58 protein-coding genes, 1 tRNA gene and 3 pseudogenes (2 of these 62 cut by a window edge) are annotated in these 57,671 nt (G+C 29.6%); 33 read left to right on the forward strand and 29 right to left on the reverse strand.

Annotated elements, in window-relative coordinates; genetic code table 11:
- Nucleotides 1-300, reverse strand: the 5' end (the start) of a protein-coding gene (locus GCU34_RS01325) for a glyceraldehyde-3-phosphate dehydrogenase (RefSeq protein ID WP_072780389.1). The gene continues 1,149 nt to the left of window position 1, outside the view; only the first 300 of its 1,449 coding nucleotides appear in the window; its start codon is at nt 298-300; its stop codon lies off the left edge, out of view.
- Nucleotides 301-427: 127 nt separating this feature from the next.
- Entirely contained in the window at nt 428-1,807 is a 1,380-nt protein-coding gene (locus GCU34_RS01330) for a trypsin-like peptidase domain-containing protein (protein WP_072780386.1), read from the reverse strand.
- 173 nt (nt 1,808-1,980) lie between these two features.
- Here GCU34_RS01330 and dapF point away from each other — a divergent pair.
- From dapF to GCU34_RS01360, 6 genes and pseudogenes are all read left to right on the forward strand, one after another.
- Nucleotides 1,981-2,771 (forward strand): annotated as a pseudogene (gene dapF, locus GCU34_RS01335) (diaminopimelate epimerase).
- A 23-nt stretch (nt 2,772-2,794) separates the two neighbouring features.
- Nucleotides 2,795-3,427 carry a putative polyvalent protein kinase domain-containing protein gene (locus tag GCU34_RS01340; RefSeq protein WP_227658713.1) on the forward strand — a complete coding sequence of 211 codons (633 nt, stop codon included), beginning with the start codon at nt 2,795-2,797 and terminating at the stop codon, nt 3,425-3,427.
- A 9-nt stretch (nt 3,428-3,436) separates the two neighbouring features.
- Nucleotides 3,437-3,964 carry a GNAT family N-acetyltransferase gene (locus GCU34_RS01345; protein ID WP_072780382.1) on the forward strand — a complete coding sequence of 176 codons (528 nt, stop codon included), beginning with the start codon at nt 3,437-3,439 and terminating at the stop codon, nt 3,962-3,964.
- Between the two features lie 6 nt (nt 3,965-3,970).
- A complete protein-coding gene (gene mltG / locus GCU34_RS01350) occupies nt 3,971-5,011 on the forward strand; it encodes an endolytic transglycosylase MltG (RefSeq protein WP_072780379.1) in 1,041 nt (346 codons plus the stop codon).
- A gap of 123 nt (nt 5,012-5,134) precedes the next feature.
- Nucleotides 5,135-6,025 carry a DUF2279 domain-containing protein gene (locus tag GCU34_RS01355; RefSeq protein WP_227658714.1) on the forward strand — a complete coding sequence of 297 codons (891 nt, stop codon included), beginning with the start codon at nt 5,135-5,137 and terminating at the stop codon, nt 6,023-6,025.
- Between the two features lie 97 nt (nt 6,026-6,122).
- Nucleotides 6,123-6,770: a peptidoglycan-binding protein LysM gene (locus tag GCU34_RS01360; protein ID WP_072780376.1), complete on the forward strand. Its 648-nt coding sequence runs from the start codon at nt 6,123-6,125 to the stop codon at nt 6,768-6,770.
- A gap of 8 nt (nt 6,771-6,778) precedes the next feature.
- Here the strand turns inward: GCU34_RS01360 and GCU34_RS01365 are convergent, their stop codons facing one another.
- From GCU34_RS01365 to dnaA, 3 genes are read right to left on the reverse strand one after another with little or no spacing between them, the layout of a single operon-like run.
- Complete coding sequence (locus tag GCU34_RS01365) at nt 6,779-7,501, reverse strand: SAM-dependent methyltransferase (protein ID WP_072780374.1); 723 nt, start codon at nt 7,499-7,501, stop codon at nt 6,779-6,781.
- Nucleotides 7,498-7,956, reverse strand: coding sequence for a low molecular weight protein-tyrosine-phosphatase (locus GCU34_RS01370; protein ID WP_072780371.1), 459 nt, complete (start codon nt 7,954-7,956; stop codon nt 7,498-7,500). Before GCU34_RS01370 ends, GCU34_RS01365 begins: the two co-directional genes overlap by 4 nt.
- On the reverse strand, nt 7,956-9,383 hold the full coding sequence (dnaA, locus tag GCU34_RS01375; RefSeq protein WP_072780362.1) for a chromosomal replication initiator protein DnaA: 1,428 nt from the start codon (nt 9,381-9,383) through the stop codon (nt 7,956-7,958). Before dnaA ends, GCU34_RS01370 begins: the two co-directional genes overlap by 1 nt.
- A gap of 244 nt (nt 9,384-9,627) precedes the next feature.
- On the opposite strand from dnaA, the gene GCU34_RS01380 reads away from it, so the two are divergent.
- Entirely contained in the window at nt 9,628-10,029 is a 402-nt protein-coding gene (locus GCU34_RS01380) for an acyl-CoA thioesterase (protein ID WP_072780361.1), read from the forward strand.
- Here the strand turns inward: GCU34_RS01380 and GCU34_RS01385 are convergent.
- The 4 genes from GCU34_RS01385 to ribD are packed head-to-tail and all read right to left on the reverse strand — an operon-like array spanning nt 10,024 to nt 13,164.
- Entirely contained in the window at nt 10,024-10,650 is a 627-nt protein-coding gene (locus tag GCU34_RS01385; protein ID WP_072780360.1) for an IMPACT family protein, read from the reverse strand. The two genes, GCU34_RS01380 and GCU34_RS01385, sit on opposite strands and share 6 nt — an antisense overlap.
- A 1-nt stretch (nt 10,651) precedes the next feature.
- Nucleotides 10,652-11,509: a DMT family transporter gene (locus GCU34_RS01390; RefSeq protein WP_072780359.1), complete on the reverse strand. Its 858-nt coding sequence runs from the start codon at nt 11,507-11,509 to the stop codon at nt 10,652-10,654.
- Nucleotides 11,502-12,113 carry an HAD family hydrolase gene (locus GCU34_RS01395; RefSeq protein WP_072780358.1) on the reverse strand — a complete coding sequence of 204 codons (612 nt, stop codon included), beginning with the start codon at nt 12,111-12,113 and terminating at the stop codon, nt 11,502-11,504. Before GCU34_RS01395 ends, GCU34_RS01390 begins: the two co-directional genes overlap by 8 nt.
- On the reverse strand, nt 12,106-13,164 hold the full coding sequence (ribD, locus tag GCU34_RS01400; RefSeq protein ID WP_072780357.1) for a bifunctional diaminohydroxyphosphoribosylaminopyrimidine deaminase/5-amino-6-(5-phosphoribosylamino)uracil reductase RibD: 1,059 nt from the start codon (nt 13,162-13,164) through the stop codon (nt 12,106-12,108). The genes GCU34_RS01395 and ribD overlap by 8 nt, the downstream gene beginning before the upstream one ends.
- Nucleotides 13,165-13,231: 67 nt before the next feature.
- On the opposite strand from ribD, the gene GCU34_RS01405 reads away from it, so the two are divergent.
- The 3 genes from GCU34_RS01405 (at nt 13,232) to GCU34_RS01415 (ending at nt 15,072) form a co-directional block, all read left to right on the forward strand.
- Complete coding sequence (locus GCU34_RS01405; RefSeq protein ID WP_084656751.1) at nt 13,232-13,708, forward strand: GNAT family N-acetyltransferase; 477 nt, start codon at nt 13,232-13,234, stop codon at nt 13,706-13,708.
- Between the two features lie 71 nt (nt 13,709-13,779).
- The gene (prmC, locus tag GCU34_RS01410) at nt 13,780-14,664 is read left to right on the forward strand and encodes a peptide chain release factor N(5)-glutamine methyltransferase (RefSeq protein WP_072783329.1); all 885 of its coding nucleotides are present in this window, start codon (nt 13,780-13,782) and stop codon (nt 14,662-14,664) included.
- 39 nt (nt 14,665-14,703) lie between these two features.
- Nucleotides 14,704-15,072 (forward strand): four helix bundle protein, encoded by a 369-nt coding sequence (locus GCU34_RS01415; RefSeq protein WP_072780356.1) that lies wholly within the window; start codon nt 14,704-14,706, stop codon nt 15,070-15,072.
- Between the two features lie 58 nt (nt 15,073-15,130).
- Here the strand turns inward: GCU34_RS01415 and GCU34_RS01420 are convergent, their stop codons facing one another.
- On the reverse strand, nt 15,131-16,372 hold the full coding sequence (locus GCU34_RS01420) for an ABC transporter permease (protein ID WP_072780355.1): 1,242 nt from the start codon (nt 16,370-16,372) through the stop codon (nt 15,131-15,133).
- A 206-nt stretch (nt 16,373-16,578) separates the two neighbouring features.
- On the opposite strand from GCU34_RS01420, the gene hisS reads away from it, so the two are divergent.
- Genes hisS through GCU34_RS01435 form a run of 3 tightly spaced genes read left to right on the forward strand, consistent with a single transcriptional unit; the run spans nt 16,579 to nt 18,663 of the window.
- Nucleotides 16,579-17,949 (forward strand): histidine--tRNA ligase, encoded by a 1,371-nt coding sequence (gene hisS / locus GCU34_RS01425; protein WP_072783327.1) that lies wholly within the window; start codon nt 16,579-16,581, stop codon nt 17,947-17,949.
- Nucleotides 17,950-17,992: 43 nt separating this feature from the next.
- On the forward strand, nt 17,993-18,334 hold the full coding sequence (locus GCU34_RS01430; protein WP_072780354.1) for a hypothetical protein: 342 nt from the start codon (nt 17,993-17,995) through the stop codon (nt 18,332-18,334).
- Nucleotides 18,335-18,387: 53 nt separating this feature from the next.
- Nucleotides 18,388-18,663: a hypothetical protein gene (locus GCU34_RS01435; protein WP_072780353.1), complete on the forward strand. Its 276-nt coding sequence runs from the start codon at nt 18,388-18,390 to the stop codon at nt 18,661-18,663.
- A 53-nt stretch (nt 18,664-18,716) separates the two neighbouring features.
- Here the strand turns inward: GCU34_RS01435 and GCU34_RS01440 are convergent, their stop codons facing one another.
- The 3 genes from GCU34_RS01440 to GCU34_RS01450 form a co-directional block, all read right to left on the reverse strand.
- The gene (locus tag GCU34_RS01440) at nt 18,717-19,052 is read right to left on the reverse strand and encodes a hypothetical protein (protein ID WP_072780352.1); all 336 of its coding nucleotides are present in this window, start codon (nt 19,050-19,052) and stop codon (nt 18,717-18,719) included.
- The gene (locus tag GCU34_RS01445) at nt 19,052-20,227 is read right to left on the reverse strand and encodes a GlmU family protein (RefSeq protein WP_072783326.1); all 1,176 of its coding nucleotides are present in this window, start codon (nt 20,225-20,227) and stop codon (nt 19,052-19,054) included. The genes GCU34_RS01440 and GCU34_RS01445 overlap by 1 nt, the downstream gene beginning before the upstream one ends.
- Nucleotides 20,228-20,501: 274 nt before the next feature.
- A complete protein-coding gene (locus GCU34_RS01450) occupies nt 20,502-20,753 on the reverse strand; it encodes a type B 50S ribosomal protein L31 (RefSeq protein WP_072780351.1) in 252 nt (83 codons plus the stop codon).
- A 220-nt stretch (nt 20,754-20,973) separates the two neighbouring features.
- Between GCU34_RS01450 and GCU34_RS01455 the strand changes: the two genes are divergently transcribed.
- The 5 genes and pseudogenes from GCU34_RS01455 to GCU34_RS01475 all read left to right on the forward strand — a co-directional run bounded on the left by GCU34_RS01455 (nt 20,974) and on the right by GCU34_RS01475 (nt 26,950).
- The gene (locus GCU34_RS01455; protein ID WP_072780350.1) at nt 20,974-21,504 is read left to right on the forward strand and encodes a DUF4199 domain-containing protein; all 531 of its coding nucleotides are present in this window, start codon (nt 20,974-20,976) and stop codon (nt 21,502-21,504) included.
- A gap of 3 nt (nt 21,505-21,507) precedes the next feature.
- Nucleotides 21,508-22,458, forward strand: a complete 951-nt coding sequence (locus tag GCU34_RS01460; protein WP_072780349.1) for a glycosyltransferase family 2 protein — start codon at nt 21,508-21,510, stop codon at nt 22,456-22,458.
- Between the two features lie 55 nt (nt 22,459-22,513).
- Nucleotides 22,514-24,240: pseudogene (locus tag GCU34_RS01465) on the forward strand (phospho-sugar mutase).
- On the forward strand, nt 24,240-26,069 hold the full coding sequence (locus GCU34_RS01470; RefSeq protein ID WP_072780347.1) for an ABC transporter ATP-binding protein: 1,830 nt from the start codon (nt 24,240-24,242) through the stop codon (nt 26,067-26,069). Before GCU34_RS01465 ends, GCU34_RS01470 begins: the two are co-directional and overlap by 1 nt.
- Nucleotides 26,070-26,248: 179 nt before the next feature.
- Nucleotides 26,249-26,950 (forward strand): hypothetical protein, encoded by a 702-nt coding sequence (locus tag GCU34_RS01475; RefSeq protein ID WP_072780346.1) that lies wholly within the window; start codon nt 26,249-26,251, stop codon nt 26,948-26,950.
- Between the two features lie 274 nt (nt 26,951-27,224).
- Here GCU34_RS01475 and GCU34_RS01480 read toward each other — a convergent pair whose 3' ends face one another.
- Genes GCU34_RS01480 through GCU34_RS01495 form a run of 4 tightly spaced genes read right to left on the reverse strand, consistent with a single transcriptional unit; the run spans nt 27,225 to nt 32,724 of the window.
- Entirely contained in the window at nt 27,225-27,797 is a 573-nt protein-coding gene (locus tag GCU34_RS01480; protein WP_152378332.1) for a PDDEXK family nuclease, read from the reverse strand.
- A gap of 8 nt (nt 27,798-27,805) precedes the next feature.
- Nucleotides 27,806-28,519, reverse strand: a complete 714-nt coding sequence (locus GCU34_RS01485) for a CREC-EF hand family protein (RefSeq protein ID WP_072780344.1) — start codon at nt 28,517-28,519, stop codon at nt 27,806-27,808.
- Between the two features lie 44 nt (nt 28,520-28,563).
- The gene (locus GCU34_RS01490) at nt 28,564-31,023 is read right to left on the reverse strand and encodes a TonB-dependent receptor (RefSeq protein ID WP_072780343.1); all 2,460 of its coding nucleotides are present in this window, start codon (nt 31,021-31,023) and stop codon (nt 28,564-28,566) included.
- A gap of 12 nt (nt 31,024-31,035) precedes the next feature.
- Entirely contained in the window at nt 31,036-32,724 is a 1,689-nt protein-coding gene (locus GCU34_RS01495; protein ID WP_072780342.1) for a M23 family metallopeptidase, read from the reverse strand.
- A 199-nt stretch (nt 32,725-32,923) separates the two neighbouring features.
- On the opposite strand from GCU34_RS01495, the gene GCU34_RS01500 reads away from it, so the two are divergent.
- The 3 genes from GCU34_RS01500 (at nt 32,924) to rny (ending at nt 35,282) form a co-directional block, all read left to right on the forward strand.
- Nucleotides 32,924-33,214, forward strand: coding sequence for a hypothetical protein (locus tag GCU34_RS01500; protein ID WP_072780341.1), 291 nt, complete (start codon nt 32,924-32,926; stop codon nt 33,212-33,214).
- A 6-nt stretch (nt 33,215-33,220) separates the two neighbouring features.
- Complete coding sequence (locus tag GCU34_RS01505) at nt 33,221-33,514, forward strand: cell division protein ZapA (RefSeq protein ID WP_072780340.1); 294 nt, start codon at nt 33,221-33,223, stop codon at nt 33,512-33,514.
- A 208-nt stretch (nt 33,515-33,722) separates the two neighbouring features.
- Nucleotides 33,723-35,282 (forward strand): ribonuclease Y, encoded by a 1,560-nt coding sequence (gene rny, locus GCU34_RS01510; protein WP_072780339.1) that lies wholly within the window; start codon nt 33,723-33,725, stop codon nt 35,280-35,282.
- A gap of 54 nt (nt 35,283-35,336) precedes the next feature.
- On the opposite strand, the gene xerD is transcribed toward rny, so the two are convergent.
- The 3 genes and pseudogenes from xerD to GCU34_RS01525 form a co-directional block, all read right to left on the reverse strand.
- Nucleotides 35,337-36,233, reverse strand: a complete 897-nt coding sequence (gene xerD, locus GCU34_RS01515) for a site-specific tyrosine recombinase XerD (RefSeq protein ID WP_072780338.1) — start codon at nt 36,231-36,233, stop codon at nt 35,337-35,339.
- Between the two features lie 74 nt (nt 36,234-36,307).
- Nucleotides 36,308-36,736, reverse strand: a pseudogene (locus tag GCU34_RS13565) (outer membrane beta-barrel protein); the annotation flags it as partial.
- A 223-nt stretch (nt 36,737-36,959) separates the two neighbouring features.
- The gene (locus GCU34_RS01525; protein WP_072780336.1) at nt 36,960-37,577 is read right to left on the reverse strand and encodes an autotransporter domain-containing protein; all 618 of its coding nucleotides are present in this window, start codon (nt 37,575-37,577) and stop codon (nt 36,960-36,962) included.
- Between the two features lie 267 nt (nt 37,578-37,844).
- Between GCU34_RS01525 and aroQ the strand changes: the two genes are divergently transcribed.
- Together aroQ and GCU34_RS01535 are read left to right on the forward strand one after the other, a co-directional pair.
- Entirely contained in the window at nt 37,845-38,267 is a 423-nt protein-coding gene (aroQ, locus tag GCU34_RS01530; RefSeq protein ID WP_072780335.1) for a type II 3-dehydroquinate dehydratase, read from the forward strand.
- On the forward strand, nt 38,267-40,735 hold the full coding sequence (locus GCU34_RS01535; protein ID WP_317040794.1) for a DUF5686 and carboxypeptidase regulatory-like domain-containing protein: 2,469 nt from the start codon (nt 38,267-38,269) through the stop codon (nt 40,733-40,735). The genes aroQ and GCU34_RS01535 overlap by 1 nt, the downstream gene beginning before the upstream one ends.
- 418 nt (nt 40,736-41,153) lie before the next feature.
- Here the strand turns inward: GCU34_RS01535 and murA are convergent, their stop codons facing one another.
- From murA to GCU34_RS01550, 3 genes are read right to left on the reverse strand one after another with little or no spacing between them, the layout of a single operon-like run.
- Nucleotides 41,154-42,464, reverse strand: a complete 1,311-nt coding sequence (gene murA / locus GCU34_RS01540; protein ID WP_072780333.1) for a UDP-N-acetylglucosamine 1-carboxyvinyltransferase — start codon at nt 42,462-42,464, stop codon at nt 41,154-41,156.
- A 5-nt stretch (nt 42,465-42,469) separates the two neighbouring features.
- Nucleotides 42,470-43,168, reverse strand: a complete 699-nt coding sequence (locus tag GCU34_RS01545; RefSeq protein ID WP_072780332.1) for a DUF4290 domain-containing protein — start codon at nt 43,166-43,168, stop codon at nt 42,470-42,472.
- Between the two features lie 3 nt (nt 43,169-43,171).
- On the reverse strand, nt 43,172-43,456 hold the full coding sequence (locus GCU34_RS01550) for a DUF493 family protein (RefSeq protein WP_178138319.1): 285 nt from the start codon (nt 43,454-43,456) through the stop codon (nt 43,172-43,174).
- 128 nt (nt 43,457-43,584) lie between these two features.
- Between GCU34_RS01550 and GCU34_RS01555 the strand changes: the two genes are divergently transcribed.
- The 5 genes from GCU34_RS01555 (at nt 43,585) to GCU34_RS01575 (ending at nt 48,093) form a co-directional block, all read left to right on the forward strand.
- Nucleotides 43,585-44,124 carry an AAA family ATPase gene (locus tag GCU34_RS01555; protein WP_072780330.1) on the forward strand — a complete coding sequence of 180 codons (540 nt, stop codon included), beginning with the start codon at nt 43,585-43,587 and terminating at the stop codon, nt 44,122-44,124.
- Nucleotides 44,125-44,129: 5 nt separating this feature from the next.
- Nucleotides 44,130-46,016 carry a RecQ family ATP-dependent DNA helicase gene (locus tag GCU34_RS01560; protein WP_072780329.1) on the forward strand — a complete coding sequence of 629 codons (1,887 nt, stop codon included), beginning with the start codon at nt 44,130-44,132 and terminating at the stop codon, nt 46,014-46,016.
- Entirely contained in the window at nt 46,017-46,964 is a 948-nt protein-coding gene (gene fmt / locus GCU34_RS01565) for a methionyl-tRNA formyltransferase (RefSeq protein WP_072780328.1), read from the forward strand.
- A gap of 157 nt (nt 46,965-47,121) precedes the next feature.
- Nucleotides 47,122-47,415 carry an HU family DNA-binding protein gene (locus tag GCU34_RS01570; RefSeq protein ID WP_227658762.1) on the forward strand — a complete coding sequence of 98 codons (294 nt, stop codon included), beginning with the start codon at nt 47,122-47,124 and terminating at the stop codon, nt 47,413-47,415.
- Nucleotides 47,416-47,532: 117 nt separating this feature from the next.
- Nucleotides 47,533-48,093 carry a YqgE/AlgH family protein gene (locus tag GCU34_RS01575; protein WP_072780326.1) on the forward strand — a complete coding sequence of 187 codons (561 nt, stop codon included), beginning with the start codon at nt 47,533-47,535 and terminating at the stop codon, nt 48,091-48,093.
- Here the strand turns inward: GCU34_RS01575 and GCU34_RS01580 are convergent.
- Complete coding sequence (locus GCU34_RS01580; RefSeq protein ID WP_072780325.1) at nt 48,086-48,922, reverse strand: aminotransferase class IV; 837 nt, start codon at nt 48,920-48,922, stop codon at nt 48,086-48,088. The genes GCU34_RS01575 and GCU34_RS01580 overlap by 8 nt on opposite strands.
- Before the next feature lie 60 nt (nt 48,923-48,982).
- Nucleotides 48,983-49,375 (reverse strand): START-like domain-containing protein, encoded by a 393-nt coding sequence (locus GCU34_RS01585; RefSeq protein WP_072780324.1) that lies wholly within the window; start codon nt 49,373-49,375, stop codon nt 48,983-48,985.
- A 159-nt stretch (nt 49,376-49,534) separates the two neighbouring features.
- Between GCU34_RS01585 and GCU34_RS01590 the strand changes: the two genes are divergently transcribed.
- From GCU34_RS01590 to GCU34_RS01605, 5 genes are all read left to right on the forward strand, one after another.
- Nucleotides 49,535-49,608: transfer RNA gene (locus GCU34_RS01590), tRNA-Met, on the forward strand.
- 67 nt (nt 49,609-49,675) lie between these two features.
- On the forward strand, nt 49,676-50,161 hold the full coding sequence (locus tag GCU34_RS01595; protein ID WP_152378333.1) for a hypothetical protein: 486 nt from the start codon (nt 49,676-49,678) through the stop codon (nt 50,159-50,161).
- Nucleotides 50,161-50,688, forward strand: coding sequence for a site-specific integrase (locus tag GCU34_RS01600; protein WP_152378334.1), 528 nt, complete (start codon nt 50,161-50,163; stop codon nt 50,686-50,688). The genes GCU34_RS01595 and GCU34_RS01600 overlap by 1 nt, the downstream gene beginning before the upstream one ends.
- 71 nt (nt 50,689-50,759) lie before the next feature.
- Entirely contained in the window at nt 50,760-50,885 is a 126-nt protein-coding gene (locus tag GCU34_RS14050; RefSeq protein WP_262884248.1) for a hypothetical protein, read from the forward strand.
- 265 nt (nt 50,886-51,150) lie between these two features.
- Complete coding sequence (locus tag GCU34_RS01605) at nt 51,151-51,762, forward strand: hypothetical protein (RefSeq protein WP_143146153.1); 612 nt, start codon at nt 51,151-51,153, stop codon at nt 51,760-51,762.
- A 589-nt stretch (nt 51,763-52,351) separates the two neighbouring features.
- On the opposite strand, the gene GCU34_RS01610 is transcribed toward GCU34_RS01605, so the two are convergent.
- The 4 genes from GCU34_RS01610 to GCU34_RS01625 all read right to left on the reverse strand — a co-directional run.
- Nucleotides 52,352-53,416 carry a DNA adenine methylase gene (locus GCU34_RS01610; RefSeq protein WP_072780321.1) on the reverse strand — a complete coding sequence of 355 codons (1,065 nt, stop codon included), beginning with the start codon at nt 53,414-53,416 and terminating at the stop codon, nt 52,352-52,354.
- Nucleotides 53,404-55,008 carry a hypothetical protein gene (locus GCU34_RS01615; protein WP_143146152.1) on the reverse strand — a complete coding sequence of 535 codons (1,605 nt, stop codon included), beginning with the start codon at nt 55,006-55,008 and terminating at the stop codon, nt 53,404-53,406. The genes GCU34_RS01610 and GCU34_RS01615 overlap by 13 nt, the downstream gene beginning before the upstream one ends.
- 115 nt (nt 55,009-55,123) lie before the next feature.
- Entirely contained in the window at nt 55,124-56,665 is a 1,542-nt protein-coding gene (locus tag GCU34_RS01620) for a hypothetical protein (protein ID WP_072780319.1), read from the reverse strand.
- A gap of 7 nt (nt 56,666-56,672) precedes the next feature.
- Nucleotides 56,673-57,671, reverse strand: partial view of a hypothetical protein gene (locus tag GCU34_RS01625; RefSeq protein WP_072780318.1) — the 3' portion only. It continues 72 nt past the right edge of the window; only the last 999 of its 1,071 coding nucleotides appear in the window; its start codon lies off the right edge, out of view — the gene reads right to left on this strand; it ends in the stop codon at nt 56,673-56,675.

The raw sequence follows: 57,671 nt of genomic DNA on the forward strand, positions 1-57,671 counted from the left end.
ATATTCATAAGTAAGTTTACCAATGTCTAATTTTGATGGTGGTAAATCTAAGCTTTCAATTGCTCTGGCAATCTCTACAGAATCAAAAACATTAATCGGTTTTTGAACAAATGCACCTGCATATTCGTGTAGATTAATGATATCGCTTACATTTCTATCAATTAATTGATTTCTAAATAATACCAATTCGATTGATTTGTCGTACCATAAATCGCTAATAATTTTAATAAATTCTACACAAGCTTTTCTTCTGTCGGCTTGAAAAGCAAGTTCTTTCTCGTATAAAACGTTATTATTCATGAAGTAAAAATATAGTGTTGTTTATAATTTTGGTGCAAAAGTACTTATTTCAATCGTTTTCGTAAAACATTTTAATAAAAAAAGTGCGTGTTGTAAAACACGCACTCAAACAGTAATTATTAATTGTTTATAAAATAGCTCTCATTATTTCACCATTTGATGTTATCAATTGATATTGAGATTTTTGATTTCCTTTCGATTTAATATATTCGGCAGCACTTTGTGCATTAGAAGTTCTTTTTCCATCAATGCTTAAGATAATCGCACCTTCTAATTCATTTGCATATCCTTTGTATTCATCATTGGTAACTGATTTAATTTTAATGCCATAATCTACATTGAATTTTTGTTTGTCATTATTTGTAATGTCTTCAAATTCAATTCCGTTTGCTTCATAAACTAAAAGTTCTTTTTTGCTTAATTTAACCGGAATTATTTTTTCATTTTCATCTCTAATAACTGTAACATTTATAACATCATCTGGTCTTTTGGTGTTGATGTAAGAAGTTAAATCGCTAAATGAGTTCACTTTTTTATCGTCTAATTTAATAATGATATCACCTTCTTTAATTCCAGCTTTTTCAGCCCCAGATTTTTTAGTAACTCCAGCAACATAAAATCCTTGTGTTTGACTTACTCCTAAGTTGTCTGCAACAGCACTATTAAGTTCTGATCCTTCTACACCTAAAATTCCTCTTTGAACATTTCCAAATTGCATTAAATCTTCAATAATTTTTCTCGTAATATTTGATGGTACTGCAAATGAATATCCTGCGTAACTTCCTGTTGGAGATGAAATCATGGTATTAATTCCAATTAATTCACCTCTTGTATTTACTAGAGCGCCACCACTATTTCCTGGATTTACGGCAGCATCTGTTTGAATAAATGATTGTAACCCCGAATTACTTAAATCTCTAGCCTTTGCAGAAACAATACCTGCGGTTACAGTTGAATTTAAATTGTATGGATTTCCAACCGCTAAAACCCATTCTCCAACTTTTATTGCTTCTGAATCGCCAAAAACCATGTAAGGTAGTTTTTCATCTGCATCAATTTTTAATAGTGCAATGTCCATTTTAGAATCAGTACCTACAAGTTTTGCTTTATAAGTTTTATTGTTATTTAATGTAACTTCTAATTGAGTTGCATCTTGAATTACGTGATTATTTGTAGCAATATAACCATCTTCTGAAATAATTACTCCAGAACCAGTTCCTACTTGTTCTTGTTGCATTCCTCCACCTCTAGAGCCATAAATAAATTCCATAATGGGGTTGTATACTTTTCTTACACTTACATTCTTTACGTGTACAACGCTGTGTACAGCCATATCAGCTGCAGCCGTAAAATCAATATTTTCAGCGCCTAAACTTACATTTTTACTAAAAGTAGGAGCAACAGTCGTAATGGTATTAGATTTGGGTTCTAAAAATAATTTATAAGCTCCTAATGTGATAGCACCACTTAAAAGTGAAACTAATAATAAACTTCCTAATCTTTTCATTTTTTAATAGCTTTTATTTTATATAGTAAAATTAAATACATTTTTTTAACAAAAAATCAGTTTAACGTGTAGTTAACAGTGTTTAACTTTTTATTAAGGATGTTAACTTTTTGCTCAATTTTTCATTTAATTAAAATCACTATTTTATACTGTGTATTTTGTATTTTTGTATAATGAAATTTACTTTTTACAAATACCAAGGAACGGGTAACGATTTTGTCATGATTGATAATCGTCAAAAAAATTTTCCCAAAAATGATACCAAACTTGTTGCATTTTTATGTGATAGACGTTTTGGTATTGGTGCAGATGGGCTCATTTTGTTAGAGAATCATGATAAATATGATTTTAGAATGGTGTATTATAATTCTGATGGTAATGAAAGTAGTATGTGTGGAAATGGGGAAGATGTTTGGTAGCGTTTGCAAAACATTTAAATGTAGTGGATAAGAAAGCTGAATTTGAAGCAATAGATGGTTATCATTTTGCGACTATTGATACGGAAGGAATTGTTTCACTGCAAATGATTGATGTTGATAAAGTTGATGTTGAAAACACATATACCTTTTTAAATACAGGTTCTCCGCACCACATAGAGTTTGTTGAGAATGTTAGAAATGTGAATGTTAAAGAAAAGGGGGCTTCAATTAGATATTCTGACTTGTATGGAAAACAGGGAAGTAATGTAAATTTCGTTTCTCCATTAGAAAATGACAAATTTGCAGTACGAACATATGAAAGAGGTGTTGAAGATGAAACTTTGTCTTGTGGAACAGGTGTAACAGCGGTTGCAATAGCACTTTTTGAAAACAAAAAAGTGTTTCAAAATGAAGTCGCAATGCAAGTTGAAGGCGGCGAATTAAAAGTTAAATTCGAAGAAGATAACGGAACATATAAAAATGTTTTTTTAATAGGCCCCGCAAAATTTGTTTTTAAAGGAGAAATTGAAATAGCGAGTTATTAAAATATTGTATATTTGTTACACAAATGACTATAAAAGATGAATTACACAATGTCTTTTCGGGAACGTACGAAGTTAGGTTTGGAACAATTATCCAAACAATTACCAGTTACCTTGAAAACTGCACGCGAACAAGCACAGTGGCTAAAGGAACAAAGCACTTCAAAGAAGAAGAAAAAGAGAAATTAGAACTTTTTATTTCTCAAAATAATTTATGGTTAAATACTGTTGATTTTTCTCAATATGTAAGTGAAGGTGCCGAACAAAAAGTGTATTTAACAGATTCGGAACATGTTTTAAAATTAAATGATTCAATTTATTATACTTCTTGGATAGATTATTTTCACAATTTATTACTTCATAATTATTTTTTTGCAGATACTGCGTATGAATTAATTGGTTTTACCAAAAATGATAATGTATTATATGCAATAGTCAAACAAGCTTTTGTTTCTATTACTGATAAAACAGATTTGAGTTTAGTGAAAGAGTTTTTAATACAAAACGGTTTTGAAAATACTCGAAATAATGATTATTATAATATTGAGTTAGGAATAATTTTAGAAGATTTGCATGATGAAAATGTATTGACTAAAAATGAAACTCTTTATTTTATTGACACTGTTTTTTATATTACTGATGCATTTTGGTCGAAATAATAAATGAAAATGACTTTAAAAGGACAAAATATATTTTTACGAGCTCTTGAACCCGAAGATTTAGAGTTCATTTACTTAATTGAGAATGATGAATCTATTTGGGAAGTAAGTCATACTCAAACACCTTATAGTAAATTTTTAATTCGTCAGTATCTCGAAAATGCACATCAAGATATTTACGAGGCCAAACAATTACGTTTAGCTATTTGTAAAAATGATACTACTCAAGCAATCGGATTAATCGATTTGTTTGATTTCGATCCACAACATTCTCGCGCAGGAATAGGAATTTTAATTCAAAATTCTTCTGATAGAAATAAAGGAATTGGAACGGAAGCATTAGATTTATTAATAAAGTATAGTTTTTCAAATCTTCAGTTACATCAATTATATGCAAACATATCGACTGATAATGAACCGAGTTTGCAACTTTTTACTAAATTTGGCTTTCAAAAAATTGGTATTAAAAAACAATGGAATAAAATTAACAATCAATATAAAGATGAAATTTTATTTCAGTTAATTAACGAAAAATAAGTTCCCTTGAATCTAAAAAAAATAATTGCAATTATTGCTGTATCAGGTTTAATTGTTTTAGGAAGTATGGCTGGTTATGTTTATTACAAAGCTTTTACAGCTAATACTACTTTTGTTCAAAAAGAAGTGTTTGTTTATATTCCTACAAATGCAACTCAAGAAGAAGTAAAAGAAGCTATAAGTCCGTTTGTAAAAGATTGGAGTAAATTTGAATTCGTAGCCAATAAAAGAAATTATTTTACCAATACTAAAGCAGGTAAGTTTTTACTAAAACAAAACATGAACAGTTTCGATATGGTTCGTGCTTTAAGAAGTAATATTCCTGTAAATGTTGCTTTTAACAATCAAGAAAGTATCGAAAAATTTGCGCAACGTCTAGCAAATCAATTAGAGCCAGATAGCATTGAATTAATGAATGCTTTTACTAATAAAGATTTTTTGAGTAAAAATGAAATTGATAGCGAAAATGTTTTAAGTCTTTTCATTCCTAATTCTTATGAGTTTTACTGGAATACTTCAGCTGAAAAACTTGCTGATAGATTAGCTAAAGAATACCACATTTTTTGGAACGATGAAAGAAAAAGCAAAGCTGCTAGTTTAAATTTAACGCCTCAACAAGTTTCAGTATTGGCTTCAATTGTTCAAAAAGAAACTGCAAAAGTAAGTGAAAGACCACGAGTAGCTGGAGTTTATTTAAACAGATTAGCTACAGGAATGCCTTTACAAGCTGATCCAACGGTTATTTATGCAATTAAAAAACAATCAGGCGATTTTGATCAAGTAATAAAAAGAGTTTTTCACAACGATTTAATCATAGATTCTCCTTATAATACTTATAAATACGCTGGATTGCCACCTGGACCAATTTTTATGCCAGATATTTCTTCTATCGATGCAGTTTTAAACGCAGAGAAACACGATTATCTATATTTTTGTGCTAGTCCAGATAATCCTGGTTATCATGCTTTTGCTTCTAATTATGATGCTCATATGGTAAATGCGAGAAAGTATGCCAACTGGGTAAATAAACTAGGAATTAATAGATAAGGTTTGAAACGAAACTATAAGTTGTCTCAGTTTGCCTTTTTCCTGCTGTACGTTAAATCTTTTTTGTTTCTTCATACATTGTTGAAAACAAAAAAGGATATCACTTCCATCAGGGTTACGGTGTTGTCGTTTTTTTTATTTGCCAACTTTTTAAGTTTCGGACAATCAAGTTTTGATAACTTTTTTAAACCTTCAGATACTTTAAATGTTACTAGAAAAAAAACCGTTCTCATTACAGAAGGTGTTACTCTAGGAGGAGCTTTAATAGGATTGAACCAATTATGGTATAAAGATTATCCAAAATCAAATTTTCATACGATTAATGATAATAATCAATGGTTACAACTAGATAAGGTCGGACATTTTTATTCTACTTACCATGTTGGAAAAATTGGTGCTGATGTTTTAGCTTGGAGCGGTGCCTTAAAAAAGGAACAATTGTTATATGGTGCAACAGTTGGTTTTGGATTTTTAACAGTAGTAGAAATTTTCGATGGTTATTCTCAAGAATGGGGTTTTTCTTGGGGCGATATGTTGGCAAATGCTTCGGGAACAGGGCTTTATGTGGGGCAAGAATTACTTTGGCACGAACAAAGAATAACACCAAAATTTTCTTTCCATCAAACTCATTTTGCTCAAAATAGACCAGAAACTCTAGGAAATTCTTTTAATGAGCAGTTATTAAAAGATTATAACGGACAAACTTATTGGCTTTCTTTTAATTTATATTCTTTTACGCATTCAAAAGTTTTACCAAAATGGTTAAATGTAGCTTTGGGTTATGGTGGAACTGGGATGATTTATGGGTCAAATTCCGAAGCTTTTGAAAACGGAATTTCCCAATCTCCAAGTCGCGAATTTTATCTTTCTCTCGATGTAGATTTGACGAAAATTGAAACAAAATCTCATTTTTTAAAGACTATTTTTTCTGCATTTAATACCATAAAAGTTCCTGCACCAACACTTCAAATAGGTGATTTTAACGGAGTTAAAGGGCACTTTGTCTACTTTTAGAAAAGTTTAACAACCTGTAAATCAATATTCTAATTTTTTTCGTATATTTGTCCCCGCAAATTTCAGATGGGTGACAGACGCTGAGAAATGAAAATTTATGACGAAAAAAGGTTTGTATTTTTTGGGACTAACCATCCTAGTACTATCAGTTTTAACAGGATTTAATTCAGCAAAAACTGAAACACTTGAAGGATTCTATTTAGATAAAAACAGTAACTATGTTTACGGAGTGCCTTCAGAAGGAAATGAGCTAGAAAGTGAAACGAGTGTTGTAATTCCGTTTGTAGGAAAAACATTCGTAGGTTTTAGAGAAGCAATTGCTTTTAAAGAATCAAGAGGAAAACTTAGTTTGGTAAATCCATTTGGATATATGGGAAAATACCAATTCGGAAGAAGTACTCTAAGAACTTTAGGAATTTACGATTTTCAAGAATTCCTTCATAATGCCGATTGGCAAGAAAAAGCGTTTAGAGCTTTAATTGCTAGAAATAAATGGGAACTGCGCAATGAAATTGAAAAATATTGCGGTAGAAAAATAAACGGCATTGAAATTACTGAATCTGGACTTTTAGCAGCAGCACATTTAGGTGGAGCTGGTTCTGTAAAAAAGTATTTGAGAAGTAACGGAAGAAGCGGTTTTAAAGACGGTTTCGGAACTTCATTAAGAAGTTACATTAAAAAATTTGAAGGATATGATGTATCACACATTCCTGCAAATAAAAATGCTAAAGTAGATTTAGATTAAAAAATTAATTATTCTTTGTGAATAATGAATATGCAAGGTCGCTTATGTAAGTCGACCTTGTTTTTTTTCCACTCTTTTATAGTTTTAGTTTTAATAAACTCGGTAGGTAAAGTAATATCACAAGCAATACAAAGGTGTGTATTGGGTTGTAAAATATTTACTAAATCTTCAAAAAGTTTATTGTTTCTATAGGGAGTTTCAATAAATAATTGCGACTGGTTTTTTTCTTGTGATAGTCTTTCAAATTGTTTTATTGCAGCTTTCTTTTCATTGTTATCAATTGGTAAATAACCATTAAATGCAAAGCTTTGCCCGTTCATGCCACTCGCCATTATAGCTAATAAAATTGAACTTGGACCTACTAGAGGAACAACTTGAATTCCTTTGTCGTGTGCTAATTTTACAATTACAGCACCTGGATCTGCAACACCAGGACAACCCGCTTCACTCATTAATCCAACATTTAAACCATTTAAAAGAGGCTCTAGCATTTTATAATGTTCGCTGGTTTCAGTATGCTTGTTAAGGAGACTAAGTTTAAGTTCTGATTGTTTTTTATCAGGCTGAACACTTTTTATAAAGCGTCTTGCAGTTTTTTCGTTTTCAACTATAAAATGGTCAATAAAATCTATGCTTCGTTTTATGGTTTGAGGTAATACATCTTCAGGATTCATTTCTCCCAGTGTAGTTGGGATTAAGTAAAGTTTGCCTAAAAATTGTAAAGGTTTCATTTTGTTAGTTTTTCTGCAATTACATCACAAGCTTTGTCGAGCATGTTATAAACATTCTCAAAACCATCAACTCCTCCATAGTATGGATCTGGAACTTCAACATTTTCGCCAGGAAATAATTCGTTAAGTATTAATGTAACTTTTGTTTTGTCTGCTTCATTTTCAGCTAGCGACAAAATATTTTTGTAATTCGACATATCCATAGCATAGATAAAATCAAATTCTTTAAAATCTTTTGCTGAAAATTGTCGTGCTTTTTGCTGAGAAATATCTAATCCTTTTTGTTTAGCAATGGCAATTGATCGTTTGTCTGGTTTTTCGCCTGCATGCCATCCGCCTGTTCCTGCTGAATCTACTATAAAATCATTTTTGGAAAGTTTAGCTTGTAAGATGCCTTCTGCTAATGGAGAACGACAAATGTTGCCTAAACAAACCATTAAAATTTTAGTAGGCATTATTGCGATAGTTTTTTGTTTAAATCATCAACAAACTTACGGAATTGTTTATCAGTAGAAACTAAGTTGTCTACAGTTTTACAAGCATGAAGAACCGTTGCATGATCTCTATTTCCAATTTGACTACCAATACTTGCTAAAGAATTTTTTGTGTATTTCTTAGCGAAAAACATGGCTAATTGACGAGCTTGAACAACATCTCTTTTACGTGTTTTCGATTGTAGCGTTTCAATATCAAGTTGAAAGTAATCTGAAATAATCTTTTGGATGTAATCAACAGAAATTTCACGTTTAATATTTTTAACAAATTTCTCTACAACTTGTTTTGCAAGTTCAATTGTAACTTCTTTTTTATTGAAAGAAGATTGAGCAATTAAAGAAATTATTGCTCCTTCAAGTTCTCTTACGTTTGATTTGATATTTTTTGCAACATATTCTATAATTTCTTCTGGCATTTCTACACCATCTCGATATAAAATGTTTTTTAAGATAGAAATACGTGTTTCATAATCAGGTTGGTGTAGCTCCGCTGAAAGTCCCCATTTGAAACGAGATAATAAACGTTGTTCAATATCTTGCATATCGACAGGAGCTTTATCAGATGTTAAAATAACCTGTTTTCCATTTTGGTGTAAATGGTTGAAAATGTGAAAGAAAACATCTTGTGTTCCAGATTTTCCTGATAAAAATTGAACGTCATCAATAATTAGTACATCTATTAATTGATAGAAGTGAATAAAATCGTTACGTGTATTTTTCTTAACAGATTCAATATATTGTTGCGTAAAAATCTCAGCCGAAATATATAAAACTGTTTTTTCAGGATGTTTTTCTTTGATTTCAACACCAATTGCATGAGCTAAATGTGTTTTACCAAGTCCAACACCACCAAATATTAACAAAGGATTAAATGAAGTTCCTCCTGGTTTATTGGCAACTGCCATACCAGCACTTCTAGCTAATCGGTTTGAATCTCCTTCTAAGAAATTATCAAAACTATAATTAGAATTTAGTTGAGAATCTATGTTAATATTTCGTATACCAGGAATTATAAAAGGATTTTTTAGTTCAGGATCTTTTTGTACAATAGGTACATCAACCTCTTGAGGTTTTACTGCTTGTCTATCGTTACTAGGAATTTGGTGTGTAAACGGAAGTTTATTGTTATAAGAGTTTTCCATCTTAATTTTATACAATAACTTTGCGTTTGGTCCAAGTTCTTTAGTTAATGCTACTTTTAAAAGTTTAACATAATGTTCTTCTAGCCATTCGTAAAAGAATTTACTAGGCACTTGAATAGAAAGCGCATTGTCTGTTAAGTCAACTGACTGTATCGGTTCGAACCAAGTTTTATAGGCTTGTTCTTGGATATTATCCTTTATGAATGACAGACAGTTTTCCCATACTGATTGCGCAGTTTTACTCATAGATAAACTTTTTTATAGTTGCTTAAAGGTTAATAAATTGTTTTTCAGGGCTTAGCCCTTGAGCAGGTTTTTATTTCTTTGGGATAACAAATATGTGAACAATTTTTTGTAAAAAAAAATTGATTTGGTATTGATTTTTTGAAAAAAATATTGTAAACCATTTTTTGGTTTAGGAAATTTTTTTTTAACATTTCTTTAATATTAAAGTGTTATCTTACAAAATAAAAAAAATACGAAAATATTTATGAAAATTTTTGATATACAAGTCCGGGTGCGATATGCTGAAACAGATCAAATGGGTGTGGTTTATCACGGGAATTATGCGCAGTATTTTGAAATGGGAAGAGTAGAGTGGTTAAGGAATCTTGGAGTCTCTTATAAATGGATGGAAGATAATGGTGTAATGCTTCCTGTAGTTTCGCTTTCTATGAATTATAAGAAATCGGCGCGTTACGATGATTTACTGACTATAAGAACAATTTTGAAGAAACTGAGTTCTGTTAAAATTGAATTTGATTACGAAATTTATAATGAAGCAAACGAGTTATTAACAACTGGAAATTCCGTACTAGTATTTGTTGATATGAAAACGGGAAGACCAACTATGGCTCCAAAATATGTTAGTGAAAAAGTTGAGCTTTTATAAATCTTCTTTTTCTTTAATGGATACTTCGAAAAGTGTATTAAAAATGTTGAAGATTTCTTCAGCATTTTTTTTTCGTGTTGCTATTTCAATTTCACAAGCTAATTCCATTTTCTGATTAACTATTGAAATGTTTTTTTCCTTGATAACACGCATAACTTTATTCATGTTTTTGTAATCGAAGTTTACTAAGAAATGTTTGTCAATAGTTTTTTCAATTATTTCACATTCTTCTAAAGCCATTTGCGCAGTAGTTTTATAAGCATTTATTAAACCACTGACGCCCAATTTTACTCCGCCAAAATAACGAACTACAACTACTAAAACATTAGTTACTTCAAAAGATTGAATTTGGCCATATATAGGCATTCCAGCACTATTGTTAGGTTCGCCATCATCATTAGCTCTATGGTATTTTGTTTCAGTTCCAATTTGAAATGCGTAACACCAGTGTCTAGCAGAAAAATGTTGTTTTTTAAGTTCTGCTAAATGTTCTTTAATTTCATCTTCACTAGTAACTGGAATAGCGTAACCAAAAAATTTACTGTTTTTATCTTTAAATAAAACTTCAATTGAGGGTTGGTCTATGGTTTTGTAAGTGTCAATAATTTCGTTTTCATTCATGTTAATTGGTAACTAAAAATAGCGCTATAATGGCTAAGGCAATTCCGAAATAATTTTGTTTGCTCATTTTTTCCTTAAAAAAGATAATGCCAACAAATGTTGTGAACAAAATTACACCAATATTTAATATTGTAAAAATTATTGAACTGTCCATGTTTTCGGTTTGTAATGCTTTAGTTAAATAAAACATCGAAAAGAAGTTGGGAACACCTAAAGCAATTCCTGCTATGAAATTTCTAAGTTCAAAGTGAAATTCTTTTTTTAAAATTTTATAAACTATTGAAAAACAGCCAAAAATAAAAGCAAATAGAAAGGTAAAACCTGAAAATAAGCTTACTTCATCTTTTGTTAAATGAGTATGCTGTGCGTAATTAATTAAAGTGTCAATAATTCCTGCGCCAAAAAATAAAAGAATTGGAAACTTAAATGAGGAAAAATTTATTTTCTCATTTTCATTTTTGGAAACAAAGAAAACAGCAAAAAGTGCTAAAACAATTCCTAGTACAATTAAATTTGTTACGTTTTCTTTAAAATAGAAAATTCCAAATAGAATAGGAATAATCATAGACATTTTACTGGCTACTGAAGCTACTGTTAAACCGTTAACTTGAGTAGTTTTTCCTATTACGTAAAAAACAACTATAAATAAAATGCCTAAAATTACACAATTAGCAAACCAACCTTGTTCGTAAACTTGGTGTAATTCTATATTCGATTGGTTTAAAATTAAACCTAAAATAAAAGCAATAAGATAATTGAAAACAATTGCTTGAAAAGTATCTACATTAAAATGTTTGAAGATTTTAAAAGCAATGTACAAACACCCTGAAAAAAAGAGTGCTAATAAAATATTAATCATTTAAGTTTTTCATATAATCTAAAAGTTGTACAACATCTTCAGTTTTTGGATTCAAATGCCAAGTCTTAAGTCCAAGATTTTTTGCACTAGCAATATTGTCAGCGTTGTCGTCAACAAAAAGTGTTTTTTTAGGAATTAAATGATGATTGTTTAAGATAAATTGAAATGCTTTTTCATCGGGTTTTCTAAATCCAAATTCAAAAGAAAAGTAAACCTTCTCAAAACAACTGTAAAAATCTCTCGCAAAAGATAGTCCAAATTTATGTTCAAATTTTTCAATATGTGTTCGGTCAGTATTGCTTAGCAAGTACATTTTGTATTTTGGAGCAAGCATTTGTATAAACTCTAATCGGTTTTCAGGAAAATCTTTTAAAACAGTATTCCAAGCGTCTCTAATTTCAAGAACACTTGCATTTGGAATATGTTTTTGTAAACCTCCCATAAATTGAATTTCGTCAATTTTTCCTATTTCATAATTATGATTAAGAATGTCTAATTCGCTATTCCATTCTTTTAACCCTAATTTTTTCAGTTGGTTATGACAATGTTCTTTGTCAATATTGATAAAAACGTCACCAAAGTCAAAAATAATAGCATCAATCATAATTTCTATATGTTTTTAGTTCATCATTCATTATGAATTGATGTTCACAATGAATTGCTTTAATTTTTGGGGCTTTTAATCCGTTGTATAATTTATTTTTTCCAACAAAAACTCGAGCTTCGTCCCAAAGATTTTTTTCAAGAAACGATTCCAAAGTTTTTTTACCACCTTCAATTATAACAGATTGAATGTTTTCGTGGTATAATTCATTTAGTAGGAAAAATAAAAAATGAGTATCAAATATACTTTTTTTATGTGAATATTTTTGAATTTCTGTTAAAAAAATAGATTCTGAAAATATTAAAGTATTGATTTTTCCGTTTTTCACATTAAAGGACTCATCAATCTTATTGCTTTTGTCAATTATTATTCGGGTAGGATTAGTTCCAAAAAAATCTCGTGCGTCTAAACTAGGGTTGTCATCTAAGACAGTTTGTGTACCAACAAGAATACCTTGTTCTTCAGTTCGCCATTTATGAACCAATTGTCGCGAATAAATATTGGTAATCCAATAAGGGCGATTGTCATTCTGAGCTTGTCTAAGAATTTTATCTGGTGCAAGAAAACCATCTTCACTTTCGGCCCATTTTAAAATAATATAAGGGCGCTTTTTTTGATGAAATGTAAAAAATCTTTTGTTTAACTCCTGACATTCTTTTTCTAAGATTCCAACCATTACATTTTTACCAGAATCTTTTAATTTTTGAATTCCTGTTCCTGCAACTTTAGCAAACGGATCAATGGTTCCTACAATAACATTTGGAATTTCATTTGCTATTATAAGATCGCAACAAGGTGGCGTTTTTCCAAAATGACTACATGGTTCTAGAGTTACATAAATAGTTGCTTCATTAAGTAAAGACTTATCTTTAACCGAATTTACAGCGTTAACTTCAGCATGAGGTTCACCAGCTTTTTTATGCCAACCTTCGCCAATAATTTTTCCGTTATGTACAATAACACTTCCTACAAGCGGATTTGGATAAGTTGTTCCTAATCCATTTTTTGCCAATTGAATGGCGCGTTGCATAAAATGTTCATGTGTCATCATCTTACAAAATTAATGTTTTTAGATTGTGATTCTCAATTTCTTGTCTGAATTTAATTACTTTTACATTATGAATATTAGAACCATTAAAAAAGAAGATAATCCACAAATTGCAACAATAATTCGCAATGTTTTTGACGAGTTAGATGCACCAAAATGTGGAACAGCTTACGCTGATCCTATTTTAGATACTTTATATGAAGTGTATCAAGAACCTAAATCTATTTATTTTGTTATTGAAAACGAAGGGAAAATAGTAGGTGGAGGAGGTTTAGCATCTCTACAAAATGGAGAAAATGCGTATTGCGAATTGCAAAAAATGTATTTTGCACCAGAAGCTAGAGGATTGGGTTTAGGTAAACAAATTATTGAAAATTGTTTAGCATTTGCTAAAGAACAAGGCTTTAAATATTGTTATTTAGAAACTTTACCTTTTATGGAAAGTGCTCGAAAACTTTATGAAAAAATGGGTTTTCAATATTTAGATAAACCACTTGGAGCAACAGGACATACAAGTTGCGATGTTTGGATGATAAAAGAATTATAGTTTTCGTCAGTTTGAGTGATTTTCTGAAAGAAAAATTGTATCGAAAACAAGAGAATAATCAAATAGTTAAAGTGAAAATAAAAGAACTTAAAATACAATTTCAGAATCAGTTAGAAAATATTTATGATGTAGAAGAAATAGATATTTTTTTCTTCATGATAACGGAGCATTTCTATAAAATTCGTCGTATTGATTTTTCCTTAAAACCTGATTTTGAAATTCAAAATATTGCAGAGTGGGAAACTATCATTTCCGATTTAAAACAAGAAAAACCAATTCAATATATTTTAGGTGAAGCTTGGTTTTATGGTTTGCCATTTAAAGTGAATGAAAATACTTTAATTCCTCGCTCTGAAACAGAAGAATTAGTTGAATGGATTATCGAAAGTCAAAAGTATGTCACATCGAGCGGAGTCGAGAGGACTATTCTTGACATTGGAACTGGAACTGGCTGTATTCCCATTAGTTTAAAAACTAATTTACCAGAAGCTGAAGTTTTTGCAATTGATATTTCTGAAGAAGCATTGGAAGTTGCAAAGTTTAATGCGAAGCAAAATGAAGTTCAAGTAAATTTTATTCAGTCAGATATTTTAAAAGTCGAAGATTTATTGTCACTTCGAGCGGAGTCGAGAAGTCTTCCTAAATTTGATGTTATAGTTTCTAATCCGCCTTATGTTAGAAATTTAGAAAAAGTAGAAATCAAAAAGAATGTCTTAGAATATGAACCGCATTTGGCACTATTTGTAGAAGACAACGATGCTTTGCTTTTCTACAGAAAAATTGCCCAACTGGCATTACAAGCTTTAAAACCTAGTGGTTTTCTTTTTTTTGAAATCAATCAATATTTAGGCAAAGAAACAGTTGAAATGTTAATCCAACTTGGTTATCAAAATATCGAATTGAGAAAAGATTTAAAAGGTAATGATAGGATGATAAAATGTAAGAGGTATGAATAACGAGTTACGAAGTTTGAGATTTTTTAGATAAAAAATGATATGAGAATAGACATGAAATCAAGGACAAAAAAGTTTACAATAAATTGTTCTTTGTTGTGTTCAAAATTGCCGCATACAAGAGAATTTAACGCATATGTAAATCAATTAATAAGATGTTCAAGCTCAGTAGGGGCAAATTATAGAGCTTCTCAGCGTGCTAAATCAACAGCAGATTTTATAAATAAATTAAAAATAGTTGAGGAGGAAGCAGATGAGAGTTTATTTTTCCTTGAAATTATTTCTGAAATTAATACTGATAAAGATTTAAAAATAGAAATAGAGTATCTTTTAAAAGAAGGAAATGAAATTCTAGCTATTGTTGTGGCTTCAATAAAAACATCAAGAAACAATCAAAATTCCAGAAGCTAATTATTTTTAATTAAAAACAATTTTTTGTAATCCTAACTTCGTAAATTGTAATTAAAATTTACTCATATCGCAATGCTTCAACTGGATCTAATTTTGAAGCTTTAATAGCAGGAAATAGACCAGAAATAATGGTTACCAAAAATGTGGTAATAAAAGCTGCAATAATGGCTAACCACGGAATTGAAAATATAAATCCGAATCCCATTGCGATTCCTGAACCTAAAAGAATTCCGAAGATTATTCCTAAAATTCCACCAATTTGACTAATCACAAAAGTTTCTGTAAAGAATTGCCAAGCAATTGTAGATTTTTTGGCACCTAATGCTTTTCTGATACCAATTTCTCGCGTTCTTTCTGTTACAGAAACTAACATAATATTCATTAAAGCTACTGTAGAACCAAAAACAGTAATAGCACCAATTACAATTGCAATCCAATTGATTACAGCAATATTATCGCCCAATCGTTGAATTAAATCATCACTTCTCGAAATACCAAAGTTTTCTTTTTCAATTGGGTTTAAATGACGAATTTGACGCATTGTAATTTTAGCATTATCCACAGCTTCATTTAAAAGTCCGTCTTTATTAACCATTACCGATAAATCATAATTAATATTAGGTTGCGAAAATATAGAACGTGCAATTTGATTAGGGATTAAAACTCTTAAATCCTGACTGTTTCCAAAAGTGGAACCTTTTTCTTTTAAAACGCCAATTACTTTAAATTTGGCACCGCGAATTGAAATAGTTTTATCAATTGGGTTTTTATCTTTAAATAATCCTTTTTCAAAATCGGAACCCAAAACACAAACATAATTGTTGTTGATAATATCAAAAGCGTTGAAATTTCTCCCTTTAACTACTTCTAAACCCTTGTTAGGACAAAAGTTTTCGTCTACACCAACAATTGTAATCTCAGGATCAGTTTTCTCTCCTTCGTGTTTTACTTCAATACTTGAAGCTGCGGTAAAAGAAAGTGAAGTCGTTGTAAATGGAAAATTATAGCGATCTTTAAAAGCCTTTGCTTCAGGATAACTTATGATAGGATTTGGTTTGAACTCTTCGTTATTTTGGTAAATTTCTGAAGAAAAATCATATTGACTTATCGAAAACGTATTGGCTCCCATAGAAGCAAAGTTTCCAAATAAACTATTTTCTAGTGCTTTTGTAAGTGTTAAAATACCAACAAGAAACGTAATACCAATTAAAATAATGATAACAGTAAGCGTTGTTCGTAACGCCTGACTTTTAATAGAGTCTAATGCTATCTTTGTGTTTTCTTTAAATAATCCTACCATAGTTAACTATTAGACTTAACTAACTTAAAATTGTTACAAGTAAAAAGTAAAAAGTGTAAAGTAAAAGAGTAAATATTTAATTTTTATGAATCAGTTTTAAGTTCGATATTTGCAGTAAATATAACGTCTTGTCATTCCGAGTGAAAAGAGGAATCTCATTATGAGATGTTTCGACTTCGCTCAACATGACAAAAATAAAATTTAAAATGTCAAAAAAGCCAGGAATACCAAAAGGAACACGCGATTTTTCGCCAATTGAAGTTGCGAAACGCAATTATATTTTTTCGATTATTAAAGAGAATTTCGAGAAGTTTGGATTTCAACCTATAGAAACACCTTCGTTTGAAAATTCGGAAACTTTAATGGGAAAATATGGTGAAGAAGGTGACCGATTGATTTTTAAAATTTTAAATTCCGGAGATTACTTGGATAAAGTTTCAATGGACGAACTACAAACCATAAACTATAAACAATTAACTTCTAAGATTTCAGAAAAAGCATTGCGTTACGATTTAACGGTTCCTTTTGCGCGTTATGTGGTAATGCACCAAAATGAAATTGAGTTTCCGTTTAAGCGTTACCAAATTCAGCCTGTTTGGCGTGCCGATCGCCCTCAAAAAGGTCGTTTCAGAGAATTTTATCAATGTGATGCGGATGTTGTAGGTTCAAATTCACTTTGGCAAGAAGTAGAATTGGTACAATTGTACGATTCTGTTTTTACACAATTAAGATTAAATGGTGTTACAATTAAAATTAATAATAGAAAAATATTATCTGGAATTGCTGAGGTTATTGGTGCTTCAGATAAGTTGATCGATTTTACAGTTGCGTTAGATAAATTAGATAAAATAGGAGAAGATGGTGTAAAGAAAGAAATGTTAGAAAAAGGCATTTCAGAAGCAGCTATAACAAAAGTTCAACCATTATTTAATTTTACAGGTACAATTTCTGAGAAAATTGAAAAGCTTGCACAACTTTTAGCTTCTTCAACTGAAGGAATGAAAGGAGTAGAAGAGCTACAATTTATATGTGATAATATTTCCGAAATAGGTTTACAATCGGCAAATTTTGATTTAGATGTTACTTTAGCTCGTGGTTTAAATTATTATACAGGTGCTATTTTTGAAGTTGCTGCTCCAGAAGGCGTTGCCATGGGATCAATTGGTGGTGGCGGAAGATATGATGATTTGACTGGGATTTTTGGTTTAAAAAATATGAGTGGAGTGGGAATATCTTTTGGTTTAGATAGAATTGCCTTAGTAATTGAAGAATTGAATTTATTTCCTGAAACGGTAACAAAAACTTCAAAAGCTTTATTTCTAAATTTAGGATTAGAAGAAGCAAAATATGCTATGAAAGCGATTGCTAAGTTAAGACAAGAAGGAATTAAAGTAGAAATGTATCCTGATAATGCTAAAATGGGAAAGCAATTTCAACATGCTGATAAAAGAGCAATTCCTTATGCTGTAATTGTTGGTGAAGAAGAAATTTCTAAACAAGTTTTTAGTATTAAGAATTTGGTAACTGGCGAACAGCAAACAGTTGACTTTGCAACATTAGTTACGTTATTGAAATAAAAATAGTTGAACTTTGTTTTTGAACTTGTAATTAGTTTTTGATATGAATGTAGATGACGAAGCAAAAAAAGTAATTTGGTCGTTACAGAATAATAAGCGAACAGAAGAAGAAAGGAACATTTTTAAACCAACGGGTAAGAAACCAAATAAAAATGGATTAAAATATATTTTAATTGTTTTAATAGGATTGCTGTCGATAAGTTTTGTAATGACTCAATTTGTAAAAGAACCAATGGATATTTGTATTTTTTCAAATTTTTGTTTCAATTCGATAGAAGATAAATTACTCTATACTTTATATGTGTTTATTACCAATGTAATTTTAGTTTTCGGAGTTTATTTTGCATATAAAATAGGAAAATATTTAGCTAGCAAAATCTTATAGTTTAGTTTTTTGTAACTTTTTAAAATAACAGAGCGTATAAGTAATAAAAAATTATGGCTGGCGAGGGTGCAATGTCTCATGCAATTCAGAGTTTAAAGTTTAATCGTTCTCAAAAAAGAAGTCAAAGAAAAGAAAAGTTAGATTGGAGTAATTATACTTCAAATGAAAATGAAGTTGGTTATGATCCAATAAAGGCTACTCCAGAATTATTAGAAGAAATTAGAACTAGACTTCAAAAAGAAAACAAACAACAAAAAAAGCAATTAATTGTTTTTATTGGAATTTCTGCTTTAATTTCTGTTGCTTTGTTTTATATAATTTCAAGATAAAATATTCTTAAAAGCAAAAAACACTAAGTCTTAACTTAGTGTTTTTTATTTTATTATAGTTCCGAATTATTTTCAATTCCTATGTCGTCTATAGATTCAACAACTGCAGTTTTATCTTTTTTCCATTTTCGTTCTAACAGTATGTAGAATAAATAACTAAAAACAGCTCCAATAGGAATACCAAGTAAATTAATCGCAGTATTTCCTTCCCAATCAATATTCCAGCCAAACATGATGTCTAAAAGCCCTAAAAACACTCCTGTTAATAATTGACTTCCAAAATAAACAGCAATTCCTAAAATTGCATAAAGCCATTTGTTTTCTTTATATTCTTCTGCTAGTTTATAAAAATATTTACCAACCCAATAAATTAAAACAAATCCAAACATTATTCTTTTCTGTATTTCTTAGTTTCTTCAAAAACGTGTTCTAATATAGCAGCATCTTGCTCGGTAAACGCTACATGACGGCGACTCATTACAATTTTAGCCGTTTCAAAAGCTTTTTTGGTCAAATAAGTTGTAAAACCAGAAGCGCCGCCCCAAGAAAAACTAGGTACAAAATTTCTAGGAAATCCGCTTCCGAAAATATTAGCTGAAACGCCTACAACGGTTCCTGTATTAAACATAGTATTAATTCCGCATTTACTATGATCGCCCATCATTAATCCACAAAACTGTAATCCAGTTTTAGCAAAACCTTCCGTTTCATAGCTCCACAAGCGAACTTCTTCGTAATTATTCTTCAAGTTAGAATTATTAGAATCGGCGCCAATATTGCACCATTCACCTAAAACTGAATTCCCTAAAAAGCCATCGTGACCTTTGTTTGAATACGCAAATAAAACCGAATTACTTACTTCACCACCCACACGACAATGTGGTCCAACAGTCGTAGCACCATAAATTTTAGCACCTAATTTCACTTGAGCCTCTTCACACAAAGCAAATGGTCCGCGAATTAATGAACCTTCCATTATTTCAGCATTTTTCCCAATATAGATGGGTCCAGAAGATGCATTTAGTGTAACAAATTCAAGTTTTGCATCTTCTTCAATAAAAATATTTTCAGGAGCAATTACATTAACGCTTTTAGGAATAGTTTGCGAAAATCTACCTTCGGTCAATAATTCAAAATCTTCACGAATAGCTACATCATTTTTTGCAAAAATATCCCAAGTATTTTCAATTCTAATAAAATCCTCTTCATAGTCAATCAAGTCATATTCATCAAAATCAATATCTTCTTGCGTGTCATTCGTGTAAAAAGCAATAATTTCTTCACCCGAAATAATCGCCTGATTTTTCTCTAAATTCAAAATCATTTCTACTAAAACTTCATTCGGAAAAAACGAAGCATTAATCATTATGTTTTCCTCCATTTCCACCATCGGAAATTTATCCATTAAATACTCTTCCGTTAAAGTGGTGGTTGTGTAACCTAAATATTTTTCCCATTTTTCGCGAATGGTTAAAATTCCAACACGAATATCGGCCACTGGGCGAGTAAAAGTAAACGGAAGTAAAGCATTGCGAACCGTTCCGTCAAAAAGTATATAGTTCATGATTTTTGAAGTCAATAAATTTAAGTGTCGCTAAGTTACAAAGTTTTTCTAAAAAATTACTAGAAATATGAAGCACACTACAAGATTTCAAATCACCAGTTATCGTGCTGTCCACTTTATTTATTTTTTGTCATACTGAGCCTGTCGAAGTACAACAAAAAATAAGATACCGTTTCCATCACGGCTATACCTCACCTTTTACTTTTAACAACTTTGGCACATAAAAAAAAGCCCTGCAAATGCAGAGCTTTTATATTTTGAAAATTGCAACAAATTATTTGCTGAATTTAGCGTATTTGTTTTTGAATTTATCAATACGACCAGCTGTATCGATAAGTTTAGATTTACCAGTATAAAATGGGTGAGACGTTCTAGAAATCTCCATTTTAAATACAGGATACTCAACACCATCAACTTCGATAGTTTCTTTAGTTTCTACTGTAGATTTTGTAATAAATACATCTTCATTTGACATATCTTTGAATGCCACTAATCTGTAATTTTCTGGGTGAATACCTTTTTTCATAATGTAAATCTTTTATTTGTGATTACCAGTTACTTCGCGGCTTTCTTTCAAAAGGTGTAAGCAACATAATAACCTTTTATTATTAATCTTTTTTATTTTAGTGTGCAAATTTACACTAAATTTTTAATTTACAAGCAATAGTGTAACTTTTTTTAAATATTTTATACTGATAAGTAGTAATAATAAAATTCTATATTTGTATAACTAAACAACCAAAAACATGAACGAAATTATTAAAAAAAATGCCATTAAATTTGGATTAATCTCTGGAATATTTGCAATTACAGCTACTCTTTTAATGTATTTAATTGATTATCATTTATTTACTAATATGTGGATAGGGTTCTCAATGTTATTTATTTATATTGGAATAGGAGTATTTCAGTTAATAAATTTAAGAAAAGACTTAGGTGGTTACATGAGTTTTAAAGACGGTTTTACCGGTTATTTCCTGGGTGCATTAATAGGAATTTTAATGTCTTCGCTTTTTACTATATTATTATTTAATGTAATCGATACAGAAACTCGCGATTTAGTAACTCAAGCTTTGGTTGAATTTCAAGTAGAAAATTTACAAAAATATAATGTACCAACAGAGAAAATAAAAGAAGTTGTAACTCAAATGGAAGAAACACCTCAGTTCTCAACTATGGGAGTTGTAAAAAGTTTTGGAGGTTCTTTAATTGGTTCTATTATTTTTGGATTAATTTTGGCAGCAATCTTCAAAAGAAAACCACAAGAATTAATATAATACATGAATATATCTGTAGTTATTCCTTTACTTAACGAGCAAGAATCGTTACCCGAACTATATAATTGGATTAAGAAAGTTATGACAACCCATAACTATTCCTACGAAATTTGGTTTATAGATGATGGTAGTACCGATAATTCTTGGGATATCATACACAACCTTTCACAGCAAGATACAGCCGTGAAAGGTATTCGTTTTTTAAGAAACTACGGAAAAAGTCAAGCCTTGCATGCCGGTTTTGCTCGAACAAATGGTGATGTGGTCATTACCATGGATGCCGATTTACAAGATAGCCCTGATGAAATTCCTGAACTGTATAATATGATTACTCAACAAGGGTTTGATTTAGTTTCAGGTTGGAAAAAGAAACGCTACGATTCGGTTATTGGCAAAAACTTACCTTCAAAATTATTTAACTGGGCAGCCCGAAAAACTTCTGGTGTTGTTTTACATGATTTCAACTGTGGTTTAAAAGCTTACAATAGCAAAGTAGTAAAAAACGTAGAAGTCTCTGGTGAAATGCATCGTTATATTCCTGTTTTAGCTAAAAACGCTGGTTTCGCTAATATAGGCGAAAAAGTAGTGCAGCATCAAGCCCGAAAATACGGAGAATCTAAATTCGGAATGGAACGTTTCATTAATGGATTTTTGGATTTAATTACCATTTGGTTTTTATCTAAATTCGGTAAACGCCCGATGCATTTATTTGGAGCTTTAGGAGTTTTAATGTTTATCATCGGTTTTATCTCAGCAGGATTCATTGGATTTTTAAAACTTTGGAAACTATATCATCAAGAACCTACAATTTTAGTGACTGATAATCCGTGGTTTTATATTGCATTAGCAACCATGATTATTGGAACACAATTATTTTTAGCTGGCTTTTTAGGAGAAATAATTTTACGAACTAAAAATAACGAAGAACGCTATAAAATAGAGCAAGAAGTTTAAGTTGCTTTATTACTACTTTTATTCTTCGTAAATTTGCTTTTTAACATATTCGAATATGCATATTGAAAAACATATTTTAGAGAAAGTCAACGAATGGCTTACTCCAGTTTTTGACGAAAAAACGCAAGAAAATATTAAAGAAATGATGACTTCTAGTCCGAAAGAATTAGAAGATAGTTTTTATAAAAATTTAGAATTCGGTACAGGCGGAATGCGTGGCGTAATGGGTGTTGGAACCAACCGAATAAACAAATATACTTTAGGGAAAAATACTCAAGGACTTTCAAATTATATGAAGAAAGTTTTTGCAGGTGAAGAGTTAAAAGTTGCTATTGCTTACGATTGTAGACATAATAGTAATACACTGGCAAAAGTTGTAGCTGATGTTTTTTCGGCAAATGGAATTAAAGTTTTTTATTTTCTGAATTACGTCCAACCCCCGAATTATCGTTTACTGTTCGTTACTTGAACTGTCACGCAGGGATTGTTTTAACGGCTTCTCACAATCCACCAGAATATAACGGATATAAAGTATATTGGCAAGATGGCGGACAATTAGTTCCACCTCAAGATGCTGAAATTATTCAAGAAATTGAAAACTTACAATATAGCGATATTAACTTTGAAGCAAATGAAAGTTTAATCGAGTATATTGATACCAAAATTGATCAAGCATTTTGGAAATCAACAGTTGAAAATGCAAGTTTTAATACACCTCAAGAAGCAAAAGACAATTTAAAAATTGTTTACACTCCTTTGCATGGCACTTCTGTAAAAGCTATTCCTAATGTTTTGGATTTAGCAGGTTATAATGATGTAAATATTGTAGAAGAGCAAAGAGAACCAAATGGAAACTTTCCAACGGTTAAATCGCCAAATCCTGAAGAACCAGAAGCACTAACAATGGCATTAGCTTTAGCTAATAAAATTAATGCCGATATTGTGGTAGGAACTGACCCTGATTCGGATAGATTGGGTGTTGCAGTACGAGATTTAGAAGGAAATATGAAGTTGTTAAATGGGAACCAAACAATGGTTGTCATGACCGCTTTTCTTTTAGAGCAGTGGAAACGTGCTGGAAAAATTACAGGTAAACAATTTATTGGTTCAACAATTGTTTCAACTCCATTAATGTTAGATTTAGCAGAAGCTTACGGAGTAGAGTGTAAAGTAGGTTTAACAGGTTTTAAATGGATTGCAAAATTCATTAAAGATTTTCCAGAACTAGAGTTTATTGGAGGAGGAGAAGAAAGTTTTGGTTACATGGTAGGCGATAAAGTTCGCGATAAAGATGCTGTAGCCGCTATACTTTTAGTTTGCGAAATTGCAGCGCAAGCAAAAGCTTCAGGAAGTAGTTTGTACCAAGAATTAATTAATCTTTCGGTAGATTTTGGTTTGTATAAAGAACATTTAATTTCAATTACTAAAAAAGGAATTGAAGGGGCAAACGAAATCAAACAGATGATGATAGATTTACGCGAAAATCCTTTGAAAGAAATCGCTGGCGAGCGTGTGGTTTGTATTGAAGATTATCAAACTTCAAAAGGTAAAGACTTTATGAATAATGATGAGTTTGATATTACTATTCCAAAATCGAATGTATTAATTTACTATTTAGAAGATGGAAGTAAAATTTGCGCACGTCCAAGTGGAACAGAACCTAAAATTAAGTTTTATTTCAGTGTGCATGCACAATTAGATATGCCTGAAAATTTTGAAAAGGTTGAAAATCAATTAGACAATAAAATTGCAACAATTATTGCAGAAATGAATTTGAACTAATGGATAATAATTTAAAAAAACTAATTCCTTACTTAAAACCTTATCGTTCTAATATTGTAGGGAATGTTGTGTTTAATATTTTATATGCTTTGTTTAGTACATTGTTGATGGTTTCAATAATGCCCACATTAGATGTAATTTTTAAACAAACAGAAAGAATATTAATAAAACCTGAATACAAAGGAATTAGTTCAATTAAATCTTTTGTTTCCAATTGGTTTAATTATAAAGTAACAGAGATTTCAGATAGTTTAGGAGAACAAAATGCACTTTTGTTTGTAATTTCTTTTGTTATCGCAGCAGCATTATTAAAGAATGTTTTTAATTATTTAGCTTCTAGACATGTAACCATTTTAAGGAATGGTGTTTTAAAAGATTTAAGAGAAAAGCTATATAATAAAATAGTAGCACTTCCAGTTTCATATTATTCTGAGAAGAGAAAAGGTGATATAATGGCGAGAATTCTTGGAGATGTAAATGAAGTTAAAAATTCGTTCTTTCAGGTATTAGAACTTGTTGTTAGAGAACCTCTTACTATTATTTTTTCTATCATTGCAATGTTGATGATTAGTACAAAATTGACTCTTTTTGTATTTATATTTATACCAATTTCAGGATTTATTATTCAAAGAGTTGGTAAAAGTTTGAAAGCAAAATCTACTAAAGCACAACAAGAAAATGGAATTTTAATTTCTATTGTAGACGAAACATTACACGGTTTAAAAGTAGTAAAAGGATATAATGCCGAAAATAGTTTTACAGAAAAATTTAATGATTCTTTAAAAAGATTATACAGACTTTCTAATAAAATTGGAAATAAAAATAATTTAGCTTCGCCTTTAAGTGAGTTTCTTGGTATACTAACTATAGCTGTACTACTTTGGTATGGTGGACATTTAGTTTTAATTGAAAAAACTTTGGCAAGTACTGCATTTATAACTTATATCGCTTTAGCTTATACGATTCTTACGCCCGCAAAAGCTATTTCAAAAGCTTCTTATCAAGTAAAAACAGGTTTGGCAGCAGCAGAAAGAGTATTTGAAGTTATTGAAGAAGAAAATCCAATTGTAGATAAAGAAGGTGCTTCAAAAATTCAAAAATTTGAAAGCGGAATTTCAATTCAAAATGTAACTTTTGCATATAATGACGAACCCGTTTTAAAAGATTTTTCATTACATGTTCCAAAAGGAAAAACAGTTGCTTTAGTGGGTCAATCGGGTTCAGGAAAAAGTACAATTGCCAATTTATTAATGCGTTTTTACGATGTTGAAAAAGGTGAAATTAAAATTGATAACACCAACATAAAAGATGTCACTATGCAATCGTTACGTAATCAAATGGGATTGGTAACCCAAGATTCTATTATGTTTAATGGAACAGTTGCCGAAAATATTAAAATTGGTAAACTTGATGCAACTGATGAAGAAATTATTGAAGCTTTAAAAGTGGCTAATGCTTTTGAGTTTGTAAAAGATTTACCAGAAGGAATTCATACCAATATTGGTGATGCTGGAAACAAACTTTCGGGTGGACAAAAACAACGTTTGTCAATTGCTCGAGCAGTTTTAAAGAATCCACCAATTATGATTTTAGATGAAGCGACATCTGCTTTAGATACAGAAAGCGAAAAATTAGTTCAAGTAGCCTTAGAAAATATGATGCAAAATAGAACTTCAGTGGTTATTGCACACCGTTTATCAACTATTCAACGCGCCGATACAATTGTAGTGATGCAAAAAGGTCAAATTGTTGAACAAGGAAATCACGAGGAACTTTTAGCTAAAAACGGAACTTATGCAAAATTAGTTTCGTTACAATCTTTCGAATAAATCTTTTGTCATGCTGAACTTGTTTACTTCGTCAGTTCGCCTTCGCTCGTGCCAGCATCTTTCTAATTAGAAAATTTTTTTAAATTAGATTCCGAACTAAATTCGGAATGACAGATAAACATAAGTAAATTATCAAATTATCTCCATATAATTACTAAATTTATGGAGATTTTTCTTTTATGTACATACTCAATAAAAATATAAAGTTAACCGAAAACGATGACACTATAGTTTGGAAATACTTAGATTTATCTAAGTTTCTAGATATGTTGTTAGCGCATCAATTATTTATGTCGCGTTCCGATAAATTTGAAGATCAATATGAAGGAACATTTTCGGAACCAACTTACGAGGAAATAAAAAAAATTGCGGCAAACAATCCTAAGTTTTTAGATTATTACAAATCGCATAGAGAAAAAGTCGTTATAAGTTCATGGCATGCAAACGAATATGAATCGTTTGCAATGTGGCAAATTTTCACAAAAAACAACGAAGGTTTAGCCATACAATCTACAATAGGAAGATTAAAAGAAGCGTTAAAACCTGAAAAGCATTACGAACAATATATAGGCGAAGTAAACTATATTGATTACAAGAAAGATTTTATTCCGTTTGATGATACTTTTTTTCCGTTTTTGTTCAAGAGAAAAAGTTTTCAATATGAACGAGAAATTCGTATTATTTCCGATGTAAGCAAAACTAATTTAACTATCGATAATGGATTAAAGATTGAAGTAAATTTGAACCTGTTAATTGAGAAAATTTATATTCACCCTAAAAGTGAAAATTGGTATAAGAAACTGGTTATCGAATTAGTTGAAAAATTAGGTTTTAACTTTACAATTGAAAAATCAGATTTAGAGAGTGATATTCTTATTTAGAAGTTAGATTTTAGAACTTTCATTTATTGAATTTTTATTAATATCACACTAGTATTATAATCTTTAAATCTCATTGTTTTTCTGTCTTCTATATAAAAATCAGATTCTCTAATTAGTTTTAAAAATTGACCTTTAGTTAAGTGTGATATATTAAAATGACTTGAAATCTCTTTAAATGAGTTATAGAGAATTGTCGGATTTATTGCTAAAATATCAGAATCAATTAAGTAATATGAATCATCCAAATTTCTTAAAGCTTCTTTAATTAATAAATTTACATTTGAAGAATCAATTTTTTCAATAGCTTTTTTTCTTTATTACTGAAAACAATTTTATTATTTCCTTTGTTAAATAATAATTCAAATTGAATAAAATTATTTTGAAAAGCCTTATACTCATAAAGAGAAATTACATTTTCAATATTTTGAATTCTTCTTATAGTTGGATGATTAAAATTTTTGGCAATTAAAATTATTTCAGGTTTTTGCTTATTTTTTAGTAAAATATCTTTTTCAGATAAAGATAAATTATTAGTACTCAATATAATCAAATTATAATTCTCACTTATAAAATCTGAATAATCTATAGTTTGAAAAAGTATGTTTTTATTATTGTCTTTTTTTAATTCAAATACTACTAATCTATTTTCTTTTAAATTTAAGGCAAAAATATCGATTCTCCCACTTAGCCCAAATTTTCTTACATCGCCAACAAGCCTATACTCTGATTCTATTATTCTATAGTCTGGAAATAAAATTTCAAAATTTTTTACAACATGTCTCTGTAATAAACTTTCACTAATATTTATTTCATCAAATTTTATATTATTAGTTAAATCTAAAATCATTTGAAAACTTAATTTATCGGCGAATATTCCTCAGCAGTCCAATCGTTTGTTAAAAGATTTACATAATGATAATGCACTTTATCGTTTTTATCGAAAGCACCATTTTTATTGATATCTTCAATAGAACGAAAATACAATCGATTTAAAGTTTCAATAACATTCCAATCTACAACTTCGTTTAAATCGTCAGAAATCTTGGTTAAATGTGTTCCATCAATATTACTTAAGTAAAGTGATTTAATGTCATTTTGGTCAATTTTTCCATCTTTATTTGTGTCGCTATCTACTAAAGAATATACTAAAATTTGCTTTTTCGATTTTTCGGCAATTGTATTTAAGTATGTCACCGTTTGAATTTGTACTTTTTGAGTAGTTAGAGCGCAAACTGTTGTAGAATCGATATGTTGAAATTTTAAGTTATCAAAATAACCTGTAATTTCATATCGGTTATAATTTGATATGGCATAGCTTACTTGGTTGGTTTTACTAGAACCATAAACACTTTTATAATCTTCATACACACGCACATCGCCAACAGGATGAATTAAATATTTGGTTCCATCCATTAAAATCGGCAAATCGGCAATTTTAATAGAAGCAGAATCAACCTTTCGCTCTTCAGTAGTTGCTTTTTCTTCATAAATAACTTTTGGTTTTTCACTTTCTTTTTTACAAGCAACCAAAGTTAAAGCGCTAATAATTGATACTAAATAAATTCGCATGTTCTATTTTTGATTATCAAATATACTAATTTTTGTTCCTAAATTTACAAACGAGCTACCAACTTCAAGTTAAAAACACGAGTAGTCATGTAGTTTGGAATTCCATATTGCGATTTAGTATATACATCGCGAACCCAAGTATTTGTAATTGCATTTTGATTATTAAACAAATTGAAAATTTCTAAACCTAATGAAAGTTCGTTAAAACGGCGCAACCATTTTTTATCTGATTTTATAGTTTCATCTTTAAAAGCATACAAGAAACCTACATCGGCTCTTGTGTAATCTTTTAGACGAAATTGATAGTCATAAGGATCTGCATAAGATGGAGAACCACCGGGTAAACCTGTATTGTATACTAAATTAAGATTGATTTTTACATTCGGAATATTTGGCATATAATCTTGGAACAATAATCCAAATTTTAACCTTTGATCCGTAGGACGAGCTATATATCCTTTGTTATCATAATTTTCTTCAGTTTTTAAGTAACCAAAACTAAACCACGATTCTGTTCCTGGAACAAATTCTCCATTTAATCGAGCGTCAAAACCATAAGCATAAGCTTCTGCATTATTATCGGCTTTGTAGCGAATACGAACATTGTCTATAGTGTACGTATTTACATTAGTCATACTTTTATAATAAGCTTCACTTACTAATTTAAATGGACGATTCCACATTTTAAAACTATAGTCATTGCTCAACACAACATGAAAAGATTGTTGTGCTTTAACATTAGGTTGAACCATTCCATCGGCATCACGAAGTTCTCGGTAAAATGGAGGTTGATGATATAAACCACTCGAAAGGCGGAATAGCATATCTTTTTTCCAATTTGGTTTGAAAGCAAATTGTGCTCTAGGTGAAAAAGTAATTTGAGATTTCCCTTTTCCTTCTTCCGATTCTACTTGCCAGTTATGCGCTCTAACACCTGCATTTAACCAATATTGATGTGCTCCAATATTTCCTCTTCTATTCCATTGCGCATAACCTGAAATTCTGTCGATTTTTGTAAAATTTGTAGCTCTAATATTGTGATAAGGAGCAAGCGGACCATTATAAGAATTATAAGGTTGGTCGTTTTGATACTCTAAAATAGGAGCTGGTAGCGAGAATCCGGCAGAGTCTATTACTTCCCATTCTACAATTCTATCTCTAATATCTTCTCGGGTGTATTTTATTCCCCATTCAATTTGAGATTTTTCGTTTAATTCATGAAACCCTTTAGTTTCAACATTTACTATTAAAGCGTCTAAATCGTTACGAGCATGAGTTAATTGGCCACCCACACCACGAGTGTAAATAACATCACCAAAAGTTTCTGAACCAATATTTGCATCTACTTCGCCTAATCTATATTGTGCTAAAATGTCATAATATTCTTGTTCTTGTGTATGGTAAGTAGAAACGAAAAATTTCAGTTTATTTTTATCATTGTATTGATAAACCGATTTTACAGCTCCAAAAAGTGTTAAATATTCGTCTTTTTCTTGGCCTTCGTAATATACTAATAACGCTATAGGCTCATTAATTGTACCAAAATTTGTTTGTCTAGTTAAAGGTTGATAATGATACTTGTTTTGAGAAATATTACCTAAAAAACTCCATTGCCATTTAGTTGAAGCATTGTAATTGAATAAAGTTTGAATATCAGCAAATTGAGGACGATAATTAGTTTCCGTATCTTGACTATTGACTAATAAACTATTGTCTCGATAACGAATTCCTGTAATATTACTCCATTTATTATTTTTAGAAATACCTTCGAATGTTAAACTTCCACCAAGGAAACTAGCTTCTAGACCAGCTTTAAATTTTTTAGGTGTTCTATAGGTGATATCTAAAACCGAAGACATTTTATCACCATATTTAGCTTGAAATCCTCCTGCTGAAAAGTCAACATTTTCGACCATGTCTGTATTGGTAAAACTCAAACCTTCTTGTTGACCAGAACGAATTAAAAACGGACGGTACACTTCAATTTCATTAACATAAACTAAATTTTCATCGTAGTTACCACCTCTAACAGCATAAGATGTACTTAATTCGTTATTAGAATAAACTCCGGGTAAAGTTTTAATAATGTTTTCTACTCCAGCATTTGCTCCAGGAATTTTTCTAATAATAACCGGATCAATCGCGGTAACTCCTTCAATTCTTTTTTTATTGCTTGTACCAACTAAAACCACTTCGCCAATTTGTTCCACTTTTGAACTCATAACTGGATTTAATTCAAAATCTTCGTTGGGCTTTAAGTTGAGTTTTAAAGTCGATTTTTTAAAAGAAATATGCGTAAAAGTAATCGTTAAGTCAATATTTGCAGGAACTTCAATTAAGAAAAAACCTGTTGCATCTGAAACAGTTCCCGTTTTATTAACGTTAATTGTAACACCTTCTACTGGTGCGTTGAATTCGTCTAAAATTACACCTTTAATTCTCGCAGTTTGAGCATTAACAATGTGAGTTACAAGAACTATTACAATAAAAAATAATTTTTTCAAGAAATTTAAAAATTAAGGATTCATAAAAAAATAGGACTCAAAGGTAGTTGAATTTTGTAAATCATCAGTTACAATTATTTTAAAATCATTTCTTCCTTCTTTGTATTTACCATCAGCTAATTGATGTACTAATTTACTGGTTTTATAATCGTATTCCATCAATATCCATTCGCCATTCAAATAAGCATTATAGGTATCAATTCCCGACATGTTATCTGATATGGAAACGCTAATTGTATTTTGTTTTATTATATTTTTGCCTTCCACAAAGTTTACATTATAAATTCGTGGCGCAATGGTGTCTTGTGCTAATTTAAAAACTCCAAGTTCTCTTACTCTTGCTGAAAGTGAATTTCCCTTTCTTGTTGTTTTGTTATAATCTAATTTTACACCATCAACAGATGCTATGAAAGTCTTCTTTAATTGTTCTTCACTTAAGCCTTCAACATTACTGTAAGTAATCGTAAAATTTTTATGAGCAGGAACTTTATCATTATGCAAATACAAAACATTGTCTTTTACATCAAAATTTAATCTAAAATCATCATAAAAAGTATTTTCTGGAATAAAAACCGAGATATTCTCTTTAGAATAATTATTCTCAATTTTAGATTTTAAAAAATAGGGTGAAGTATTGACTTCTTTTTTTATGGCAACTTCTGAAGTTCCATATTCAATTGGAATTAAAATATTTACTTGGTGTCCTTGAAAATCGAACATTTCTACTCTTAACGTATAACTTGCTTTTGGTTGTGTATTAATTATTCCATTGTTTTTATTGTTTTTTATTACAGAAAGTGGATAACTTGTTTCAAAAAATAGCTTTTGAAAACGTTGCCCTTTCGATTTGTAAGTAAAATAATCAATGAAATTATTTATGTAGCGCGATTCATCAAATGCGAACTTATCAAACTCATATTGAAAATACAGTACTCCGTTTAAATAAGCATTTACTTTATAAAGTCCGTTTTTATTGTAAGGATTGGTACATTTATCATTGGCATTTATAGCAAAACCAACTTTGCCATTTGCAATTACTTTTGAAGCTTTGTAAGTGCCATCAGCTTGTTTAGAAAATGAAATGGGAATAGGTAATTGCGATTTATTTACAACTGTACTATCAATAGGAAAAGCCATAATGCCATATAATTCTGGATTATGATTGTCGACCGCAAGTTTATTGTAACCAAATTGCAGCGGATTTACAATTTTTTCCGATTTGGTTTCTCTAAATTCAAAATGTAAATGCGGTCCGCCACTTCCTCCAGAATTTCCGCTTAATGCAATAACATCGCCTTGTTTAACTGGTAATTCAGATGGAGTAGGGAAGAGTTCGATTTCGAATGATTTCTTTTCGTATTGTTTCTTTTTTATGTAATCTTCAATTAAACCATTTCCTTTTTGTAAATGACCATAAACAGTAGTATATCCATTTGGATGGGTAATATAAATAGCTTTTCCGTAACCAAAAGAAGAAATCTTAATTCTAGAAATATAACCATCAGCAACGGCTAAGACATCTAAACCTTCTTTCTTTTGAGTTTTTAGATCTAAACCAGAATGAAAGTGATTACTTCTTAATTCGCCAAAAGAACCTGAAACATCTAGCGGAATGTTTAAAGGAGAAATAAAATCTTTAGGATAATCGTTTTGAGAATATCCAATGGTAGATAAAAATAAAAAGGCGATAAACTTTTTCATAGGCTTGTATGTTTTGTATAATAGCTAAAATAGTAAAACTTCTAATTTGAAAAAATATTTTTTTAAATATACTTACAACAAACTAAAAGTCAGATTATTGTAAAAAAGTTGAAAAATAGTTTAAAAAAAAACAAAAAAAATTGTGATTGTTAAAATGTAATCTTAATTTTGTAGGAAGTGAAAATGATTTTTTCCATTAATGAACGATTTATCAAAACTTATTGATGCTCTTGAGGTTAAGTTCTTTAAATTGAATCAGAAACTGGTGCAATTAGAGAAGAAAAATCAAGAAATGGTAGAGTTGTTAGAACAAGTTAAGAAAGATAATGAAGTTAAAGCAGCTCAGGTTACTAGTTTAAATGAGCAAATTGATAAATTGAAAATGGTAAATTCATTGTTAGGCAGTGACGAAAATAAACGAGAAACGAAACTCAAGATAAATTCATTAATTCGTGAAATTGATTATTGCATAGCGCAACTTTCTGATTAGGAAGTCATGAGTGAAAAATTAAATATCAAAATATCTATAGCCGATCGTGTATATCCATTAACAATTGAAGATACACAGGAAGAAGCATTACGAACTGCTTCAAAAAAAATAGATGCCATGATAAAGCAATTTGAACAAAGCTATGCTGTAAGAGATAAGCAAGACGTTCTGGCAATGTGTGCGTTACAATTTGCGGCGCAAACAGAGCAAAAGAAGTTGGATACTTCCGAAGAACAGCAAAATGCGCTGAAGCGCTTACAAAGCTTGGATTTAAAATTGAGTGAGTTACTCTCAAAATAAATACGTTCTTACAAATAAGATAAAGATACTGCCTACATTAGCATATATTTGATAAACTCAACACTAACAAATTAAAATGAGCGAATCTTCGTACTATTGTAAGCCCTTAAGTGGGAAACATGAAAAACGAGCTAGCTCAAAACTTGTCTTTACGAGTTTATACAAACACCTAATGTAGGCTTTTTTTATATAAATATTTTTTAAAACTATGGATTTTATAACGATTATAGGAATTGTTTTGGGAATTGCTTTAGGGTTTGGAATTGCTAAATTTTTAGAAAAAAGCAATGTGTCAAACCTTATTAAAAATGCAAAAAAGGAAGCAGCTTCAATTTTGAAAGATGCTAAAACTGAAGCTGAATCAATTAAAAAGGATAAAATTTTACAAGCAAAAGAAAAGTTTTTAGAATTAAAAGCTGAACATGAGCAGGTAATTTTATCGAGAGACAAGAAAATTGCGGAAGCAGAAAAGAGAACTAGAGATAAAGAATCTCAAGTGTCGAGTGAACTGGCTAAAAACAAGAAATTGAATGATGAATTTGAAGAAAAATTAGCAGATTACAACACGAGAATTGAGTTTTTGGATAAAAAACAACAAGAAATTGAAAAGCTTCACAGAAGTCAAGTAGAACAGTTAGAAGTAATTTCTGGATTGTCTGCTGAAGAGGCTAAAAATCAATTAGTTGAAAGTTTAAAAGCTGAGGCAAAAACATCTGCGATGTCTTTCATTCAAAATGCAATGGAAGAAGCAAAAATGACAGCTCAGCAAGAAGCTAAGAAAGTTATCATTAATACTATTCAACGTGTTGGAACAGAAGAAGCAGTAGAGAACTGTGTTTCTGTTTTCAATATTGAGTCGGATGATGTTAAAGGTAGAATTATTGGTCGTGAAGGGCGAAATATTCGTGCTTTAGAAGCTGCAACTGGAGTTGAAATTATTGTAGATGATACACCAGAGGCAATTATTTTATCTTGTTTCGATCCTGTTAGAAGAGAAATTGCTCGTTTAGCTTTACACAAGTTAGTTACGGATGGTCGTATTCACCCAGCTCGTATCGAAGAAGTTGTTGCTAAAACACAAAAACAAATTGAAGAAGAAATTATCGAAGTTGGAAAACGTACAGTTATCGATTTAGGTATTCACGGATTACATCCTGAATTAATTAAGATTGTTGGACGTATGAAGTATCGTTCGTCTTATGGTCAAAACTTATTACAACACTCAAGAGAAGTTGCCAACTTATGTGGAATTATGGCAGCTGAATTAGGATTAAACGTTAAGTTAGCAAAACGTGCTGGTTTATTACACGATATTGGAAAAGTTCCAGAAACAGAAAGCGAATTGCCTCACGCAATTTTAGGTATGCAATGGGCTGAAAAATATGGTGAGAAAGACGAAGTTTGTAATGCAATTGGAGCGCACCACGACGAGATTGAGATGAAATATTTAATTTCTCCATTAGTTCAAGTTTGTGATGCTATTTCGGGAGCAAGACCTGGAGCAAGACGTCAAGTTTTAGATTCTTATATACAGAGGTTAAAAGACTTAGAAGATATTGCTTACGGATTTAATGGTGTTAAAAATGCTTATGCTATCCAAGCAGGTAGAGAATTACGTGTTATAGTAGAAAGTGAAAAAGTTTCTGATGAAATGGCTTCTACTTTATCATTTGAAATCTCTCATAAAATTCAAACTGAAATGACTTATCCAGGTCAAGTTAAGATTACTGTAATTAGAGAAACTAGAGCGGTTAATATTGCGAAGTAATAATCTAATTTAGTTATATATTTTAAAAAAGCTGTTCCATTCGGAACAGCTTTTTTATTTTCTAGGATGATAGTTATTGAGTACCTCTGCTAAGAAAGTTCTATCTAAATGCATATATACTTCTGTTGTGGTTATCGATTCGTGCCCTAACATTAATTGAATAGATCTTAAATCGGCTCCGTTTTCAAGTAAGTGCGTAGCAAATGAATGTCGGAAGGTGTGTGGTGAAATTGACTTTTTTAAACCTATTTTAACCGCTAAATCTTTGATTATAGTAAAAACCATTGCTCGTGTTAATTGTTTACCTCTGCGGTTTAAAAAAAGTGTGTCTTCAAATCCTTTTTGTATGTTGAGTTTATTTCGTATCTCGCTTGTATAAATAGCGATAAATTTTTCGGTCGATTTACTAATGGGTACAAAACGCTGTTTATCGCCTTTACCAGTTACTTTAATAAAACCTTCGTTAAAGAATAAATCGGAAATTTTTAAAGTAATTAATTCCGAAACACGAAGACCACAACTGTATAAAGTTTCGAGCATCGCTCTGTTTCTTTCTCCTTCCGGAGTTGATAAATCGATAGCACTAATTAAACTATCAATTTCATTGGTAGAAAGTGTATCGGGTAGTTTTCTGCCTGTTTTAGGAACTTCTATAAGTTCTAAAGGTGTTTCATTTCTTAAATCTTCAAATATTAAAAAGTTAAAAAAGCTCTTTAAACCCGAGATAATTCGAGATTGACTTCGAGCATTAACTTCTCCTGAAAGCTTATATAAAAAAGATTGAATGGTTTCTTCAGTAATTTTTATTGGACTTTCGTTGATGTTGTTTTCATTTAAATAGAAAATTAGTTTTTCTATATCGAAAGTATAATTAGCAATAGTGTTTTCAGAAAGACCTCTTTCTAATCGTAGGTAATTTTGAAATTGTTTTAAATAAGATGCCCAACTCATACACCAAAAGTAATCATTTTCGTGCATAAAAAAACCCAAACTTTTGCTTGGGTTCTTATAAATTGTTATAAATCTTAGAACTTATATCCAAAACCTACATAGAAGCCACTTAAATGATAATCAAGTCCATCTACATCAGATAAATTTGCTAAACCAAAATTATATCGTGCATCTACTACAAAGTTTTCAGCAAAATTATATTCAGCACCTAAGTCGAAACCGAAGTTGAAAGATTTAATTCCATCAGGTGCATCTGTTAAGAAAGCTAAATTTGGACCTGCTTTAACACCTAAAGCTTCAGTAGCCATATATTTTGCGTGTAAAGGAATTTGTACTTGAGACGCATTGTCAACAGATACATATAATAATTCTGGTTGAAAATGAAACTTATCAGATAAAGTTACATCAGCAAAACCACCAATAAAGAAACCACCGTCGCTTTCAGTAGCTGAAGCGCCACCAGCTTCTGCTTTACCAGATAAACCAGCATAACCAGCTTTAACTCCAAATTGAGTTTCTTATGCTTGAGTTGTCATAAACCCTAATACTGCGATTGCAGCAAATAAAACTTTTTTCATATTTAGTTTAATTTTTATAGTTAATGTTAACAAATATAGAAGTTTTTTTGAATTAACAAATAAAATATATGTAAACTAATAAACAAGTTTATTAACAAAAAAATCCCGCCATTGGCGGGATTTTTATTATTTGTATGTACGTTACAAATTAGAATTTGTAGTTAACACCAAAAGTTACAGCAGTCCAGTTACCACCAAATGAGAAAGTGTTAGTAGCATCAGCACCGTCACCACCATTATCATCAGATGAGAAACCTAATACACCTACACCAGCTTCTAATGAGAAGTTAGGAGATACGAAATAGTTCATACCTGCTCCTAAATTAACACCAAAAACATTGTTTTTGTAGTCTGCAGCGTATAGAGAACCATCGTAATCTACACCAAACTCATTGTCATAAGTCATGTAGTTAGCAGCTAATTCAGCAAATAAAGAGAATTGGTTAGCTGGAGTAAAATAGTAACGTCCAAAAGCACCAACACCAAAACCTGAGTTTGTAGCGCTATTACCTAATTCAACTTTGTCGTTAGAATAAGCTAACATACCACCAATAGCGATATTCTCAGTTACAAAGTAACCAACTTTTGGAGCAACAACGAAAGAATTCATTTTGAAATCTCCAGTTTTTGATGAATTTAAAGTTAATGCACCAGAAACGAATACATCACCTTGAGCGAAACCACCGTTTGAAGTAGTAGCCTCTTCTTGAGCGTTAGCAAAAGTAAAACCTAAAATTGCTACAGCTGATAATAAAACTTTTTTCATGTTTAGTTTAAATTTTTAAATTTTAACGGCGCAAATTTATACGTTTTTCTCAATATCCAAATACGTTTTTAAGAATCTATTAATAATATTTTAGTAATATTTATCTTTCGTTGTTGATATTCAATATTTTAACATTTAAAATATTTTGTTAAAAAAGTGTAAAATTTAGATCCAAAATGTTTTTTTTATAAAAAAATGTACAATTAATAGGCGATGTGATGTTATGTGCACGACATTTTTTATCTTTACTTAATTAAAAATCTTCTTATGAAAATCTGTATTATTAATGGGCCAAATTTAAATTTACTAGGAAAACGTGAAACTGATATTTATGGAAATGTTTCTTTTGAGCGATTTTACAATCAGCTACAAGAGAAATATTGTGCTGTAGAATTTGATTATTTTCAAAGTAATATTGAAGGAGAAATTATTAATAAAATTCATGAAGTAGGTTTTTCATTTGATGGAATTATACTTAATGCTGGTGCTTATACACATACTTCTGTAGGAATTGGCGATGCTGTAAAAGGGGTTCATTCTCCAGTTGTAGAAGTTCATATTACCAATACCTATTCTCGCGAAAGTTTTAGACATCAATCTTATATTGCTGGAAGCGCAAAAGGAGTAATTGTTGGTTTTGGATTACAGAGTTACGAATTAGCTATTCAATCGTTCTTATTAGAAAGTTAATGATGCGAATTTTATCCGTTTTTTTAGTTTTACTATGTTTTAATCTTTCTTTGGCACAAATTAGAGGAAAAGTTTTAAGTAAAGAAAATGCTCCTGTTCCTTTTGTAAATATTTTTATTGAGAACACTTATATTGGTACAGCTACTAATGAATATGGTAATTATGAATTAAACTACAATATAAAAGGAAAAGTTGTACTTATTTTTCAATACTTAGGGTACAAGAGTCAAAAACATATTTTAGATATAACAAGTTATCCCTATAATTTTGATGTAGTAATGGAAGAAGAAGACTTTCAATTACAAGAAGTGGTTTTGACAAATGGAGAAAACCCGGCCAATCAAATTATAAAAAATGCAATAGCTTCTAAGAAAAAAAATACCGAAAAAACGAATCGATTTGAAGCTGATTTTTATTCGCGTGGAATTTTTAGAGCAAAAGATATTCCTGAGAAATTTATGGGAATTGAAATTGGTGATTTAGAAGGAAATCTCGATTCGACCAGAAGTGGTGTTATTTATTTATCGGAAACGGTTTCAAAAATTAAGTTCGAAAAGCCTAACAATTTAAGAGAAGATATCATAGCTTCTAAAGTTGCTGGAAATGATAATGGTTTTAGTTTCAATACTGCATTAAATACCGATTATGATTTTTATAGTAATTATGTTGATTTTGGTATTAATATGATTTCACCATTAGCCGATAATGCATTCAATTATTATAAGTACAATTTAGAAAGTACTTTTTATGACGACAACGGAAATCTAATTAATAAAATAAAAGTTACGCCAAAAAGAGATAAAGAGCCTGTTTTTGAAGGTTACCTATATATAATAGAGAATTCTTGGGCAATTTATGGAGTTGATGTTGATATAAAAGGATACCGCATGCAACAACCTATTATTGAAACCATGAAGCTTAACCAAAACTATAGTTATAATCAAACGAATGGAATTTGGGTTAAAAATGTACAATCTTTAGATTTTATTGCGGGAATTTTTGGAATGCAATTCACGGGAAAGTTTTCTTATGTGTTTAGCAATTACATTTTTAAAGATGCTTTTGATAAAAATACTTTTGGTAAAGAAATAGTTTCATTTGAAGCTAATGCTAATAAAAAAGAAGATGAATATTGGCAAGTTAATCGTCAAATTCCGCTTACAAATGAAGAGATTGAAAATTATACTAAAAAAGACAGCATACAAGAACTAAGAACTTCGCAAGTATATTTAGATTCAATTGATGCTATAAAAAATAAGTTTAAAGTTTTTGATATCATAAAAGGTTATACTTATAAGAATAGTTTCAAAAAGTCGAGTTTTAGTTATCATGGTTTACTAGATTTTACTTCGTTAAGTTATAATACCGTTCAAGGTTGGAATTTTGATACAGGTTTTACTTTTAGAAAAGAAAATGAAGAAAAAGGAAAATATACTTCAATTTCGTCAATCTTTAATTATGGTTTTGCTGAAGACAGACTAAGAGTTACGGGTAATTTTCATCATCGATTTAATAACATTAATAAAAAATATGTTTCAGTTTCAGGAGGAAGTGCTGTAAGTCAGTACAATGCTTCCGAACCTATTAGTAAATTAATTAATTCGTTGAGTACGCTTTTGTTTACCAATAATTTCATGAAGTTATACAATAAAGAATTTGTAGAAGTAAGCTTTGGTCAAGAAGTGGTAAACGGAATCTTCATAAACGGAAAATTAGAATATGAAAACCGACATGAGTTGTTCAATACAACCCATTATAAAATGTTCAAAAGTAATGATGTATATACTTCAAATAATCCTTTAGCTCCGCTAGATTATGTTGCTTCTGCTTTTAATGAACATCATGTCTATAAAGGAACTATTGCAACTAGAATTCGTTTCGGACAAAAATATATTTCAAGACCAAATGCTAAAGTGACCATTCAAAATGATAATTATCCTGTTTTAAGTTTTGCTTTTACTAAAGCTTTTGCAGCTACAAATAGTGATTATGAATATGATTTTGTTTCTGGAAGACTAGATTATGATAAAACTTTAGGCAACAAAGGTGATTTTGCTTTACGTTTTAAAGCCGGAAAATTCTTTAATGCCGATAATATTTCTTTTATAGATTACAAACATTTTAACGGAAATCAAACGCATGTAAACTTTAGAGGTGATTATTTAAACGCTTTTAATTTATTACCTTATTATAGTAATTCTACAAACGATGCTTATTTAGAAACACATATTGAGCACAATTTTAAAGGTTACATTATGAATAAAATTCCGTTGCTTAATAAATTACAATGGAATTTAATAGGTGGATTTCATCAAATTAATGTGCCTAATTTTAAACCGTACCAAGAGTTTACCATTGGTTTTAGTAATGTTGGTTTTGGTAAATTTAGATTTTTACGCATCGATTATGTAAGAGCTTATCAAAATGGATATATTGGTGATGGTGTAATGTTTGGAGTTCAGTTTTAGAAAATGAAAAGTATTCTGAATAAAATATTTGGCTTAAAACTTAAAATTCATGTATTTATTGTTTTAGTTTTAGTCATTTTTATTTCTTTTTTACTTTTTAATCTTTATTTATCAGAGTTTCATGAAGAATATTTTAATATAGGATTAATTCTAGGTTTGTTAGTAATTATTCATTGCGTTTTATTAATAACTTCTAGTATTTATTTTTTCTTTAAAAAAGAAAGTTTAAATGCTATTTATAGAATTATTATGTTGGTCTTTAATTTGATATTTTTATATGTATCAATTGGCATTTTTATGTTATTTTTTACTGTATTTTCTTGAAAGAGCGGAAATGTTTTCAAAAAAAAGCTCAGATTTTAAAATCTGAGCTTTTTTTATATATTTTGAACACTGTTAACTGTGACTGCCAACTAAATTATACTCTAACTATGTTAGCACCAATAGCTCTTAATCTTTCATCAATTCTTTCGTAACCTCTGTCAATTTGTTCAATATTCTGAATTGTTGAAGTTCCTTTTGCTGTTAAAGCAGCAATTAACAATGAAATACCCGCGCGAATATCTGGCGAAGTCATAGTTGTTGCTTTTAATTGTGATTGGAAATTGTGTCCAATAACAATTGCTCTATGTGGATCGCATAAAATAATTTTAGCTCCCATATCAATTAATTTGTCCACGAAGAATAAACGGCTTTCAAACATTTTTTGATGAATTAATACTTCACCTTTTGCTTGTGTAGCTACTACTAAAACAATACTCAATAAATCGGGTGTAAAACCTGGCCATGGCGCATCGGCAATTGTTAAGATAGAACCGTCAATATCGGTTTTAATTTGGTAGCCATCTTTATGAGCAGGAATGTAAATATCATCGCCTTTACGTTCTAAAGTAATTCCTAGTTTTCTAAATACATTTGGAATTTGACCTAAATTTTCCCAACTCACATTTTTGATTGTGATTTCGCTTCGAGTCATAGCAGCTAAACCTATCCAAGAACCAATTTCAATCATATCTGGTAAAACTCTATGTTCGCAACCACCTAAAGATTCAACTCCTTCAATGATTAACATATTTGAGCCAATTCCTTGAATTTTGGCCCCCATAGAATTTAGCATTTTACACAACTGTTGTAAGTAAGGTTCACAAGCAGCATTGTAAATAGTTGTAGTGCCTTCCGCTAAAACAGCAGCCATAACAATATTTGCAGTACCAGTTACCGAAGCTTCATCAAGTAGCATGTAAGTTCCTTGTAATCTTCCGTCAATTTCTACACCGTAAAAATGATCTTCTCTTTCGTATCTAAATTTGGCACCAAGGTTAATAAAACCTTCAAAGTGCGTGTCTAATCGACGACGTCCAATTTTATCTCCTCCAGGTTTTGGAATATAGCCACAACCAAAACGTGCTAAAAGTGGACCAACAATCATAATAGAACCGCGTAAACTTCCGCCTTCTTTTTTGAAAGCTTCTGTTTTTAAGTAATTTACATTTACCTCGTCGGCTTGAAACGTGTAATCTCCAGGTCCATTTTTTTGTATTTTAACTCCTAAGTTGCCCAATAAAGCAATTAGTTTGTTTACATCAATAATATCTGGAATATTAGTAATGCGTACTTTTTCCGATGTTAATAGAACCGGACATAAAATTTGTAATGCTTCGTTTTTAGCACCTTGTGGAGTAATTTCTCCTTTTAATGGTTTGCCACCTTCTATACTAAATGTTCCCATGAACGTTAATTTCTTTTATTGTTTTTTTGGATTGTTTTCTTTTTAAATTGGGCTTTAGAATTGTTATTATTGTTGTTCTTTCCTTGGTTGTTAAATTGTGATTTATTCGAAAGTTTTTTGTTTACTTTCATCAAATTTTGAGTGTTAGACAACTCTTCATTTGTTTTAAATAAATTAATTTTTCCGTTAGAAAGTTCCAATAAATGATTGAAAATTACTTCATCTTCAACAGTTTCTTTATTCCAACTTAAATAGCATTTTTTCATGTGATTTGCAATTACAAGAATTAATGCATTTTTTAAATCACCATCTTCCCATTTAATAGCAACATCGATCATGTATGTAATATTATTACCATAGAAACGATATTTGGGGAAATTTTGAGGATAATTTAGTTTTTCAGGTTTTAATTGAAGTACTTCTCTTGATGGTATAGGATAAGGAGAATCTACATCTAATTTAAAATCAGACATTATAAATAATTGATCCCAAAGTTTGTGTTGAAAATCGGGTACATCTCTTAAATGAGGATTTAAAGTTCCCATTACAGAAATAACGTATTGAGCCGCTTTATTGCGTTCTTCTCGGTTTTCAATTGCGATTACTTGGTCAATTAGTTTATGTAAATGCCTTCCATATTCGGGAATGCGAAGTGGGCCTCTTTGAGAATTATATTCTAAATATATGGTTGAATTATTTTCCATAGGTTATAATGAAATTATACCTTCAATTACAGATAGTTCTTTGTATTTTTCAATGACTTCATCTGGTGTTTTCATATTTACACTTATCGAAACACTTGTATATTTTCCAGTTTTAGATTGTTGTGTATTAATTACAGCTCCCATATCGTTAAAAGCAGCTTCTACTTGGGCTATTTTGTGTATATCAGAAGGTACTATAAATTTGTACAAATATTCTGTTGGCCATAAGGATGTGTTCGCCAATTCATCTTTCAATCTAATATAGAATTCTTCAGTCTTCTTATCCATCTTCAATCATTGATTTAAAAAGCAAATATACTTTTTTAAGTTCATAATCAATAATTAGAAACTTAATAATTTTCATAAAGCTTACCATATTTTTTAAAAAAAACTATTTTTGCTTTTTAGAATTTTATATGACGAAAAAATTAATTGTACTTGCAGGCGGACCAAGTTCTGGAAAAACAACTTTGATAAACGCATTAGTTGAAAATGGATACGTTTGTTATCCTGAAATTTCTAGAGAAGTTATTCAAGAAGCGCAAAAGCAAGGAATCGATCAGTTATTTTTAGAAAATCCGCTATTATTTAGCGAGTTATTACTTCAGGGTAGAATAAAACAATATCAAGAAGCTTTGCAAGAAACATGTGACATTGTGTTTTTAGATAGAGGAATTCCTGATGTCTTAGCCTATATGCATTACATAGGCGATAGTTACCCAAAATCTTTTTCCGATGCTTGTGAAGAAAACCGCTATACAAAAATTTTCTTATTACCACCTTGGAAAGAAATCTATGTTAGCGATGCTGAGCGTTATGAAAGCTATGAGCAAGCCGTTTTAATTCACGAACATTTAGAGGAAACTTATAGAAATTTTGGTTACGAATTGATAACGGTTCCAAAAGATACAGTTGAGAATAGAGTTCAGTTTGTGTTTAACGAATTAGACAAGTAAATCGGATGACTCAAGCGCTTCAAGTTTTACAAAAATATTGGAAACACAATTCCTTTCGTGAGCCGCAAGAAGCCATTATTCAATCGGTTTTAGAAGGAAATGATACTTTTGCATTACTTCCTACTGGTGGAGGAAAATCGGTTTGTTATCAAGTTCCAGGTATGGTTTTAAATGGTATTACTTTAGTAATATCGCCATTAATTGCTTTGATTAAAGACCAAATAGAGAACCTTCAAAAAAAAGATATAAAAGCTATTGGATTAGTTGGTGCTTTAAGTATCGATGAAATTTCTGATTTGCTTGATAATTGTTTATACGGAAATTATAAGTTTTTGTATTTGTCACCCGAGCGTTTACAACAAGATTGGATTATAGAACGTTTAAAACAATTACCCATCAACTTAATTGCTATAGATGAAGCACATTGTGTAAGTCAATGGGGACACGATTTTAGACCAGCCTATCTTAAAATAAAACTTTTAAAAGAGTTTTTTCCTACTATTCCTTTTTTAGCTTTAACTGGTTCGGCTACAACGTTAGTTCAACAAGATATAATTGAACATTTAGGTCTAGAGAACGTAGCAGTTTTTAAAAAATCATTCGAGCGAGAAAATCTATCGTATCATATTATTGAAACAGAAGATAAGCTAACTAAGATAAGTCAAATTTTAACTAAAAATCCTCAGTCTTCCATAGTTTATGTAAGAAATAGAAAAGCTACTGTTGATACTTGTAATCAATTAAATGCTTTAGGTTTTAAAGCAACTTTTTATCACGGTGGAATGTCTTTTCAAGAAAAAGAAAAACATCGCTTGTTGTGGATGGAAAATAAAGTTCAAGTTATTGTTGCGACCAATGCTTTTGGGATGGGAATTGACAAACCCGATGTAAAGACAGTAATTCATCTTCAAATTCCTGAAAATCTAGAGAATTATTATCAAGAAATTGGGCGGGCAGGAAGAAATGGTGAAAAAGCATTTGGAATTTTATTAACGACTCAATACGATATAGAATTAGCAAAGCGATTATTTGAAGAAAATATCGTGACAAAAAATTTCTTGAAAGACGTCTATAAAAAAATCAATAATTATTTCCAAATTGCCTATGGAGAGGGTTATTTACAGCAGTTTAATTTTACGATTCAAAAATTTTGTAGCAGTTATAATTTACCAGTTTTAAAATCGTTGAATGCTTTACAATTTCTAGATAGACAAGGAATTTTAACAATGGAAAATGTAAGTTCTGAGAAAGTTAAAGTTCAGTTTATAATACCAAGCAAAGAAGTAATTCGGTACATCAGTTTAAATACAAATGTCGAACCAATTTTGACGGTTATTTTAAGAACTTATTCTGGGATTTTTGACCAAGAAATGCCTATTAATTTAGAATTAATTGCAAAGAAATCGAAAACTTCAATAGAACAAATTGTAAAGGTTTTACAAGAACTACACGAAAAAGAAATTATCGATTTACAGTTACTTTTAAATGATAGTAAGATAGTTTTTAACGAAGTTAGAGAAGACGATTTAACCATAAACAGAATTAGTAAATATTTAGAAAATCAAAACAAGACGAAACAAGATAGGTTTACAGAAATGATTTCATTTATTGAAAATCAATCTACATGTAAGAATAAATTATTACTTCGATATTTTGGTGAAGAAATTACTGATGATTGTGGGAAATGTTCTACTTGCCTTAAAAAGAAAAAAACTGATGTTAAAGATGTAGTTTCAGAAATATTAGCTAGTTTAAAAAAATCGCCATTAAACTCAAGAGAATTAGAATCATCATTGGGATTCACTTCAGAAGAAATTATCTTTGCTATTCAAACCTTACTAGAAAAAAATATCATTAGCCTAAATGCTAATCATCAATATTACATTAAATAAATGGAAAAATTAAAGATTGTTTTTATGGGAACTCCAGATTTTGCAGTTGGAATTCTCGATGCAATATATAATAAAGGTTACGAAATTGTAGGTGTTGTTACCGTTGCAGATAAACCAGCTGGCAGGGGCCAAAAATTACAAGAAAGTGCAGTAAAAAAGTACGCTCTAGAAAAAGGGTTAAGAATTTTACAACCTACCAATTTAAAATCGGAAGAGTTTTTAGAAGAATTAAAAAGTCTCGAAGCAAATTTACAAGTAGTTGTTGCTTTTAGAATGCTACCTGAAGTAGTTTGGCGCATGCCGAAATTTGGTACATTTAATCTACATGCTTCTTTGTTGCCAAACTATAGGGGAGCGGCACCAATTAATTGGGCAATTATTAATGGGGAAGAAAAAACGGGTGTTACCACATTCTTTATCGATGATAAAATTGACACTGGAGCAATGATATTGCATAAAGAAACACCAATTGGCAATAATGAAACGGCCGGAGAATTACACGATCGATTAATTAGTATAGGAAGCGAAGCAGTTGTTGAAACTTTAGCATTAATTGAGAAGGGAAATGTAAGTACTGAAATACAGAAAGACAATTCTGAAATAAAGACAGCTTATAAACTAAATAAAGACAATTGCAAAATTGATTGGACTAAACCTGGCGAAGTAATTTATAACTTGGTTAGAGGATTATGTCCTTATCCTGCAGCTTGGTCATTTATTAAAGATGGAGAACAAGAATGGAATGTGAAATTCTATGAAACTGCATTTGTTAAAGAAGAGCATAATTTTGCAATAGGTAGTGTAGTAACTACAAAGAAAGAAATGAAAATTGCCGTTGAAAATGGTTTTTTAGAAATTTATAGTTTACAGTTTCCAGGAAAGAAAAGAATGAGAACTCATCAGTTGTTAAACGGTGTTCAATTTTCTACAGAAGCAAAAGCTTTTTAAGCCCTATAGGCTCTAACATCACCGTATTTTAATAAAAAACAAATGATGTTATTAACAAATAGCTTAAGTTATTAACAAAAACGTTAGAATTAGCCGTAAAGCCTTGTGTAATTCGGTAATACGGCTAAATTTGTATCTATAATTAAAGTTTAACCAAATTGTAAAAACATTTATTATGAACAAATCAGAATTAATCGATGCAATGGCAGCTTCTGCTGGAATTACAAAAGCAGCTGCTAAATTAGCTTTAGAATCATTTTTATCTAATGTTGAAGGTACATTAAAAAAAGGTGGTAGAGTATCATTAGTAGGTTTTGGTTCTTGGTCAGTTTCTAAAAGAGCTGCTAGAGAAGGAAGAAACCCTCAAACAGGTAAAACTATCAAAATTGCTGCTAAAAATGTAGTAAAATTCAAAGCTGGTGCTGAATTAGACGGAGCAGTTAATAAATAATATTTTTCTACTTTGAAAATATAAATCCTGGCTTTTAGCTGGGATTTTTTTTGATTTTAAGCGATTTTTTTTGATTTTAACTCTTTTTTTTAATAATTTTAAGAAAAAATCGTGCTTATGATATCAGTTTTACCAAAGAAAGGTCACTTGCTGATAGCAGAACCTTCAACACTTGGAGATACTTCTTTTAATCGTTCCGTGATACTTTTAGCAGAACATAATCAGGAAGGCTCAGTTGGTTTTATATTGAATAAACCTTTAAGTTATACTATAAATGATTTGGTTCCAGAAATAGAGGCAAAGTTTACTGTGTATAACGGAGGACCTGTAGAACAAGATAATCTGTATTTTATTCACAACGTTCCTGATATTGTTCCTAATAGTATAGAAATTGCATCGGGTATTTTTTGGGGTGGCGATTTTGAAACTGTAAAAAATTTGATTAATGAAGGGCAAATTTCAAAGCAAAATATCCGTTTTTTTCTTGGTTACAGCGGTTGGGAACCAAATCAACTAGAAGAGGAACTGAAAGAAAACACTTGGATAGTTTCAGAAAACGATTTAAATGAAAAATTACTTTCTAAAGCAGTGCAACATTTTTGGAAAGAAAAGATGAAAGAACAAGGAGGCGATTATGTTTTGTTTTCAAATGCTCCTTCAGATCCAACACTTAATTAAATAAAGAATTATTAAGTACTTCAGTTAGTGCAGTTGCAGCTTCATTAGTATAACTTTTCTTTCTGTATTGTGTTACCGATTGAATTCCTTTAATAGTATTAGTTAAGAAAATTTCATCTGCTTTTTGAAGATCAAACGGAGAAATAGATTTTTCTGTAATTTCAAAAGAAGAATTTTTCTTAATAAGCGATATAATTTGTTTTCTCATAATGCCATTTAAACAACCATCGCTTAAAGAAGGTGTTTGAATTTCACTTCCAAAACGAATAAATATATTTGATTGTAATGCTTCAATAACATTTTTTTCATCGTTTAAAAGCAAACAATTGTCATATCCGTTCTCATCGGCAAAAATGCTACCGGTAATTTGAATCATTTTATTGTTACTTTTTAAAGTAGAGAAAATTTGTTTGGTTATATGAGCATCTTTATAAAGTTCAATTTCATATTTTCCGCTATTTAATTCATATAAATGACTATCAAGCGATAAATAAGTAATTATAAAATCAATATCTTTAGATTTCGGTAAGTAAAAGCCATCACCTTTTCTATAAACAGAAAAGCGCACTCTGAAATTGGAATTTGTTTTATTAGTATTGGTTAATTTTAAAATTTGCTCCTCAAAATATTCAAGTGTAAAATTCATAGGAATTTCCATTCTGCAAATTCTCATTGCCGACATTAGTCTGAAATAATGATCTTCAGAAAAAAGAATTTTGTTTTGAGCAACTTTAATAGTTTCGAAAATAGCATCGCCAAATAGAAATCCACGATTATTTTCAATTAAAATAGTACTGTTTTCTTGAATATTTCCGTTAAAATTTACCATAAAAAAATCCCGATTTTTAAAATCGGGACAAATATAACCTTTATAATTGTAAATTTTTGTTTAAACAGAGCCTAAAACGTGTTTTAAGTCGGAAATTTGATTTTCCCATAATAGTTTAGATTCTTCAATTTCGTCTTCTTCAGCAAAATCGACTACCATTATTGAAACGTCTTTTGTTATTTCGTCTTCTAATATTTTTAATTCGAAAAAATATTCTGTATCTGTTCCATCTTCATCAAGCCATCTAAATTTTACACGTTCTCCTGTTCTTTTAGAAATTAATTTTGCTTTTTCTTCTGCACCATCCCAAATAAAAGTAAAGATTTCACCTCTTGAGTTAACATTATCAGCAAACCATTCAGACATACCCGAGGGTGTAGAAATATATTGATATAATAGAGAAGGAGAGGCGTGTATTGGGAATTCTAGTTCGTATTTTAATTTTACTTCCATGTAAATATATTTTTAAGAATGGAAATATATATAGAAAAATTCAAATAACAAAAAGCTAGAAAAAAAACTAAAATATTTTTATAAAAATTAATTTGGAGTCTATTAAAATAGTTTTATATTTGCACCCGCATTGAGAGATGCAAAACCAACAAATATCACGGCGAGGTAGCTCAGTTGGTTAGAGCGCAGGATTCATAACCCTGAGGTCACGGGTTCAACTCCCGTCTTCGCTACAAGGTTTAAAAAAATCGTAAAATTAGATTTTATGCGGGATTAGAGCAATTTAATCCCGCATTTTTTATGTCTAATTTATTGAAATATTTGTATATTGAACAAGATTTTGAACACGATTTGAAAAATAAGAAAAGATTTTCAGAGCCTAAAATTTACGACGCTAATGGTGATTTATCTAAGCGTTGGTATGTCTATTTTTCATTCAGAAAAATAGAAGATGGTCCGTTAGAAAGATTTCCAAATAACATTTATGCTCCACAAAATTTTGATAAAAAAGAAAGAATAGAGTGGTTAAAAACTATTCAACGTAATTTATCTGTACTTTTAAAAGATGGATTTAACCCTTACAATCCTGAAAATAAATTTGATTTTGATAACGAGCAAGAAGGGAAATCAATAAAAGAAGCTTTTGAATTTGCACTTAATATTAAGAAAAGTACATTGGCTGAAACCTCTTTTAAAGGATTAGAAGGTCGCATATTGAGATTCGAAAAGTGGTTAGAAGAAAACGGCTTTAAAAATAGATTGATTACATCAGTGAATAAAAAGTAGTGATCACTTATCTTAATGAAGTATTAATTGCTACATCAGCCAAAAATAGAAACAATACAAGAGCAGATATCAGTACTATTTTTTCTACTCTAGAGCAAAATGAAATTATTCCTTTAAATTTTGTTCAAAAAATTCCTGTTTTAAAAAGCACACCCGAAAAAAACAAATCTTACTCAAGTACTGAGGAAAGTAAAATATTCGACTATTTAGATAAAAACAACAAGTTACTTTCTCTTTATGTTAAATTCATTTCCTACAATTTTTTAAGACCTGTAGAGGTTAATCGAATTAAAATTGGAGATATTGATTTAAATGACAAAATTCTAAAAATTAAAACCAAAACTGGATTTAAATTAAAACGAATTCCTCAAGTTCTAATCGATGAATTACCAGACATATCTAACTATCCTAATGATGCATTCTTATTTGGAAGAAAAGATTTTGGTCAATATTGGGATGCTAATGAAACAAGTAGACGAAATGACTATTCTGATTATTTTTTAGAAATTAAAAGAAATTTGGTTTAGGTAAAGATTATGGTTTGTATAGTTTCAGACATACATTCATAACTAAACTCTACAATACTTTCATAAAAGAAATGACACCAGAGGAAGCAGAATCTAACATTATGGCTATAACAGGACATACAAGTAAAACTGCGCTTAGAAAATATTTAAGGGAAATAAATGCTTATATTCCTGAGGATTATTCTAAATATCTTTAATTGTTTTCAACAAATGATTTAAAAAAAACTGACAAAGATTGAGTTATATTCAATAATTTCAATTGAAATAATGTTTACTATAAGTTCATACCAGATTGAGAAAATATAGAGCCATCACGTTTTTAATAAAAAAGAATGTCGAAAGATAAACGAATGATAGTGACAGAAAAAAAATATTTAACTTCAGTTAAAGTGAATAATTAGGCTAGAAATCTTATAAAATAAGTTTATATTTGTTATAAATGATTTAAACTACATAGTAAAAATGAACAAACAAAGGTTGTCCGTATTTATGTCTGCTTCGCTCGGGGCTTTAGCGACTTTTATGCCTTGGTCAAGTGTACCCTTGTTAGGTGATATGAATGGAATAAACACAACTTTGGGAAAATTTTCAATCTTGTTTTTTTCGTTTTCACTTATCATAAGTCTTTTAGGTAATAAAATGAAAGATTTAAAAGGATGGTCTTTTAAGTTAATCATTTTTACTAGTATGCTTGCTTTATTGATAGATTTATTACATCTTTTTGTTCTTTCTTTTGGGAAACCCAACGAGGATAATCCCCTAGAAAAAGTTATTTCTGAACAAATGAGAATCGAATTTGGTTTATACATTGGAATCTTTTCTGGTATTATGACACTTTTATTTCTTTTTACAATGAAGTCTAATGCTAAAGAATTGAATAAGAAAACCAGAAAATTAGAAAAACACATAAGAAAGGATGAAAAAATTATTAAAATTTCTAATCAAAAAATAGAAGAGACTCATAAAGCCAAAGAATCAAAACTCAATAATAATTTTATTTCAGAATTAAAAAAAGAAAGTGAATTAGTAAAAGATTTTGAACCTTCGGATCATAATAAGTATATGCCAAAATAATAATCGAATAGTTAAAATGGGTAGTATTGCTAAAACTATTAAGGTTATAGTTTAAATTTTAAATGAATTAAATTTATAAAACTTAGAAATTTCAGATGATTTTAAAAACGGAAAATCTTTAGATATAAAAACATTTATTGAGTTTTTTTGAGGAAGTAGAATTAAAAGATATTCAATATTCTAAAATTACCATTGGTATACAAAATCAAGCTCTTACCAATTATGATACTATAAATCATGTTATCCCCTTTTGTGCCCATTAAATAAAATAAACCATTTATAATTGGTGAACATTTACAATTTGACATCACTAACTTTGAAACATGAAGTCTCATTTAAGCTTATTTTTGTTAATTTTAAATAAGGAATAATAAAACGGATAAACGTATTGTTCGTCCTTTAGTCGTAAAACTTGTGTCATTATTTGATTTATAAAACTTTATTTTATAATTACATCACTAACTTTGTAACATTACCAAAAGTAAATTACTGCATATCACAGGGCATTATACTATGACAGCGCTTGAGCAATATTTACGTGATATTGATGCTGAATTACCTTAGGATTATAGTGATTTAATTAAGTAATTTATATTTTGTTCAAATTTTTACAAATCAATAAAATTTCTTCATTGAACTCGTTATTTTTATTCAATGCATAATTATATTTTCCTAAATTATATTCAACAACATTAAATAAATTAAATGACCTCAATAATTCACTAATTTCTTCTATTGAAGGAATGCCATTGTTTCTATATGATATGACAATATGTGAATCAATATGATTACTAATTAGTATTCTTAAATCGTTTAAGAAATTTGTTTTATCTTCAAATTCTCTAGATGCATTTATGTTTATTTCCTTATTTTTCTTATTGAAATTTATATTATTGGGGATGTCGTAATAATTAACCAATCCTTCAAGAAAATGATATTTACTATGATAAGATGTGGAACTTTCCTTTTTGAAATATGGAGGATCAATATAGACCAAATCTGCACCTAGATGGCAATTTAGAGCACTAAAATTATAAGCAGTATTTATTCTTCCGTTATCAATACAGACTTTATCTAACTCTTTAATAAATCTTATAAAAAGTTCTTGAAAACTTCTTTCCCATGTTTGCTTATTACCAAAATTACCCTTTTTATAATTTAATCTCATATTTAGGTTTCTTCTATGAAATAAATTATAAGGCCTTTTCATTAGACAGCTTTGAAAAAGAATATATAAAGCACTGCATTTTACATTTTCATTTTCTAATGCTAATACATTCTGTATATATATATCTATTTGATTGTTCTCTTCATCGGTAAAATAAATGTCGTTGTAATATTCAGCGATATGATTTAAATAATTTACTTCAGGAAGCCTTTCAAACAATTTAACTGCATTTTCATACGTCAATTCATTTGTATTTTGTTCGATTAGTTTTCTCCCAATTATAGTATTAAATTGAAAGATATCATTATATAAAACTTGTTTCTGATTTAACTTAGCATAATAAGAGAACGAAGCAGAACCTCCAAAAACATCTAACACAGAATCAAATTCTAAGTTTGCTTCATTTACGATGATGTTCCAGATTTTGTCTATTATTTTTCTTTTTGAACCATAATATCTAGTTTTGGGTAATATTATATCTGGCATATTTCTTTAATAAATTCTTTTAACTTTAAAAGTTCAGGTTCGGCAATACACTCCAGTACTAAACCCTGATGACCAAAAAACGGCACTTTGAATTTGTATGGAGTAACTGCGAACTCTTCTCTTGGAGTATTGTATGTTTGATCAGTAAAGAAATACCTATAGTTATCTATATTTTGATCACTCAAAAATCCCAAAAGAATAAAAGTAAAATCTTGTAAATTGGTATTTGTTATCTGTTTTAAATATTCAATATTATTATTATATTTTTTTGAGGTATCATAAATATTATCTTTGGTAAGCGTAGTCTTAGCTTCTAAAAAATAAAATTTATTATCTTTAAAGATTACAAAATCAAATTCTGCTTTAGATTCTCCCTTTATACATAGCTCAACATTACTCACAAAATCAAGATTTAACTCTGTGAGTATGTCTTCAATAAGATCTTCGTAATATTTTTCAACTAAATAAAATGACAACTCAGCCTTTAGTATATGTACCTTGAGCTTTTCCTTTCTCTGAGGTTCAGAATTTACAAAACCTTCTGTATATCTATCATCTTTATGTTTTAAATAATGTAACAAATTGTATTTTTTACCTATTTTTTGCTCGGTATAAATTCCCAAAAGTTCTTTTTCAACATTCTCATCTGGAAGAAAGAAATTGAAATTTGATAAATCATTTAAATTCTTAAGAACAATAAACTCTTCAAAAAAACATTGATAATCTGCTTTTATTTGTACAATTCTATCTATATATAAATTATGCTTAAGGTTACACAATAATTTATTAAAGTCTCCTTCTTTACTTTTTTCTTTAAAGTTTTGAATAAGTTCTGATTCATACAAAAGTTTTTGTGTTCGTTTCCTTAGATAATTTTCTTTAAGTAATTGCCACAAATGAAGATTAGAATTTTCTTCTTTGATGTATTTTTTCGAATCTACATTATACTTTAACAGAATATGGTCATTAACTTTAATTCCTATAACACTTTTATCTTCTGATTCTTTGTCAACAATAACATAGTATTCGTCATTATCCGGATTAAAATTTAATTTATTATTCAGTTCATGTTCATAATTGACCCAAATATTCTCTATATCTACATCAATCATTTCCAACTTTTCTAAATTCAGTACATCAGCTTTAATATATAATAATTGAGGCTTCAAATTCTCCTGACTGGTTACTTTTATATACTGACCTGCTTTATTTAAATCATAGATTGTTGAAATACTTTTTATTGAATCTCTTAATTTCTCATTATTTAGATTGTCAATAATTTCACCTATTACATTTATCGTTTTAAATTTATCATTTAAACTATTCTCAACTTCTCTCTTTTTAGGCAATGTAGAATAGATGGAAAACTTATCTTTAAAATAATACAGAAAATCTTTTGTTTTAAGTTTAGATATGAATGTTTCACTTCTTAAATAATGTGAATTTAAATGGATAGCAAGAGTATAAAAAAACTGCTCTTTTGTATATTGACTATCTACATCTAAATATTCATTTTTATTCATTCCTAACATCTCATAAAAATCATCAGAGAATATAGAAACTGCATGTTTTATATCATCTTGATCGTCCATAATGTTTTCTAATTTAATAAATACATCATAGCATAGATTAAACAATGCTACTAGATAAGGATCAAGCTTTAAGATAATCTTATACGCAAATATTTTGTTATTATTATCAAACATACTATAAACTTGAATTAGTATAGTTTTCAATTATTGGTTTAAGCTTTGGCTGATACTCGAAATGTTGTCTATACAGTTCTAATAGAGTGAATAAATCTTCAAAATCTTGAATATCAATTATATTAAGTTTATAATTCTTTAAAAACTCATATTTATCTAAATATGAATAGCTCAATTCCATTGAGGCAGGAACAAATATTGAAATATTCTTAAAGAAAGTCTTCTTATCAAAATTCAAATATTCAATACTACTTTTTATTTTTAGTATTTCATTATCAATTACTGATATATCCTTACTGAACACAAAATAACAGAAAGTATCAGTTTCATAGTTGTAATAATATCGTAACTGGCTTGTAAACTCTTCAATTTTGATATTGAAGCTGTCAAGATAATATTCCAGAGGGTCAAAAAACTTACGATGTATATTTTTGAAAGCTTCGACATTTATCTCCAAATCTTTTTTTGTTTCATCAAATATTTCAAGCAAAGAATCAGTTTTTAATGCCTCTTTTAAACTCTTTTTTTCTTTTTTACCAAAAAGTATATCTGAAATCCTTTGTATCAACAGTCTATTACTAGTTGCATCAGTTTCTTTAATCAATTTTTTGAGTACTTCATTAGTATCTTCATCCGAATTGAATAATTCCTTTAAGTAGTCAATTAAATCTTCTTTATCCTTTTTCTCTGTAATTGGATTTATAGCAATTATATGTTGACCTATACGTTGGTACAACGGCTCATTTGTTGATTGGATTAGATTACTATCTACTCCATCCGTTAATGCTAAAATTAGATAATGACCTTTAATTTTATTAGACAAATCAATTAATTCTCTAAGCGATGTAAGAAAATGAGAAAAACGAACTTTCGACTTTTCCCTAATTTTCTCTACTTCATCAATACAAAAAATAATGTATCTACCTGTTTGTGACAATATATTTAAAAATAACACAAGTATTTCCCTACGTTCATAATCTCTTAGTTGACGTAAACCTTGTTTATCAAAATATCTTTTACTGTTTAGTCTCCCAGTTCCTAAATAAAATATATTTCTTATTTCAGTTAAATCATTAGAAGAAAACATTTTTTTTGTATAATCTTCTATAGCACTAAAATTATCTTTATAGTTATTTGCAAGTAAAGCGTAATCAAATTTTTCATCAACCAAATTCTTTACACTTTCAATAATATAATTTGTGTAATTATCTTCTACTATTCTCAATAGATTAAGAATAATGTCATAATTATCTACATCTGCTCTGTAGTATAAAACCTTAATATTATTATTATTATTATTGCGAAAATATAGAGACAAATATTTTAAAATATTTGTTTTTCCGTTTCCATAGTTTGCTGTTATGATTGAAGTTTGAAAACGTTCATCTTTTATCGTGTCGATTTTAGCTTTGATTTTACTTTTAGCATCATCCTGATCAACGATAAAATAAGGTAACTCAGGAACTTTCCCTTCTTTTACATCTGCTATAAAACTATCTGAGGGTTTTTGAGAAATTTTATCCCATAATTGAGATTCTAACATAATCCGTTTATTTATTAAGTTCTTTAATTCGAATATTTACAACAGGTCTATTTCTAATTAAATATTGATTTTTACCTGAAATTGACTGAACAACGTTGTTAAAGAATATACTATACTTGTTTTTTTCTGATTCATAAAATTCTGAGATAAAGTTTTGAAAAGATTTTTTTCCCATTCTCATTTGATCTGCGATATCTTGTAATGACAAAAAGCCCAACTCATTCTTAGGAGTAGTTTCATAAATGGCTATAAAAAAATCAATTTTCTCTTGAAACTTGCTTTTCGAAACAATTTTCTCTTTATAATAATCATCAACTAATTTTTTAACTTCTCTATATGGCTCTTCAAGACCTTCTTTAGTAATTATTTTTAAAAATGTTTTTTTTATGTTATAGTTTTTATCTAAAAGCCCTAAATCCTTAATCCAATGCTCCCGTACTTTACTAAAATTTTTTTCATTACTAGCTTCAGTATATCTAAAGTGTTTTATATTAAATTTTTCAACTAAAAACTCAAAATGAATCTCCTCGATATTTAAATTTTTAACTTTATTTTGAATCTTTTGTAATAATGATAACGAAATAAAAAAATTAAAATCTTCTTTTATTATAGCACAAAATAAAATCTCTTTTTCTTTTTTACTCAATCTAAAATCATTACTTCTACAACTTACTAATTTTTCACCTGAGGAGGTCAATTTATTTTCAAAATCAACAAATTTTAATTTATCTTTTGTTAGGTTTATAAAATATGAAGTTGCTTTATATGTACTAAATATAGACTTTTCAACCTCATCTCTTCTATTAAAAAGTGCATCATTAATAATTTTCTTTTTTCTTTCTTTAGTTAAACCAATTAAGGCATCATATGGTTTCTTAATAGATTCAAATGAAGGAATTCCATGAGTGAGCGCCTCATTTGATTTTTTATTATATAAATTAAAAAATTTTTTTATTATATAAATATAAAACTCAATATAAAACTCGGATTTTGAAATCTCACTGTT

The sequence above is a fragment of the Flavobacterium haoranii genome (genome assembly GCF_009363055.1).
Taxonomy (GTDB): Bacteria; Bacteroidota; Bacteroidia; order Flavobacteriales; family Flavobacteriaceae; genus Flavobacterium; species Flavobacterium haoranii.

What these genes read in the sequence shown, in the direction of transcription:
- GCU34_RS01445 (WP_072783326.1), bottom strand. Translation starts at nt 20,227, where the DNA reads ATGAACTATATACTTTTTGACGGAACGGTTCGCAATGCTTTACTTCCG.
- aroQ (WP_072780335.1), top strand. Translation starts at nt 37,845, where the DNA reads ATGAAAATCTGTATTATTAATGGGCCAAATTTAAATTTACTAGGAAAA.
- GCU34_RS01340 (WP_227658713.1), top strand. Translation starts at nt 2,795, where the DNA reads ATGACTATAAAAGATGAATTACACAATGTCTTTTCGGGAACGTACGAA.
- GCU34_RS01595 (WP_152378333.1), top strand. Translation starts at nt 49,676, where the DNA reads ATGTCTAATTTATTGAAATATTTGTATATTGAACAAGATTTTGAACAC.
- GCU34_RS01610 (WP_072780321.1), bottom strand. Translation starts at nt 53,416, where the DNA reads ATGCCAGATATAATATTACCCAAAACTAGATATTATGGTTCAAAAAGA.
- GCU34_RS01615 (WP_143146152.1), bottom strand. Translation starts at nt 55,008, where the DNA reads ATGGACGATCAAGATGATATAAAACATGCAGTTTCTATATTCTCTGAT.
- GCU34_RS01545 (WP_072780332.1), bottom strand. Translation starts at nt 43,168, where the DNA reads ATGGAAAATAATTCAACCATATATTTAGAATATAATTCTCAAAGAGGC.
- GCU34_RS01500 (WP_072780341.1), top strand. Translation starts at nt 32,924, where the DNA reads ATGAACGATTTATCAAAACTTATTGATGCTCTTGAGGTTAAGTTCTTT.
- GCU34_RS01485 (WP_072780344.1), bottom strand. Translation starts at nt 28,519, where the DNA reads ATGCGAATTTATTTAGTATCAATTATTAGCGCTTTAACTTTGGTTGCT.
- GCU34_RS01480 (WP_152378332.1), bottom strand. Translation starts at nt 27,797, where the DNA reads ATGATTTTAGATTTAACTAATAATATAAAATTTGATGAAATAAATATT.
- GCU34_RS01435 (WP_072780353.1), top strand. Translation starts at nt 18,388, where the DNA reads ATGGCTGGCGAGGGTGCAATGTCTCATGCAATTCAGAGTTTAAAGTTT.
- GCU34_RS01460 (WP_072780349.1), top strand. Translation starts at nt 21,508, where the DNA reads ATGAATATATCTGTAGTTATTCCTTTACTTAACGAGCAAGAATCGTTA.
- GCU34_RS01560 (WP_072780329.1), top strand. Translation starts at nt 44,130, where the DNA reads ATGACTCAAGCGCTTCAAGTTTTACAAAAATATTGGAAACACAATTCC.
- GCU34_RS01420 (WP_072780355.1), bottom strand. Translation starts at nt 16,372, where the DNA reads ATGGTAGGATTATTTAAAGAAAACACAAAGATAGCATTAGACTCTATT.
- ribD (WP_072780357.1), bottom strand. Translation starts at nt 13,164, where the DNA reads ATGATGACACATGAACATTTTATGCAACGCGCCATTCAATTGGCAAAA.
- GCU34_RS01390 (WP_072780359.1), bottom strand. Translation starts at nt 11,509, where the DNA reads ATGATTAATATTTTATTAGCACTCTTTTTTTCAGGGTGTTTGTACATT.
- GCU34_RS01550 (WP_178138319.1), bottom strand. Translation starts at nt 43,456, where the DNA reads ATGGATAAGAAGACTGAAGAATTCTATATTAGATTGAAAGATGAATTG.
- fmt (WP_072780328.1), top strand. Translation starts at nt 46,017, where the DNA reads ATGGAAAAATTAAAGATTGTTTTTATGGGAACTCCAGATTTTGCAGTT.
- GCU34_RS01470 (WP_072780347.1), top strand. Translation starts at nt 24,240, where the DNA reads ATGGATAATAATTTAAAAAAACTAATTCCTTACTTAAAACCTTATCGT.
- GCU34_RS01555 (WP_072780330.1), top strand. Translation starts at nt 43,585, where the DNA reads ATGACGAAAAAATTAATTGTACTTGCAGGCGGACCAAGTTCTGGAAAA.
- GCU34_RS01370 (WP_072780371.1), bottom strand. Translation starts at nt 7,956, where the DNA reads ATGCCTACTAAAATTTTAATGGTTTGTTTAGGCAACATTTGTCGTTCT.
- rny (WP_072780339.1), top strand. Translation starts at nt 33,723, where the DNA reads ATGGATTTTATAACGATTATAGGAATTGTTTTGGGAATTGCTTTAGGG.
- GCU34_RS01380 (WP_072780361.1), top strand. Translation starts at nt 9,628, where the DNA reads ATGAAAATTTTTGATATACAAGTCCGGGTGCGATATGCTGAAACAGAT.
- GCU34_RS01360 (WP_072780376.1), top strand. Translation starts at nt 6,123, where the DNA reads ATGACGAAAAAAGGTTTGTATTTTTTGGGACTAACCATCCTAGTACTA.
- GCU34_RS01365 (WP_072780374.1), bottom strand. Translation starts at nt 7,501, where the DNA reads ATGAAACCTTTACAATTTTTAGGCAAACTTTACTTAATCCCAACTACA.
- GCU34_RS01505 (WP_072780340.1), top strand. Translation starts at nt 33,221, where the DNA reads ATGAGTGAAAAATTAAATATCAAAATATCTATAGCCGATCGTGTATAT.
- GCU34_RS14050 (WP_262884248.1), top strand. Translation starts at nt 50,760, where the DNA reads ATGACACCAGAGGAAGCAGAATCTAACATTATGGCTATAACAGGACAT.
- murA (WP_072780333.1), bottom strand. Translation starts at nt 42,464, where the DNA reads ATGGGAACATTTAGTATAGAAGGTGGCAAACCATTAAAAGGAGAAATT.
- dnaA (WP_072780362.1), bottom strand. Translation starts at nt 9,383, where the DNA reads ATGAGTAAAACTGCGCAATCAGTATGGGAAAACTGTCTGTCATTCATA.
- xerD (WP_072780338.1), bottom strand. Translation starts at nt 36,233, where the DNA reads ATGAGTTGGGCATCTTATTTAAAACAATTTCAAAATTACCTACGATTA.
- GCU34_RS01395 (WP_072780358.1), bottom strand. Translation starts at nt 12,113, where the DNA reads ATGATTGATGCTATTATTTTTGACTTTGGTGACGTTTTTATCAATATT.
- GCU34_RS01450 (WP_072780351.1), bottom strand. Translation starts at nt 20,753, where the DNA reads ATGAAAAAAGGTATTCACCCAGAAAATTACAGATTAGTGGCATTCAAA.
- GCU34_RS01455 (WP_072780350.1), top strand. Translation starts at nt 20,974, where the DNA reads ATGAACGAAATTATTAAAAAAAATGCCATTAAATTTGGATTAATCTCT.
- GCU34_RS01605 (WP_143146153.1), top strand. Translation starts at nt 51,151, where the DNA reads ATGAACAAACAAAGGTTGTCCGTATTTATGTCTGCTTCGCTCGGGGCT.
- GCU34_RS01575 (WP_072780326.1), top strand. Translation starts at nt 47,533, where the DNA reads ATGATATCAGTTTTACCAAAGAAAGGTCACTTGCTGATAGCAGAACCT.
- GCU34_RS01415 (WP_072780356.1), top strand. Translation starts at nt 14,704, where the DNA reads ATGAGAATAGACATGAAATCAAGGACAAAAAAGTTTACAATAAATTGT.
- GCU34_RS01345 (WP_072780382.1), top strand. Translation starts at nt 3,437, where the DNA reads ATGACTTTAAAAGGACAAAATATATTTTTACGAGCTCTTGAACCCGAA.
- GCU34_RS01330 (WP_072780386.1), bottom strand. Translation starts at nt 1,807, where the DNA reads ATGAAAAGATTAGGAAGTTTATTATTAGTTTCACTTTTAAGTGGTGCT.
- GCU34_RS01525 (WP_072780336.1), bottom strand. Translation starts at nt 37,577, where the DNA reads ATGAAAAAAGTTTTATTATCAGCTGTAGCAATTTTAGGTTTTACTTTT.
- GCU34_RS01585 (WP_072780324.1), bottom strand. Translation starts at nt 49,375, where the DNA reads ATGGAAGTAAAATTAAAATACGAACTAGAATTCCCAATACACGCCTCT.
- GCU34_RS01495 (WP_072780342.1), bottom strand. Translation starts at nt 32,724, where the DNA reads ATGAAAAAGTTTATCGCCTTTTTATTTTTATCTACCATTGGATATTCT.
- GCU34_RS01385 (WP_072780360.1), bottom strand. Translation starts at nt 10,650, where the DNA reads ATGAATGAAAACGAAATTATTGACACTTACAAAACCATAGACCAACCC.
- GCU34_RS01475 (WP_072780346.1), top strand. Translation starts at nt 26,249, where the DNA reads ATGTACATACTCAATAAAAATATAAAGTTAACCGAAAACGATGACACT.
- GCU34_RS01405 (WP_084656751.1), top strand. Translation starts at nt 13,232, where the DNA reads ATGAATATTAGAACCATTAAAAAAGAAGATAATCCACAAATTGCAACA.
- GCU34_RS01430 (WP_072780354.1), top strand. Translation starts at nt 17,993, where the DNA reads ATGAATGTAGATGACGAAGCAAAAAAAGTAATTTGGTCGTTACAGAAT.
- GCU34_RS01620 (WP_072780319.1), bottom strand. Translation starts at nt 56,665, where the DNA reads ATGTTAGAATCTCAATTATGGGATAAAATTTCTCAAAAACCCTCAGAT.
- GCU34_RS01535 (WP_317040794.1), top strand. Translation starts at nt 38,267, where the DNA reads ATGATGCGAATTTTATCCGTTTTTTTAGTTTTACTATGTTTTAATCTT.
- hisS (WP_072783327.1), top strand. Translation starts at nt 16,579, where the DNA reads ATGTCAAAAAAGCCAGGAATACCAAAAGGAACACGCGATTTTTCGCCA.
- GCU34_RS01440 (WP_072780352.1), bottom strand. Translation starts at nt 19,052, where the DNA reads ATGTTTGGATTTGTTTTAATTTATTGGGTTGGTAAATATTTTTATAAA.
- GCU34_RS01580 (WP_072780325.1), bottom strand. Translation starts at nt 48,922, where the DNA reads ATGGTAAATTTTAACGGAAATATTCAAGAAAACAGTACTATTTTAATT.